The 57671-nt window shown below is 41.9% G+C and carries 51 protein-coding genes, 1 other RNA gene and 3 pseudogenes (1 of these 55 running past the window's edge); 18 read left to right on the top strand and 37 right to left on the bottom strand.

The annotated features are described in order from the left end of the window. Positions 1 to 649, top strand: partial view of a LysM peptidoglycan-binding domain-containing protein gene (locus ACERC6_RS00275; protein ID WP_373627249.1) — the end only. The gene continues 2165 nt to the left of window position 1, outside the view; the window shows 649 of its 2814 coding nt (coding positions 2166–2814); the start codon falls outside the window, past its left edge; the stop codon is at positions 647 to 649. A 58-nt stretch (positions 650 to 707) separates the two neighbouring features. On the opposite strand, the gene ACERC6_RS00270 is transcribed toward ACERC6_RS00275, so the two are convergent. Further along, complete coding sequence (locus ACERC6_RS00270; RefSeq protein ID WP_373627248.1) at positions 708 to 1466, bottom strand: Nif3-like dinuclear metal center hexameric protein; 759 nt, start codon at positions 1464 to 1466, stop codon at positions 708 to 710. Between the two features lie 247 nt (positions 1467 to 1713). Between ACERC6_RS00270 and ACERC6_RS00265 the strand changes: the two genes are divergently transcribed. Then, positions 1714 to 2886, top strand: coding sequence for a trypsin-like peptidase domain-containing protein (locus tag ACERC6_RS00265; protein ID WP_373627247.1), 1173 nt, complete (start codon positions 1714 to 1716; stop codon positions 2884 to 2886). Positions 2887 to 2989: 103 nt separating this feature from the next. Here the strand turns inward: ACERC6_RS00265 and ACERC6_RS00260 are convergent, their stop codons facing one another. Further along, positions 2990 to 4174, bottom strand: a complete 1185-nt coding sequence (locus tag ACERC6_RS00260) for an NRAMP family divalent metal transporter (protein WP_373627417.1) — start codon at positions 4172 to 4174, stop codon at positions 2990 to 2992. 935 nt (positions 4175 to 5109) lie between these two features. Here ACERC6_RS00260 and ACERC6_RS00255 point away from each other — a divergent pair. Continuing rightward, the gene (locus tag ACERC6_RS00255) at positions 5110 to 5865 is read left to right on the top strand and encodes a MipA/OmpV family protein (RefSeq protein WP_373627246.1); all 756 of its coding nucleotides are present in this window, start codon (positions 5110 to 5112) and stop codon (positions 5863 to 5865) included. An 87-nt stretch (positions 5866 to 5952) separates the two neighbouring features. Here ACERC6_RS00255 and yghU read toward each other — a convergent pair whose 3' ends face one another. From yghU to ACERC6_RS00220, 7 genes are all read right to left on the bottom strand, one after another. Beyond that, positions 5953 to 6756 carry a glutathione-dependent disulfide-bond oxidoreductase gene (yghU, locus tag ACERC6_RS00250; protein WP_284674514.1) on the bottom strand — a complete coding sequence of 268 codons (804 nt, stop codon included), beginning with the start codon at positions 6754 to 6756 and terminating at the stop codon, positions 5953 to 5955. A gap of 157 nt (positions 6757 to 6913) precedes the next feature. Continuing rightward, complete coding sequence (locus ACERC6_RS00245; protein ID WP_373627245.1) at positions 6914 to 7393, bottom strand: hypothetical protein; 480 nt, start codon at positions 7391 to 7393, stop codon at positions 6914 to 6916. 184 nt (positions 7394 to 7577) lie between these two features. Next, complete coding sequence (locus ACERC6_RS00240; protein WP_373627243.1) at positions 7578 to 9224, bottom strand: 2-oxo acid dehydrogenase subunit E2; 1647 nt, start codon at positions 9222 to 9224, stop codon at positions 7578 to 7580. Between the two features lie 10 nt (positions 9225 to 9234). Beyond that, positions 9235 to 12060: a pyruvate dehydrogenase (acetyl-transferring), homodimeric type gene (gene aceE, locus ACERC6_RS00235; protein ID WP_284674517.1), complete on the bottom strand. Its 2826-nt coding sequence runs from the start codon at positions 12058 to 12060 to the stop codon at positions 9235 to 9237. A 312-nt stretch (positions 12061 to 12372) separates the two neighbouring features. Continuing rightward, positions 12373 to 12846, bottom strand: coding sequence for a bacterioferritin (gene bfr, locus ACERC6_RS00230; RefSeq protein WP_373627241.1), 474 nt, complete (start codon positions 12844 to 12846; stop codon positions 12373 to 12375). Between the two features lie 52 nt (positions 12847 to 12898). Next, positions 12899 to 13393, bottom strand: a complete 495-nt coding sequence (bfr, locus tag ACERC6_RS00225; RefSeq protein WP_284674586.1) for a bacterioferritin — start codon at positions 13391 to 13393, stop codon at positions 12899 to 12901. A 537-nt stretch (positions 13394 to 13930) separates the two neighbouring features. After that, the gene (locus ACERC6_RS00220; RefSeq protein ID WP_284674519.1) at positions 13931 to 14125 is read right to left on the bottom strand and encodes a bacterioferritin-associated ferredoxin; all 195 of its coding nucleotides are present in this window, start codon (positions 14123 to 14125) and stop codon (positions 13931 to 13933) included. A 342-nt stretch (positions 14126 to 14467) separates the two neighbouring features. On the opposite strand from ACERC6_RS00220, the gene ACERC6_RS00215 reads away from it, so the two are divergent. Continuing rightward, positions 14468 to 15880, top strand: coding sequence for an L-serine ammonia-lyase (locus ACERC6_RS00215; protein WP_373627240.1), 1413 nt, complete (start codon positions 14468 to 14470; stop codon positions 15878 to 15880). Between the two features lie 198 nt (positions 15881 to 16078). Here the strand turns inward: ACERC6_RS00215 and ACERC6_RS00210 are convergent, their stop codons facing one another. The 3 genes from ACERC6_RS00210 to xthA form a co-directional block, all read right to left on the bottom strand. Next, positions 16079 to 16267 carry an NF038104 family lipoprotein gene (locus ACERC6_RS00210; RefSeq protein WP_284674521.1) on the bottom strand — a complete coding sequence of 63 codons (189 nt, stop codon included), beginning with the start codon at positions 16265 to 16267 and terminating at the stop codon, positions 16079 to 16081. Between the two features lie 31 nt (positions 16268 to 16298). Further along, positions 16299 to 17516 (bottom strand): bifunctional glutamate N-acetyltransferase/amino-acid acetyltransferase ArgJ, encoded by a 1218-nt coding sequence (gene argJ, locus ACERC6_RS00205; RefSeq protein WP_373627239.1) that lies wholly within the window; start codon positions 17514 to 17516, stop codon positions 16299 to 16301. Positions 17517 to 17577: 61 nt separating this feature from the next. Then, a complete protein-coding gene (gene xthA, locus ACERC6_RS00200) occupies positions 17578 to 18393 on the bottom strand; it encodes an exodeoxyribonuclease III (RefSeq protein ID WP_373627238.1) in 816 nt (271 codons plus the stop codon). A gap of 136 nt (positions 18394 to 18529) precedes the next feature. Here xthA and ACERC6_RS00195 point away from each other — a divergent pair, with 136 nt between their 5' ends. Then, a complete protein-coding gene (locus ACERC6_RS00195) occupies positions 18530 to 18970 on the top strand; it encodes a thioesterase family protein (RefSeq protein WP_373627237.1) in 441 nt (146 codons plus the stop codon). 122 nt (positions 18971 to 19092) lie between these two features. Here the strand turns inward: ACERC6_RS00195 and ACERC6_RS00190 are convergent, their stop codons facing one another. From ACERC6_RS00190 to ACERC6_RS00155, 8 genes are all read right to left on the bottom strand, one after another. Next, positions 19093 to 19959, bottom strand: a complete 867-nt coding sequence (locus ACERC6_RS00190) for an SDR family oxidoreductase (RefSeq protein ID WP_373627236.1) — start codon at positions 19957 to 19959, stop codon at positions 19093 to 19095. Positions 19960 to 20050: 91 nt separating this feature from the next. Next, the gene (gene sohB, locus ACERC6_RS00185; RefSeq protein WP_373627235.1) at positions 20051 to 21022 is read right to left on the bottom strand and encodes a protease SohB; all 972 of its coding nucleotides are present in this window, start codon (positions 21020 to 21022) and stop codon (positions 20051 to 20053) included. A 104-nt stretch (positions 21023 to 21126) separates the two neighbouring features. Then, positions 21127 to 22980 (bottom strand): potassium/proton antiporter, encoded by a 1854-nt coding sequence (locus ACERC6_RS00180; RefSeq protein ID WP_284674528.1) that lies wholly within the window; start codon positions 22978 to 22980, stop codon positions 21127 to 21129. 264 nt (positions 22981 to 23244) lie between these two features. Beyond that, positions 23245 to 24843, bottom strand: coding sequence for an ABC transporter ATP-binding protein (locus tag ACERC6_RS00175; RefSeq protein WP_373627234.1), 1599 nt, complete (start codon positions 24841 to 24843; stop codon positions 23245 to 23247). Between the two features lie 20 nt (positions 24844 to 24863). After that, the gene (oppC, locus tag ACERC6_RS00170) at positions 24864 to 25757 is read right to left on the bottom strand and encodes an oligopeptide ABC transporter permease OppC (protein WP_373627233.1); all 894 of its coding nucleotides are present in this window, start codon (positions 25755 to 25757) and stop codon (positions 24864 to 24866) included. A gap of 18 nt (positions 25758 to 25775) precedes the next feature. Next, positions 25776 to 26696: an oligopeptide ABC transporter permease OppB gene (gene oppB, locus ACERC6_RS00165; protein ID WP_373627231.1), complete on the bottom strand. Its 921-nt coding sequence runs from the start codon at positions 26694 to 26696 to the stop codon at positions 25776 to 25778. Between the two features lie 336 nt (positions 26697 to 27032). Next, positions 27033 to 28655: an ABC transporter substrate-binding protein gene (locus tag ACERC6_RS00160; protein WP_373627230.1), complete on the bottom strand. Its 1623-nt coding sequence runs from the start codon at positions 28653 to 28655 to the stop codon at positions 27033 to 27035. Between the two features lie 15 nt (positions 28656 to 28670). Further along, complete coding sequence (locus tag ACERC6_RS00155) at positions 28671 to 30329, bottom strand: ABC transporter substrate-binding protein (protein WP_284672787.1); 1659 nt, start codon at positions 30327 to 30329, stop codon at positions 28671 to 28673. A 382-nt stretch (positions 30330 to 30711) separates the two neighbouring features. On the opposite strand from ACERC6_RS00155, the gene aspS reads away from it, so the two are divergent. The 3 genes from aspS to ACERC6_RS00140 are packed head-to-tail and all read left to right on the top strand — an operon-like array spanning position 30712 to position 34196. Continuing rightward, the gene (gene aspS / locus ACERC6_RS00150; protein WP_284672788.1) at positions 30712 to 32508 is read left to right on the top strand and encodes an aspartate--tRNA ligase; all 1797 of its coding nucleotides are present in this window, start codon (positions 30712 to 30714) and stop codon (positions 32506 to 32508) included. A gap of 12 nt (positions 32509 to 32520) precedes the next feature. Then, positions 32521 to 33447, top strand: coding sequence for a lysophospholipid acyltransferase family protein (locus tag ACERC6_RS00145; protein ID WP_373627229.1), 927 nt, complete (start codon positions 32521 to 32523; stop codon positions 33445 to 33447). Then, positions 33444 to 34196: a glycosyltransferase gene (locus ACERC6_RS00140; RefSeq protein WP_373627228.1), complete on the top strand. Its 753-nt coding sequence runs from the start codon at positions 33444 to 33446 to the stop codon at positions 34194 to 34196. The genes ACERC6_RS00145 and ACERC6_RS00140 overlap by 4 nt, the downstream gene beginning before the upstream one ends. A gap of 57 nt (positions 34197 to 34253) precedes the next feature. On the opposite strand, the gene ACERC6_RS00135 is transcribed toward ACERC6_RS00140, so the two are convergent. From ACERC6_RS00135 to ACERC6_RS00115, 5 genes and pseudogenes are all read right to left on the bottom strand, one after another. Then, complete coding sequence (locus ACERC6_RS00135) at positions 34254 to 34424, bottom strand: hypothetical protein (RefSeq protein ID WP_373627227.1); 171 nt, start codon at positions 34422 to 34424, stop codon at positions 34254 to 34256. 459 nt (positions 34425 to 34883) lie between these two features. Further along, the gene (locus tag ACERC6_RS00130) at positions 34884 to 35183 is read right to left on the bottom strand and encodes a DUF3360 family protein (RefSeq protein WP_373627226.1); all 300 of its coding nucleotides are present in this window, start codon (positions 35181 to 35183) and stop codon (positions 34884 to 34886) included. Beyond that, positions 35134 to 35591: pseudogene (locus ACERC6_RS00125) on the bottom strand (DUF3360 family protein). Before ACERC6_RS00125 ends, ACERC6_RS00130 begins: the two are co-directional and overlap by 50 nt. A gap of 37 nt (positions 35592 to 35628) precedes the next feature. Then, positions 35629 to 35844 (bottom strand): DUF3360 family protein, encoded by a 216-nt coding sequence (locus ACERC6_RS00120; protein ID WP_373627225.1) that lies wholly within the window; start codon positions 35842 to 35844, stop codon positions 35629 to 35631. Then, positions 35765 to 36370: a DUF3360 family protein gene (locus ACERC6_RS00115; RefSeq protein WP_373627415.1), complete on the bottom strand. Its 606-nt coding sequence runs from the start codon at positions 36368 to 36370 to the stop codon at positions 35765 to 35767. The genes ACERC6_RS00120 and ACERC6_RS00115 overlap by 80 nt, the downstream gene beginning before the upstream one ends. Positions 36371 to 36806: 436 nt before the next feature. Between ACERC6_RS00115 and ACERC6_RS00110 the strand changes: the two genes are divergently transcribed. The 3 genes from ACERC6_RS00110 to ACERC6_RS00100 all read left to right on the top strand — a co-directional run bounded on the left by ACERC6_RS00110 (position 36807) and on the right by ACERC6_RS00100 (position 39975). Beyond that, on the top strand, positions 36807 to 37001 hold the full coding sequence (locus tag ACERC6_RS00110) for a DNA gyrase inhibitor YacG (RefSeq protein WP_284672796.1): 195 nt from the start codon (positions 36807 to 36809) through the stop codon (positions 36999 to 37001). Positions 37002 to 37015: 14 nt separating this feature from the next. Next, on the top strand, positions 37016 to 38182 hold the full coding sequence (locus tag ACERC6_RS00105; protein WP_373627223.1) for an aspartate aminotransferase family protein: 1167 nt from the start codon (positions 37016 to 37018) through the stop codon (positions 38180 to 38182). Positions 38183 to 38406: 224 nt separating this feature from the next. Next, complete coding sequence (locus ACERC6_RS00100; protein ID WP_373630485.1) at positions 38407 to 39975, top strand: phosphatidylserine/phosphatidylglycerophosphate/cardiolipin synthase family protein; 1569 nt, start codon at positions 38407 to 38409, stop codon at positions 39973 to 39975. 236 nt (positions 39976 to 40211) lie between these two features. On the opposite strand, the gene rpiA is transcribed toward ACERC6_RS00100, so the two are convergent. From rpiA to ACERC6_RS00065, 7 genes are all read right to left on the bottom strand, one after another. Next, on the bottom strand, positions 40212 to 40877 hold the full coding sequence (gene rpiA, locus ACERC6_RS00095) for a ribose-5-phosphate isomerase RpiA (protein ID WP_373627221.1): 666 nt from the start codon (positions 40875 to 40877) through the stop codon (positions 40212 to 40214). 113 nt (positions 40878 to 40990) lie between these two features. Further along, an RNA gene (ffs, locus tag ACERC6_RS00090) (signal recognition particle sRNA small type) lies at positions 40991 to 41087 on the bottom strand. A gap of 79 nt (positions 41088 to 41166) precedes the next feature. After that, positions 41167 to 41667: a histidine phosphatase family protein gene (locus tag ACERC6_RS00085; RefSeq protein ID WP_373627220.1), complete on the bottom strand. Its 501-nt coding sequence runs from the start codon at positions 41665 to 41667 to the stop codon at positions 41167 to 41169. Continuing rightward, the gene (locus ACERC6_RS00080; RefSeq protein ID WP_373627218.1) at positions 41667 to 42989 is read right to left on the bottom strand and encodes an NAD(P)H-dependent glycerol-3-phosphate dehydrogenase; all 1323 of its coding nucleotides are present in this window, start codon (positions 42987 to 42989) and stop codon (positions 41667 to 41669) included. Before ACERC6_RS00080 ends, ACERC6_RS00085 begins: the two co-directional genes overlap by 1 nt. 54 nt (positions 42990 to 43043) lie before the next feature. Continuing rightward, positions 43044 to 43625, bottom strand: coding sequence for a nitroreductase (locus ACERC6_RS00075; protein ID WP_373627216.1), 582 nt, complete (start codon positions 43623 to 43625; stop codon positions 43044 to 43046). Positions 43626 to 43648: 23 nt separating this feature from the next. Further along, positions 43649 to 44749, bottom strand: coding sequence for a cell division protein ZapE (zapE, locus tag ACERC6_RS00070; protein WP_284672803.1), 1101 nt, complete (start codon positions 44747 to 44749; stop codon positions 43649 to 43651). A 71-nt stretch (positions 44750 to 44820) separates the two neighbouring features. Next, positions 44821 to 45492, bottom strand: a complete 672-nt coding sequence (locus ACERC6_RS00065) for an alpha/beta hydrolase (protein WP_284672804.1) — start codon at positions 45490 to 45492, stop codon at positions 44821 to 44823. A 315-nt stretch (positions 45493 to 45807) separates the two neighbouring features. Between ACERC6_RS00065 and ACERC6_RS00060 the strand changes: the two genes are divergently transcribed. The 5 genes and pseudogenes from ACERC6_RS00060 to ACERC6_RS00040 all read left to right on the top strand — a co-directional run bounded on the left by ACERC6_RS00060 (position 45808) and on the right by ACERC6_RS00040 (position 50688). Next, positions 45808 to 46872, top strand: a complete 1065-nt coding sequence (locus ACERC6_RS00060) for a sulfate ABC transporter substrate-binding protein (RefSeq protein WP_373627214.1) — start codon at positions 45808 to 45810, stop codon at positions 46870 to 46872. A 311-nt stretch (positions 46873 to 47183) separates the two neighbouring features. Then, positions 47184 to 48017: a sulfate ABC transporter permease subunit CysT gene (gene cysT / locus ACERC6_RS00055; RefSeq protein WP_373627213.1), complete on the top strand. Its 834-nt coding sequence runs from the start codon at positions 47184 to 47186 to the stop codon at positions 48015 to 48017. Positions 48018 to 48106: 89 nt separating this feature from the next. Beyond that, the gene (cysW, locus tag ACERC6_RS00050) at positions 48107 to 48952 is read left to right on the top strand and encodes a sulfate ABC transporter permease subunit CysW (protein WP_373627211.1); all 846 of its coding nucleotides are present in this window, start codon (positions 48107 to 48109) and stop codon (positions 48950 to 48952) included. Between the two features lie 52 nt (positions 48953 to 49004). After that, positions 49005 to 49503, top strand: a pseudogene (locus ACERC6_RS00045) (sulfate/molybdate ABC transporter ATP-binding protein); the annotation flags it as partial. A gap of 381 nt (positions 49504 to 49884) precedes the next feature. After that, positions 49885 to 50688 carry a hypothetical protein gene (locus tag ACERC6_RS00040; RefSeq protein ID WP_373627210.1) on the top strand — a complete coding sequence of 268 codons (804 nt, stop codon included), beginning with the start codon at positions 49885 to 49887 and terminating at the stop codon, positions 50686 to 50688. 203 nt (positions 50689 to 50891) lie between these two features. Here the strand turns inward: ACERC6_RS00040 and ACERC6_RS00035 are convergent, their stop codons facing one another. The 3 genes from ACERC6_RS00035 to fumC all read right to left on the bottom strand — a co-directional run bounded on the left by ACERC6_RS00035 (position 50892) and on the right by fumC (position 56043). Next, a complete protein-coding gene (locus ACERC6_RS00035) occupies positions 50892 to 52586 on the bottom strand; it encodes an amino acid ABC transporter ATP-binding/permease protein (RefSeq protein WP_373627209.1) in 1695 nt (564 codons plus the stop codon). Next, positions 52583 to 54388 (bottom strand): thiol reductant ABC exporter subunit CydD, encoded by a 1806-nt coding sequence (gene cydD, locus ACERC6_RS00030; protein WP_373627208.1) that lies wholly within the window; start codon positions 54386 to 54388, stop codon positions 52583 to 52585. Before cydD ends, ACERC6_RS00035 begins: the two co-directional genes overlap by 4 nt. A 263-nt stretch (positions 54389 to 54651) precedes the next feature. Then, positions 54652 to 56043: a class II fumarate hydratase gene (gene fumC / locus ACERC6_RS00025; protein WP_373627414.1), complete on the bottom strand. Its 1392-nt coding sequence runs from the start codon at positions 56041 to 56043 to the stop codon at positions 54652 to 54654. A 152-nt stretch (positions 56044 to 56195) separates the two neighbouring features. Here fumC and ACERC6_RS00020 point away from each other — a divergent pair, with 152 nt between their 5' ends. After that, complete coding sequence (locus ACERC6_RS00020) at positions 56196 to 56762, top strand: 5-formyltetrahydrofolate cyclo-ligase (RefSeq protein WP_373627207.1); 567 nt, start codon at positions 56196 to 56198, stop codon at positions 56760 to 56762. 300 nt (positions 56763 to 57062) lie between these two features. Here ACERC6_RS00020 and ACERC6_RS00015 read toward each other — a convergent pair whose 3' ends face one another. Next, complete coding sequence (locus tag ACERC6_RS00015) at positions 57063 to 57215, bottom strand: hypothetical protein (RefSeq protein WP_373630484.1); 153 nt, start codon at positions 57213 to 57215, stop codon at positions 57063 to 57065. Positions 57216 to 57347: 132 nt separating this feature from the next. On the opposite strand from ACERC6_RS00015, the gene ACERC6_RS00010 reads away from it, so the two are divergent. Next, positions 57348 to 57545, top strand: a complete 198-nt coding sequence (locus tag ACERC6_RS00010; RefSeq protein WP_284672813.1) for a hypothetical protein — start codon at positions 57348 to 57350, stop codon at positions 57543 to 57545. Here ACERC6_RS00010 and ACERC6_RS00005 read toward each other — a convergent pair. Then, a pseudogene (locus tag ACERC6_RS00005) lies at positions 57532 to 57671 on the bottom strand (phage tail protein); the annotation flags it as partial. The gene ACERC6_RS00010 and the pseudogene ACERC6_RS00005 overlap by 14 nt on opposite strands.

Here is a 57671-nt window from a genome sequence, read left to right as displayed (position 1 = left end):
AAACAGTCTGGGTGTCAGCACTCAAGAGATTGCCGCCTTAAATGACTTTTCTCCGACCGCTAATCTCATCAGAGGTCAGACCATCAAAGTGCCTGCCAAGACAGTCGCCGCATCAAAAACGACTGATAAAAAGTCAACCACCCCAAGCAAATACACCGTCAAATCAGGCGATAGCTTGACATCGGTAGCATCAAAACACGGCATCAGCATTGATGAGCTAGCAGCTGCCAATAACATGACTCGCACATCAAATCTAATCTTGGGTGCAACCATCACGATTCCTGTAGCAGGCGATGTGCAAAAACCATCCAAATCCGAACGCAGTGTTCGTTCAAGCACACCAAGCTTCCCTACCGAAAACTACACCGTACAAGCTGGCGATAACCTAACTGTGCTTGCCAATAAATACGACATATCACTTGCTGAGCTTGCCAAAGCAAATAACCTTTCGGCCAATGCACAGCTACGCCGTGGTCAGACCATCAAAGTGCCAAAGCTAACCACCACTTATAAGGTGAAATCTGGTGATAACTTGACTTCTTTGGCACGCCGCTATAGTATCAATATAGAGCAACTGATCAAGATGAATAATCTTGAAAATAATACCAATTTGCGTATTGGGCAAACCTTAATTGTGCCAAATAAATAAAGCAAATGAAAAACACCCCAAAGCTCGATGCTTTTGGGGTGTTTTTTTATGACAAAACTCAAGCGGGATTATCAATGTCAATAAACTCAACCACAACACCAAGCTCTTGGGTAATAAGCTCGCCCAACGCACGAATGCCATCTTTTTCGGTGGCATGATGACCGGCAGCAAAATAATCCAAACCAAGCTCTCTGGCACTGTGTGTGGTTCGCTCTGAGATTTCCCCTGAGATAAAGGTATCACAACCCATTTTGGCTGCCTGTTCAATCATATCTTGAGCACCGCCTGAGCATAGGGCGATTTTTGATAAACTATGCTTACCGCTTGAAATATGTAGTGGTTTTCTGCCTAGTTTTTTAGTAATCTTGTCAGCAAAATCACTTGGCATAATCGGCAAACAAGTTGCTATATTGCCTATAGGGTGTTTTTCATGTGGGTATAAAGCACCGGTAATGGTCAAATCCAGATTTTGTGCCAGTAGGGCGTTATTGCCAATGATAGGGTGGGCGTCTAATGGCAGATGATAGGCAAGCATCGATATGCCTGATTTCATCAAAGTACGCACACGCCGACCTTTCATTCCAGTTAGAGAGGTAGGCTCTCCTTTCCAAAAATAGCCATGATGCACTAAAATTGCCTGTGCGTCTTGCTTTGCAGCTGCATCAATTAACGCCTGACAAGCCGTTACGCCTGTAATAATCTTGGTGATGGGAGTGTCTGCATCAACTTGCAAACCATTGGGACAGTAGTCGTTAAACTCGCAAACTTGTAGATAATTATCACAAAAAGTTGCCAAATCCTGTGGTGAAATTGCCATATAGCACCTTCATTTTCTCGTTAAATGTATTGATGAAACCATGAGTTTTTCGGCTAATTGTAACGACTTTTTATCTGATGTGCAAATAAGTCGCAAAAATCACGAAATCTTAACAAAAATATTTAACAAAATTTTTAACAAAAAACCATTATTTTTTTATAAAATTTTAGCAAATTATTTTATCTTGTATCACCAACCCCAATCTTAGCCCAAAGTTTCTAATTCGTTATAACCCATAGGAAAGCCCATGAAACCAACCTTAGAACATTTTAAAAAATACGAACAAGGTATAAGCTTTTGGGTGGTCTTGCCGTGGCTGATTACAGTAGCTTTAGCTTGTTGCTTACTTGTTTTGTGGTTATTTGCCAAAGTTGATGACAAAGCAGTTGCTATTAAAAATACAGCCACACCAACGCCCATCATTGAACAATCAGTCAGCACCGCCACACCAGTCAGCTCTTATAAAAATGCGGTCAACCGTGCTGCCAAATCAGTGGTGAATATCTATACCACCCAAACCATCCAACACCCTTATATGAACGACCCTGCATTTCGTGAGTTTTTTAAGCGGTACTATGGCAATCAGATGCAACAGCAGGGCTCAAATCTAGGCTCTGGCGTCATTGTCTCAAAAGATGGCTACATCGTTACCAATGCCCATGTCATTAGTAAGGCAGATGAAATCATTGTCGCACTTAACGATGGCAGAAAAACACACGCCAAGGTCATCGGCAGTGATGAAGAGAGCGATTTGGCGGTCATTAAAGTAAATCTTGATGGGTTAGAGCCATTGGCATTTCGCAGTACGCCTGTCAGTGTTGGCGATGTAGCACTTGCCATCGGCAACCCCTTTGGTGTCGGTCAAACAGTAACACAGGGTATCGTCTCAGCACTTGGGCGTGCAGGGCTTGGCGTTAGTGTTTTCGAGGACTTTATTCAAACAGATGCTGCCATCAACCCTGGTAATTCTGGTGGTGCATTGGTGGATGCAGGCGGTGCATTGATTGGTATCAACACCGCCATCTATTCACGCTCAGGTGGCTCAATGGGTATTGGTTTTGCCATTCCAAACACCATCGTTGAACGAGTGATGAACGCACTCATTAAAGACGGTAAGGTCAGTCGTGGTTGGTTGGGCGTTGGAATTGCCCAATCTAATCATAGCCCCCTCAGCTTAGAATCCGCCCAAGGCGTCATCGTCTCACAAGTATGGGAAGATACGCCTGCTCACCGAGCAGGACTTAGAGTAGGGGATATCATTACCGATCTTGATGGCATACCAACCAATGACATCAACACCCTAACAGGAATTGTCGCTAAGCACACCCCAAATACCAAACTTGACGCTCAGATTTTACGAGATGGCAAGTCGCTCAAGATTAGCATTACGCTTGGCGAACGACCAAGTATCCAGCAGTAGCTTACTAACCAATAAAAACAGCCTGTCAATAATGCAGGCTGTTTTTATTGGATTTATCAATGTGTATTATACAAAATATCATCGTTTTTGTTAGATAAAACCGCTAACCAATCACTTTGAAAAACTGCAACAAAAACAAGATGCTAAATCCAGTCAAAAAGATAATACCACTAATCGCAAACCATTTCATACCAGCAGAAGTGGTTGGCTGATTTTTAATCAAAGAATAATTAAGATAAGCATAAATCGGTGCGGCAATAAATGCAACAATCATGGCAAATTTCAATAAAGCTGCCATTTGACCTAAGAAAAATGCAATAATGGCATAACCCATCACTAATGCAAAAGTTGTCCATATTTTGACATATTTTTCGGTAAGTTCAGTAGTGCCTTTCATGATGAGTGATAAGCTCTCAGCATTGGTGCGTCCATAACCATCAGCCGAAGTGATGACCGTACCAAACATACATAAAAAAGCAATGAAAGTTACCAGTAATTTTGACCAGTCGCCAATGGTCATTGTATACATGCTGATGAGCTGACCAACATAAGCACCACCTTGCATGGCAATCTCTTGACCTGAGCCATACTGTACAAAGACGCCCAACGCCAAGAAAAATAATGCCAGCACCACTGAAGTTAAATAACCCACATTAAGGTCTACCATGCCCTGATAACGACTCGTGTTATCCGTGCTAATCTTTTTGGCAGTCCAAACCGAGGTGATTACTGAAAATTCAAGTGGGGCAGGCATAAAGCCCATCAGTGCAACAACAAAACCCAAAGCTGATAGATTCCAAGGCGATGGCTCAATAAAATCAAGTGCGACCACCGATGCCTTGCTTGCTGCAATGATCACCGCAACAACCGTAGCAATGGTCAAGGCTGCCATAATCCATTTTGTCAAATTATCCAACACCTTGTAACGACCACCTATCAGCAATACCCATGATGATGACATCACAATAGCTGACAACACCAAAGTATTCGTCTCAAAAGGCAATATATACCCCAAAATTACCGCACATAACAAGGAAACCGCACCTGTGGTGATGACACTTGAGATGGTATTCATCACAAAGAAAACCAATAGGTATAACCGAGATTTTTTTGCGTAACCAACCACTAGGCTATTGCCCGTATTGTACGCATACTCGGTGGCAAAACGATAAAAAGGGTACTTAAAAAAGTTTGCCAAGATGATTATGATTGCAAGCTGCCAGCCGTACAAAGCACCTGCTTGAGTTGATGAAATTAAATGCGAAGCCCCAATGGCTGCAGATGCCATCAAGATGCCTGGGCCAAATGCCCGCCAAGATAATTTTCTGTCGGTGCTGATTTGTGATAGATTGCTCACAAAACTCTCCTTAATCCAATTCAATATCAAAAATGATAGTGTAAATAAAATTGTTATATACTAAAACAAAAATGCTACAAAAACCATATTTTATTACTCAATTTTTACAAAATTAGCAATAAAGCTGACCAATCTTGGAGTTTTTAGAGTAACTGGGCAGATTTTCCAATATTATGGCAAATAAAAGAAGGGTTGGTTTGGATTAGATATCTAAGTAAACGCATACCTTGACATTTGAGTATCAGATATTTCAACACATAAAAAAGCAATTAATAAAAGTTATTTAATGTAATTTGAAGCCATCAAAGAAAACAAGAGCTTGTGGAACAATCCAAAATTTGTAGTGCCTTGGGATTTTCGTCAGAACAAAAAGCAGTAAATAAACAAAAAACCCAAGTTTAAAAACTTGGGTTTTTTATAATTCATACACTTACGCATATGAATTAGCTTTATGTTGCTAAGACCAGTCCTGACCAGTGAGCCTAAAAGAAAGAAGATTACATAAAACACTTGCTTAGCTTGTAATGTTTTAGCTGCCCACACGGACCCTAGAAATGCTATATAACACAAAAATACTATCTGTCAAGAATTTTTAATTTTTTGATAGAATATGCTTTGGCAATGACAGGTCTGTTTGAGAAGATGGGTGAAAAATAGTTTATTTAACATAATATACATTATGCGAAGTATAACTAATCAAACCAGAGTTTTTTGGAATTGCTGGGCATCATGCCATCATACTTAACCAGATTCCAATATTGACGATAAAATTTTCTCAAAATTACAAATTAGCACAACCATTCACGCAAATTTTATTTTATAATAGATGTATGCTTTATCTGATTTGGTATCTTATCGGTGATTTTATGAAATTTGTTTATTTATCCTTGCTCATGGCATCTACCTTGCCATTCATCACTCATGCCCAAAGCCTACCAGTCAATCCTGACGCTCGCCTTAGTCTTGGTTTGAATGTTGCCTATGGCAAAAACGCTTATCAAGCAGACGATATTTTGGTCGTCAGTCCACATGGTTTTTATGACAACAACCGATGGTATATTGAAGGTGGTGAAGCTGGATTTTACCCTTATAAAGACAACAAGCACCATGCTCGCATTGGCTTGGCATATGATGGACCGAGTTTTAATCCCAAAAACTCTAAAGGCACACTACAGGGCTTGGATAAACGAAAAGCATCGGCACAAGCATTGATAAGCTATATGTATGTAAGCCCCATTGGCGGTTTTAAGGCAAAAGTTGCTACAGACGCCCTATCGCATCATGATGGCACTGTCATTACATTGTCGCATATTAGTCGTTTTGAGCACGATAAATTCACTATTTACCCCACCGTTGGTATTAATTGGTATGATAAGAACTACAATAGCTACTACTATGGCGTATCCTCAGCTGAAAGTAATCGCACAGGCATAGATGCTTATCAACCTAATAGTGGCTTTGCCCCTTTTGCCTCAGCGATGATCAACTATGAAATGAAAGACAATATTACCTTATTTGCCAATCAACGCATAGAATGGCTTGCATCCGCCCAAAAAAATAGTCCAATGACCGACGACAAAATCACCAGTACCACAAGATTGGGCGTTAGCTATCGATTTTAAACAATGATGGGTATCTGGTTATGCCATACAGTAACCGCTCAGTATTTGAGCGGTTTTTTTGTGGTTTAATCAGTACTGGCATTATGATTACTTGGTTAAGGGTTGTAATACCAGACTCTCTGCTTTTTTTACTGTCTCTTTATTGGCAATATTATTTGCCCATTTTTGCACATGTGGATATTCATCAACATTCAAGAACCGAGCAGCATTATAATGCTCACCAATATACAATTTACCCAGTACAAGCCAACCATACCAAGGATAAATTGCCATATCCGCCACCGTATATTCATCGCTAGCCACATACTCACGACTTGCCAAATGCTGATTTAGAACATCAAGCTGTCGTTTGGTTTCCATCGTGTAACGATTGATGGCATATTCTACAGGTTCTGGTGCATAAGCATAAAAATGACCAAAACCACCACCTACAAACGGTGCAGAACCCATCTGCCACATGAGCCACGACAACACTTCGGCATGCTTGGCGGTATCGGTTGGCAAGAATTTATTATATTTTTGGGCAAGGTGCAATAAAATCGCCCCGCTTTCAAAAATATTCACAGGCTCATCACCTGATCTATCAATCAAGGCAGGTATCTTAGAATTGGGATTGATTGACACAAAATCCGTACCAAACTGATCGCCTGCCACGATATCAATCTTATAGGCATCAAAATCTAAAAGACCTAACGCTTTTAGCTCCTCTAAGATGATGTTTACCTTAACACCATTGGGCGTATTTAGACTATATAGTTGATATGGTTTATCGCCTTTTGGCAGGATATATTCATGGCGAGCTCCTGCAGTTGGGCGGTTAGTGCCACCAAATTTACCACCCATATTGATGGCATTAAAATCCCAGACTGCTGGCGGTGTGTATGTTGTCATAAAAAATCTCTCTTTTGGGGTAATTTTCTTAATAAACTTTATGGGTTAAGTCCATGCTGATTGATGGGCAATTATGCCATTACTTTATACATTCAAAATAAAGACAATGGCTATACCAACCATCACCATGCCAATCACTTTATGATTTCATCTGCTTTTATGTTAAGCGACGGCATTCACCAAAAAAACCATCTTCAAAAATATAGCGGTGCCTATCTTTACCATCAAATTCAACCGAATGCTGATTATTAACTGCCATCAACTGCTCGACTTCTGCTTTGATGTCGGCAGTTGCTTGATCGCTCAGTTTTACCAAACTGCCGCCAATAAAATGATAAGTATAATCTTCATTGATTTTTTGATTGGTCATATACAGCTTATCATCTTGAACATGCCAATCATAAGTAATGCTTGTTATATTAAGAAAAGATTGGTATGGAGGTAAGGACTTATCAATATACTCTATCAGTTCATGAGCCCATCCATCTTGATGATAGCGAATTATATTTTTCGCATGAATGTTTTGCATTTTTGCTTCACACAGCCAGTCACCCACCAAGTCATCACGGATAGATGACTGGGCGTGGCTAAGCGTTGCCAGCAGCACAGACAGGCTACATAATAGTATTTTTAGCATTAGATACTCCTTATTTATTCTTTTTAAAAGAGTGCAAGACAAGATGATTGGATTTCTTTGTTTGCTCTTTTTTAATTAAATTAAGTATAGCCAAGTCATACCTATTTTACAATCGTTGATACAAATAAAAAGGCAGTATGACACCGCCCTTTTATTTGTATCGCCAGTTAACTTATCTTTGCCTTTATAGCAAAATCTTGCGTGGGTCAGCAAGCAGTTTGGCGATATAGCGAGTAAATACGGCAGCATCAGCACCATTGATGGTGCGATGGTCGTAAGACAGCGACAATGGCAACATCAAGCGTGGCTCGAATTCTTTACCATTCCAACGAGGTTGGAAGGTTGACTCTGAAATACCCAAGATTGCCACTTGTGGGTGATTAACCAACGGAGTAAAGTAAGTGCCACCCATATTACCTTGAGATGAGATGGTAAATGACGCACCTTGTAAGTCCTTAGCACCAAGTTTCTTATCTCGTGCTTTTTTGGCAAGCTCACCAATTTCAATCGCCAACTGCTTAATGCCTTTGGATTGAGCATCACGAATGACAGGGACAATCAAACCATCGTCAGTTGCCACCGCAATCCCCATGTGTACAGATTTGCGGATAATCATCTGCGTGTTGTCATCTGATACATGGCTATTAAATTTTGGATGCTGTGTTAGAGCATATGCCACCGCCTTAACAATAAAGGCTAAGATGGTCAAACCCACACCCTGTGCTTTAAACTCTGCTTTTAGTTCATTACGCAAGTTTTCGGTATCGGTGATATCCGCTAAATCAAACTGCGTTACCTGTGGTAATAGCGTGTTTAGATTCAGTTGTGGAATCGAGACTTTTTGTAGACGGGTCAAATCCACTGTCTCAATCTCACCCCAAATCTCTTTATTGGACATATCAGGCAATGGCGGTAAGCTAATGCCAGTAGTTTTGGCAGGTGTGCCATTTGCCACCGATGTGGCTTTTGCTCCTGTCATGACTGACTTCACATAGCCAAACAAGTCTTCTTTTAGAATGCGACCATGAGCCGCTGTGCCTGTAACCGCACTAATATCCACACCCAATTCACGAGCCAACTTACGCACAGCAGGCCCTGCGTGTGCATTGCGTGCTTTTTCATTCACTTGTACTTCAGATAACTTGGTGGTAGGTGCTGATGGTGCAACAGTGGCATTGGTTTCTGATTTTGGTGTATCTGCCTTTGGTTGTTGCGTTTGGGTCGGCTGTGCCTGCTCTGTCGCAACGGTTGTAGTAGCTTCAGCCGACTTGATGACCACAAAGGACTGACCGTTTGATACGCTATCGCCTGCATTAACCAAAATAGACTCAATCATGCCAGAAACAGGGGCAGGCACCTCAACCGATGCTTTATCCGACTCAACCAGTAGTAATGGCTGATTCTCATCAACAATATCGCCAACAGCCACTAAAATCTCAGCGACTTCGGCACTCTCTACACCCAAATCAGGTAGGTTATAGGTTTGGCTGCTAGCCACTTCGCTTTTGGTAGGCTGTGAATGCTCAACAACTGGGGTGGCTTGCGGTTGATTGTCTTGCTGAACTGACTGTTCTTCTGCTTGAACAGGTGTATTGTCCGCTGTATCTGTTGCCTCAACAGTTAACAGAATACTACCTTCGCTTACGCTATCTCCCACATTGATGGCAATAGCAGTAACTTTTCCTGAGACAGGCGACGGTATTTCTACCGACGCTTTATCCGATTCAACTAGGATAATGTTGTCATTTTCGCTGATCACATCACCGATATTTACCAAAATCTCGGCGACTTCAGCACTTTCTACACCCAAATCAGGGGCTTTAATTTCCATGTTCATCTCCTTATTTTGGCTCTACAACTTGGTTGTCATTTAGGATTGGTGCATCAGCTTGATTCTTGATACGACCTTCGTTACTGATGACCTCGTCAGAATCCTCAACAAAGTCAGGCACTGGTGTTGGATTTTGATTGACCGATACCGCAGGAGCATCTGGGAAATAATCATAATGTGGTTGTGGCTGCCAAGCCGGTGCTTGATCCACATCAATCTCAAGGCTGTTGATGGCATCTAGAACCAAACGCACATCAATCTCACCTTCATCTGCCAATTTTTTCAATGTTGCCACAACAATATGTTCAGCATTCACATGGAAGAAATTACGCAACTGTTCACGACTGTCTGAGCGACCAAAGCCATCAGTACCTAGCGTGGTGTATGGACGGCTATCAGGTAACCAACCACGAATCTGTTCTGAATAGTTACGCATATAATCTGTCGCTGCAACCACGATACCTTTGTGCGGTGCAAGCTGTTTGGTTATCCAAGGTGTCTTAACCTCTTCGGTTGGGTGTAGGCGGTTATAATCATCACACGCCATACCATCACGAGTCAGCTCGTTGAAGCTAGTTACACTCCAGACATTCGCTTTGATACCAAAATCGTCATTTAAAATGCGAGCAGCTTTTTGAACTTCACGCAAAATAACACCTGAGCCTAACAACTGCACTTGGCTTGAACCGTTGTCTTCTAGAAGATACATACCACGCTTAATGCCTTCTTCAACACCCTCTGGCATGGCGTGATGTTGGTAGTTCTCATTCATCAAGGTAATGTAGTAGTACACACGCTCACCCTCACCATACATGCGTCTTAAACCATCGTGCATGATGACCGCCAACTCATAACCAAAGCATGGATCGTAGGTTACACAGTTTGGTACAGTGCCAAATAAGATATGACTATGGCCATCTTGATGTTGCAAGCCCTCGCCGTTTAGCGTGGTGCGACCTGCTGTCGCTCCGAACAAGAAACCTTGCGACTGCATATCACCAGCAAGCCATGCCAAATCACCGATACGCTGGAATCCAAACATTGAGTAGTAGATATACATGGGAATCATCGGCAAGGCATTGGTTGAATAACTGGTTGCCAAGGCAAGCCACGCACTCATTGCCCCTGCTTCGTTAATCCCCTCTTCTAGCATATGTCCATCTTTGGCTTCTTTATAGCCCATCAAAGCTTCGGCGTCTTCTGCAGTATAATTTTGACCTGCAGCAGAGTAGATGCCCAACTGACGGAACATACCCTCTAGACCAAAGGTGCGTGCCTCATCTGGCACAATTGGTACGACATATTTATTTAGCGCTTTGTCTTTTAATAGAGCTGATAATAGACGCACGAACACCATCGTGGTTGATTGCTCTTTACCTTTTGAGCCTTGTAATACTTGGTCAAAGATAGACAGCTCGGGAATTTGTAGTGGAATATGACCGCTACGACGAGCAGGTAGATGTCCACCCAACGCCTGACGGCGACCCATTAAGTATTTGTATTCTGCCGAGTCTTCTGATGGGCGATAAAATGGTAGTGTTTGTAGGTCTTCATCACTAAATGGCAAGTCAAAACGATCTCGGAAATATTTTAGACCTGTTTCATCAAGTTTTTTTAGCTGATGTGCTTTGTTCACCGCTTGAATTTGACTTGATAGACCATAGCCTTTAACGGTTTTTACCAAAATAACGGTAGGCTGACCTTTGGTTTTCATTGCTTCAGCATAGGCAGCATAGACTTTCTTTGGATCATGACCACCACGGTTTAGGTGCATCAATTCTTCATCGGAAAGGTCTTTGACCATCTCTGCAAGTTCTGGATACTTGCCAAAGAATTCTTTACGCACAAAAGCACCATCACGAGCAGTATATAGCTGATACTCACCATCTACGACCTCTTCCATGCGGTGTTTTAAAGCACCTGTATGGTCTTTGGCAAGCAGACTATCCCAATGGTCGCCCCAGATTACTTTAATCACTCGCCAGCCGGCACCACGGAAGACAGATTCTAGTTCTTGAATGATTTTACCATTGCCACGCACAGGACCATCAAGTCGTTGCAAGTTGCAGTTAATCACCCAAATAAGGTTGTCAAGCTTTTCACGACCTGCCATGCTAATAGCACCCAAGCTTTCTGGTTCGTCCGTTTCACCATCGCCTAGAAACGCCCAAATTTTGCGGTTTTCGTCTTTAATGAGCTTGCGGTTGGTTAGGTATTTTTGGATATGTGCTTGATAAATTGAAGTCAATGGACCTAGACCCATTGATACGGTTGGAAACTGCCAATAATCAGGCATTAGGTAAGGATGTGGGTAACTTGATAGACCCTTACCACCCACTTCACGGCGAAAATTGGTTAACTGCTCTTCGGTCAAACGACCTTCTAAGAATGAACGAGCGTACATACCTGGTGCACCATGACCTTGATAATAAATCATATCACCGCCAAAGTTCTCATCTGGGGCACGCCAAAAATGGTTAAAACCTGTTTCATACAAGGTTGCTGATGACGCAAAAGTCGCCAAATGCCCACCTAACTCATCGTCATTTTGGTTGGCACGCATCACCATCGCCAAAGCATTATAACGCACAAGGGCACGCAACTTACGCTCCATGTGCAAATCACCTGGATAGGTTGGTTCATCTTCTACAGGAATGGTGTTGATGTAGGCGGTATCTAGGCGGTTAAACGGTAGACCTTCTTGCACCGCCATGTTATACAAGGCTTTTAGCAAAAATTGAGCACGCTCTTTGTCGGCATTTTTAATGACTGAAGCAAATGCGTCAAGCCATTCTTGGGTTTCGACATGGTCAGAATCTTTATAGTAAGTCGTCATGATGATTCCTTAGGAAGTTTCGCCAAATTGGCAGTGAATTGGTGCACCACCCCATTCTCTTTGTTGTGTTTTACAGAGATATTTGAGACTGTTTTGCACTTTTTTGATGGTTTAATATTATAAAGGCTTTTTTAAAAAAAGTTTATCGCTTTTAGAAAATGTAAAAATTATCAGTATTTTTTAAAAAAATACTGATTAAAAATCAATTTATTATAATATAAAAATTTTATAAAAATAAGAATTATAATTATTTATACAATAAAAAACTAAGACCGATCAGCGTGATGCTCATCGGTCTTTTTGTGGTTAAATTTACGCTTCGCCGGCTTGCATTTGAATGTAGTTTTGGATACCAATGTCTTCAATTTTTTCTAATTGAGTCTCTAGGTAGTCCTCATACTCTTCATTAGCATCTTTTAGTGTGATGAGTAGTTCACGAGAAACAAAGTCCCGTTTTTGCGTGCAAATGTCAATGGCGTTAAGCAATACATCATGCTTGCGTTTCTCTAGACGCAAATCACAGTTTAGGATTTCTTGAACATCTTCGCCGATAAGCAATTTGCCCAGCTCCTGCAGATTTGGTAGACCCTCAAGCAACAAGATACGCTCAATGAGTTCATCAGACCATTTCATTTCACGAATTGACTGATGGTAAAATACATCGTTTAATTCATTGATGCCCCAATTTTTAACGATACGAGCATGCAAAAAATATTGGTTGATGGCAATTAACGACTGACTCAATACCGAATTTAATGCACGGATAACCTCTTTATCACCTTTCATGACTTATCCTTAATTGTATGATTTTATCTTTATGAGTAAAGATAGTCTATCATTAGTGAGTTACTGTTGCCATGTTTGGTTCGGCGGTTTGACTTTGTAGGTAGTTTTGTAGCCCCATCAAGTCAATCAAACGAAGCTGTTTTTCTAGCCAATGAGCATGGTCTTCTTCGGTGTCTTTTAGCTGTCCGACCAACATATCACGAGTAACATAATCACGCTCTGCCTCACAAATGGCGATACCCTCTTTTAGATGCTCTTGTACAGCATATTCTAGGTCTAAATCACTTTTTAGCATGGCTGGCACATCAGCACCAATATTAATCTCACCTACTTGCATATTTGGTGTGCCACCCAGCATAATGATGCGATTGATGAGCAAGCGAGCATGCAAGGTCTCATCTTCCATTTCGTGATAAATACGGTCATGTAACTTGCCAAGTTCCCATTCAGCATACATTTGCGAATGGATAAAATACTGATCTCTTGCACCCAGCTCACCTGCCAATAAGAAATTTAAATAATCAATAACTTTTTGAGACGACTTCATCATAAGCTCCTTTAATTAAACAAAACATGATTTCATACAGCATGGTTAATGAATATGATAAACGGAAAAATGAACGAACTACAATGGGTTTGGATAATGCTTAACCAACTTAATCTCGCTCACCGCTTAGCTTACTGCATTGATACTATCGTCTTATATTAACATAATCACCACAAAAATCATGTCAAAATTTGTATCACTAATGAACTGATAACGAAGTGCAATCTGCGAATGCCTCTCAAATTTACCAAGACATAAGCCTACCAACACAATCAAAGTCAAAAGATAATCATTTTAAAAAATATTTTATAACATATTGATTTTATTGATAAAAATAAAAAAATAACAACTCACAAAAGCAAGTTGTTATCATTTCATCATGATTGCGGTCATTTTATTCAAGAATGATTATTCATTAGCTATTTTAACCAATGCCCACCAAGCTAAACCACCCACCGCTTTCTTTATTCATAGAAACAATACGGTAATAATTTAATGGTAAAGATTTAATTTTTAGGTTCGGTGTTATTTGTAACATTAACCTGCCATCACATCAATCGCAGGCAAATTGGCAAGATGCTCATCAACCAAATCTTGCACCATAGGAATACAACAACCACAACAAGTGCCTACCTGCAAAGTATCTTGTAGTCCCTGCACGGTCGTGATGCCTTGCACCATGGCAGTGTTGATTTGTGTGTCCTTGACATCATGGCAGATACATACATACATTATTATTCTCCCTAGGGGCAACTCTCGGTTTATTGCTTGCTTGGATTTCACAACCGCATGATAGCAGAGATGATATATTAGCTGAAAACAATCGCTTAATTACTCGGATACTAATATAGCAAGAATAATTCTTGTTTGCAATAGTTTTTGAGAATTTTTCTTATATGATAAAGAAAATAAATAATAATATCCTTAACGATTGATAAAATCAAATATCCGACCAAAACACTCAGATTTGACAAGTTTGAATTTTATGATTGATTTGGTATCAAATATGGGCATTTTGTTTTGTGTTATTTTGTGGCATAATGGCAAAAAAATGATTAGATCTAAGGAGTGGTCATGATTAGTGTTTTTGATTTATTTAAAATTGGTATTGGGCCGTCCAGTTCGCATACGGTTGGACCAATGGTAGCGGCAAGTCGTTTTTTATCACTATTAGGCGAACGCATCAATCAAGTTAAGCAAGTGCGAGTGGACTTGTATGGTTCGCTATCTGCTACAGGCAAAGGGCACGCTACCGATACAGCAACAATCTTGGGTTTGCTTGGGCATAAGCCACGAACCATTGACACCACCAAAACCGAAAGCTATCTACACCCTGTCATGGAAGATGGCGTGATGATGCTAGGTGGCGTACAACAGATTGCCTTTGATTATGGTCGAGATGTTGTATGGTATGACGATGTTACCCTGCCTTTTCACCCCAATGGCATGACTTTAACCGCCTTATTTGATGAAGGCGAATCCATTAACCAGACTTATTACTCAATTGGTGGTGGCTTTGTGATGGACGATAAGGAAATCAATGCAGAATCAGTCCATGATGATGAATGTCAATACCCCTACCCATTTAGGCTTGCTTCTGAATTATCTGCCATCTGCGAAGCAAAATCATGGAATATTGCAGAGCTGATGCAACACAACGAAACTGCCATTAGAAGTGAAGAAGAAGTCAAAAACTACCTAAATGAAATTTGGGAAGTCATGCAGGCGTGCGTTACAGAAGGCTGTAAAAAAGACGGTATCTTGCCAGGCGGTCTAAATGTCAAAAGAAGAGCTAAAGCTCTGTATGATCAGCTATCCAAAGAATATGGCAAATCCACTGATGGCGGACTGTTAGCAATGGACTGGGTGGATTTATACGCCCTAGCGGTCAATGAAGAGAATGCTGCAGGCGGTAAAGTGGTAACCGCCCCCACTAATGGTGCAGCAGGCATTATTCCTGCAGTTTTGCATTATTATCGTGGGTTTATTCCTGAATTTAGTTATCAAGGCGTGCGAGATTTCTTGTTGGTAGCAGGAGCAATCGGTGCACTCATCAAACAAAATGCTTCTATTTCAGGTGCGGAAGTTGGCTGTCAAGGCGAGGTAGGTTCAGCCTGTGCGATGGCGGCGGCAGGACTTGCCCATGTCATGGGCGGTTCGGTCGCTCAATGCCTAAATGCTGCCGAGATCGGTCTTGAACATAACCTAGGATTAACCTGCGATCCCATCGCAGGATTGGTACAGGTCCCCTGTATTGAGCGAAATGCGATGGCATCGGTCAAAGCAATCAATGCTGCTCGCCTTGCCTTGCGTGGCGATGGTTCTCATCATGTCTCACTGGATAAGGCAATCTTAACCATGAAAGAGACAGGAAAAGACATGATGGATAAATACAAAGAAACTGCTCGTGGTGGTCTTGCGGTCTATGCCGACAACCGCATTCCGACCGCAAGCGTTGGCGTAATGGTGGGTTTTAGTCAGTGCTAAGATATCCATCAGCCCTAAAATCAAGCCAATAAAAAGAGCGATATGCTTTTTTATTGGCTAATTAAATACTTAGAGCAGTAAATACTTAAAACAGCAAGTTTTTAACAATTAAAGTAGCAGGCTTAATTAAGCTAAGTATCATGGATCGTAAAGCCTTGCACCTTCTTACAAAGATGCGGTCTTTTGGATAAACGCACATCAGTGCTTTTCTTTTTCTTTTTTATTATCATCTGGAACAACTGCCCGCACCACAGCCACCGTGCCTTTTACCACACCTTTGGTGGTCTTATAAGCAATTTTCACAGGTGTTGTTACAACCTTATGTACACAGGCTTGCAACACCAAGCCTGACAACCCAAGCGTTATTATCAATATCAATTTTTTCACGGTTATCTTATCTTTTTAGAACCCTAATCAGCTAGCTACGATAATCAGCATTGATACTGACATAATCGTGCGATAAATCGCAAGTATAAACCGTATCAACATAAGCTGTATCATACCCCAAATCAATACTGACGGTAATTTCAGGGCGATTCATCACCGCTTGACCTAGGCTTTCTGTATAGCCATCAACCAGACCGCCACGCTGACAGATGACAACTTCATCAAGCAAGACATTAACACAAGCCTGATCAATAGATGCACCCGCATAACCAACCGCCGCCAAAATCCTTCCCCAATTCGGATCAGACGCAAAAAATGCCGTCTTTACAAGCGGTGAATGTGCCACTGCATAAGCAACTTTGGTACAATCATTAAGACTTTGACCACCTGACACCTTTACCGTGATGAACTTGCTCGCTCCTTCGCCATCTCGTACGATAAGCTGAGCAATTTTTAGCATGACTTCTTTGATTAACTCAAATACTACCTGATAGTGGGCATGATTTTCATCATCAATAAGCGTACCCACTTTTCCTGTAGCAATGAGCGTACAGCAGTCATTGGTTGATGTATCGCCATCAACGGTAATGCGGTTAAAAGTCTGATTGGTGAGCGTAGCTAGGATTCGTTGTAAGAGTGGCCGGCTGATATTAGCATCCGTTGCTACAAAACCAAGCATGGTTGCCATATTTGGACGAATCATACCCGCCCCTTTACTAATACCAGTAACAGTATAGGTTGTGCCGTCAATAGTTGTCTGCACGCTATGCCCCTTTGGCGTGGTATCAGTGGTCATGATGGCATAAGCAGCGTTTAGCCAGTTGTCTGCTTTTAGGTCTGCTAACGCAGCATCAAGCCCAGCGATAATGCGTTCGCTTGGCAATCGCTCGCCAATTACCCCTGTAGAATATGGCAACACCTCTACCATATCCACACCGGTTTTATTCGCCAAAGCCTGACAGACTGCCATCGCCCTATTAATCCCTTCTTGACCCGTAGCAGCATTGGCATTTCCTGTATTAATGACAAGATAGCAAGGCATGGTTTTGGAGATATGCGACCGAACCACTTGCACAGGGGCGGCAGCAAAGGCGTTTTGGGTGGTAACCACCGCCACATTTGCTTTGTCGCTAATCTCAAATATGCTTAAATCACGGCGATTTTCATAACGCACCGCCGCCTCTGCAATACCAATTCTTACCCCATTGATGGGCAATAAAGGCACTAAGTTTACATCACCTACAGGCATAAGACCTCTTTATTTATCTAAAATTCACTGATTATTTGGGTTGTGATAAACACACAAGCGATTACAATGCAAATCTCGCCCAAATTGGTGCATGGTCAGACGGCTTCTCCAATCCACGAATATCATAGCTAATCCCTGCATCCACACAGTCGGCGATGAGTTTATCCGTACACAAAATATGGTCGATGCGTAATCCTCGTTTTGGTGTATCCTCAAAACCCTTTGAACGGTAATCAAACCAGCTAAATTCATCAGCACTATCAGGCTTAAACTTGCGATAAGTGTCGTGCAAATCACGACTCATTAAAGCATCATACCACTCTCTTTCTTCTGGCAAAAATGAACAAGTGCCATTTTTTAACCAGCGTTTAGCATTTTGTTCACCAATACCAACATCACAATCATGCGGTGAGATGTTCATATCCCCCATGATAATCAGCTCTCGCCCTTGACCTTTTAGTTCATCAATATAAGTATTTAAATCCGCATAAAAAGCACGCTTCATGGGAAATTTAATCTCATGATCTCGGTTTTCGCCTTGTGGAAAATAGCCATTAATCACATCAATCTGACGCCCACCTACTTCAAATCTGGCATGAATCAAACGCCTTTGGGCATCAGCATCGGCAAAAGGGAAGCCCTTTTGCACAAAAATCGGTTTAGATTTTGATAAAATCGCCACACCATAATGGGCTTTTTGTCCAAAAAACTCCACATGATAGCCCAAGCTCTTAACATCAATCAGCGGAAATGCCTCATCATGCACTTTGGTTTCTTGTAATCCAATGATGTCCGCTCCCAACATATCACGCACAGCAACAAGTTGATGCGGTCTGGCACGCAGCCCATTGATATTAAAGCTCACAAAAGTTGTCATGTCTTAATCTCTATCTATAAAAATGATGCTATTGTAACAAACTTTTGATAAAAATTTTGCAAATTTTGCATGACTTTGCTAAATTGGGCGTAGCATAATGCCAATTTAGATAACTCACCCACCATCAGGATACACCATGAATAGCCCTATTTTTCATCATACTTATAAAGTCTATATCAATCACACAGACGCAGGTGGCATCGTCTATCATGCCAATCACCTGACCTTTTTTGAAAATTGTCGCAGAGATTGGCTAAGCTCGCTTGGGTTTCATGGTTATTTTTTTGATGCTGATGGTGTGGCAGGTGGTACAGACAGCCATGATGGAAAAATTCACTTTGTGGTCGCTCGTGCCGATTTGACCTATAAATTACCACTCTTTGTTGATGATGTGCTGATTGTTACCGTGCAAAAGATGACAAAAAAGTCCGCCAGTCTTATTCTAACCCAACATATTTATCGCTCGTATGATGATTTTAAAAGCGGTAAGGTTGCAAGTACTGGCGTGATTACCTTAGCTTGCGTTATCAATAGCGATGATGGCATTCGCCCCTGTCAACTGCCTCGCACCTTTTAACAGCACCACCAAGTCATTTGTGATCGCCTAGAAAAAGGAGCGGTACTACCTACTGCTCCTTTTTTATGCTCTTTATTTTAAAGCAAGTCAGTTATCAAGACTACCAAATCACAACCACCAAATCACAAAAACTTAGTAATCAATCGCAGTGGCAAATACTTCATGCCCAGACCAATTGGCAACCACGGCCATGCAGGCACATATGCTTCATCAACTTTCGCTTCAATCGCTTTGACAATCACATCAGCACCCTCCTCTTCTTCAACTTCAAAAGGTAGGTATTTTGCTCCAATATTTAAATCAGTACGAACATATCCTGGATAGATGGTTGATACCGTGATAGGCAGTTTTTCAGTGATGGAATCAGCACGAATTCCCTCTGCCAATGTTGCAAGCCCTGCCTTAGCTGCAGCATAGGTGGTTAAATGGCGTGGCAGACCACGCACAGCCGACATGCTAGATATGACCACCAGATGACCACTATTTTGACGGCGGAAAATCTGCATGGCAGATTCACACTGTGCCAATGCAGAGATGAAGTTGGTCTCAGCGGTAGCACGGTTAATGGCAAAACGACCATAACCAATCACACGGCTGTCCCCAACCCCTGCATTCACAATGATTTTATCAATGGTTGTGCCATTTGCCTGCACTTCTTTATCAAAGTCATCGAACACCAAGAATACATCATCATAGATGGTAACATCAAGTGGGCGAACATAAACCTTGATGCCAAACTCTTGCTCAAGCTCTGCTTTTAGTGCCTCTAGGCGGTCAAGCCGTCTGGCACAGATTGCCAAATCATAACCTAAAAAAGCAAACTTACGAGCCATCATCGCCCCAAGTCCTGAGCTTGCCCCTGTAATTAGAACAACTTTACCTTGACCGATGCCACGAATGTCTTTTAAATCTTTAATTTTATTAAACCGGTTTGCCACCACACGACCAAACTTATCCGCTTTAGCAAACAACTCTTCTAATCTTTTCATAACTTACCCACAAAACAACTTAAAAAATAAGTAGCTATTTTAGCGTATTTTTTGGTAAAATTCTAATAATTTACTGTGTACAATCAATCACTTAAGGGCGATTAATCTTCGCCAAAAACTCGGCAGCTCTTAAGCCAGCTTTACCAACAAAGTCTGTTATAGAAACGCCAATTTGCTCATCTAAGCCTAATTTTTCTAGCAAATTTGGCTTGGTGCGTAAGTTTAATGCAAAGACATTGTGATTATCCATTAATCCCAAAATATACGCATCTGATGTGCCAAGCTCATCAATCAAGCCCAAAGTATGGGCGTCTTTACCAAACCAAAACTCGCCTGTCGCTACTTTTTCAATATCTAGGCGTGGTCGATGTGAGGCAACATGATTTTTAAACAACCAATGAATGCGTTCTAGTTCAGATTGGTATTTTTCACGGTCTTTATCATCATTTTTATCAAACATGGTAACGGTGCGTTTATATTCCCCTGCTGTAAAAGACTCAATATTGATGTCGTGTTTTTTAAGAAAATCATAAAAGTTCGGCATTTGGCTAACCACACCGATAGAACCAACGATAGAAAAAGATACACCAATAATCTTATCAGCCACGCACGCCATCATATAGCCACCACTGGCAGCGATTTTATCCACACAGACGGTTAAAGACAGCTGAGCTTCTTTAATTCTTTGCAACTGTTCAGCAGCCAGTCCATAAGCATGCACCTGACCACCACCACTTTCAAGACGAATCACCACCTCATCGTTGGCTTTAGCCACGCTAATAATGGCACTAATCTCTTCACGAAGCTGTGATACGGCACTTGCTTTGATGTCGCCATCAAAATCTAGCACATAGATGGTTTTGGCATCAACTTGCTTATTGGTTGTCTTATCCTGCCCTTTTTCTTTAGCATTTGACTTAGCCAAAGACAAAAGTTTAGATAGACAACCACCACAATCATCGGCAGTAACTACTTGCTCAAACTCTTGTCGTTGCTTTTTTTGGACTTTGTTTAAGTGAGTGATTTGTAACTCTACTGGTTTTTTTGATGAAAAAAGTAGCATATTAACCCTTAAAATTTTATAGCATGGTTGATAAAAACTTTTATGCAAATTCACTAAAAATAAATTGGTGCGGTGTTTTTCAAGTTCAGCCAAACGGCAGACCCTTAGCTGTCTGTTGTATTTTTTAGACCTACGCCACGCAAGCGACCGTACCCATCAATATCACGAACAATCAGCGACCAAGCATCATTGAGTCTCACCTCATCGCCCTTGACAGGCTCCGCCTTAAAATGTGATAGCATGAACTCTTCAACCGTCTGATCACGAGCATCGCTCAAAGTTTGCATCAACTCATCATCAATACCAGCCAAGCCTGTGGCACTAGGCGATAAAGTAAACATATCTAAAGCACTGGCAACGGGTGCGATTTTACTAAAACGATTTTGACTAAGGCTACGAGTTGCCAAATTATAAAATGGTAAATCCATGATGCGTGCGTGTGGAGACAACAGCCAATCACCATAAAACTCACTGGTTTTTTGATATTGAGTAGCGGAGTTGTTAAAAACCTTAGCAATATTACCCGCCCAATCACCCAGCAGAGCATACCAAACAATATCGCCAACTTTAAGCACTGTATCATCGTCAACATGCACAAGATGACTGCCACGAACAACAGCGAAGACGCTGATTTCTTGAGGATTTACCTTTCCTGAAATGTCTTGTGGGTGGCGACCAATGGCAAACGCACCGGGCTTAACCTCAAACTCATATAAAGTTATATTGGCTTGATCACCCACCCAAATTTCATGTTCAGCCTTAGGTTCAGCATCGGTTGGCACCCAAACTTTAAACAACCGAGACATGAATGGAATTGTTGTGCCTTGTGCCAGCAAAGATAAAATCACCACACCAAAGACGATGTCAAACGCTAAATTTGCCCCTACAACACCGCTGACCACAGGAATGATGGCCAGTGTGATTGGTACTGCACCTCTTAGACCAACCCACGAGATAAAACCAATCTCTTTTAGACGAAAGCCAAATGGTATTAGGCTTGTTGCCACCGCAATCGGACGAGCTACAAATAACAAGAATAAAAAGATTGCCAGTGAATAATACCACTCTTCAATCATTCTTGATGGTGTAACTAATAGACCCAACACCACAAATAGTACTGCTTGTGATAGCCAAGCAAAACTATCCATGACACGCAAAACATGTTCTGTAGCACGGACTTTGGTATTGCCAATGATGACACCTGCCAAATACACCGCCAAAAATCCACTGCCCCCAAATAAGTTGGTCGCACCAAACACCGCCATACCTGCTGACATGATTAAAATGGCGTACATACCATCAGCCAAATGCACCTTTGGTAATAACTTAGATAACAACCAACCTGCCGCCAATCCTGTAATCAGACCAACTAAAATCTGTTGGGTTAGCATTAGGATGATGCTGCCGATTGTTTGACTCTCTGGATTGAGATTCAAAGCAATCATGACCGTAACCAACAAAATTGCCAAAGGGTCATTCGTGCCAGATTCCAACTCAAGTGTGGCCTGCACACGGTCATTGAGCTTGACCCCGCCATTTCTAAGTAGGCTAAAAACCGCTGCAGCGTCAGTTGAGCCAACAATCGCTGCCATCAAAAAACCCAATCGCCAATCAATATCAAGTAGCCAGCTAACAAAAAGACCCAATGCACAAACCGTTGCAATAACGCCCCAAGTTGCCAGTGTAATCGCAGGTTTTAGACCGACACGAAAAGATTGGAATGAAGTGCGAAGTCCACCATCAAGCAAGATGCAGGCAAGTGCTGCCTGACCAATGAAATTTGCGGCAGAATACTCCTGAAATTCAATACCCAGCACCCCTTCTTCGCCAGCAAGCATGCCCACACCCAAGAAAAACAACAACAAAGGCACACCCAAGCGTGCTGACAAGGTGTTTGTCATGATGCTGATAAAAATCAGCATAGAAGTAACAAGATAAATGATATTTAAAGTATCCATCGGCGAAGAAATGCTCCTTTTGGTAAATAACCCGCTTGACAAGTAACGGCTAATTTGGCTTTATTACCACAAATAAATCAGCTAATACTATCACAATATACCGTCAAATTTCCATAACAAACTCATCAATTTAATCGGTTTTTTCATATTAAACATAGTTATTGATTATACTAATTGTATTTAGTGCATAGAATATCAAAAACCACCCAAGCCGATATTCCGACAAAGGTGGTTTTATGGTAGTGATTTAAAGAGTTAAGTCAATCAAGATAGGTTTGATGCCTGTACCAAAATCTTGGTGTACTCTTCTTGTGGGTTTTCAAAAATCTGCTCGGCAGTACCCTCTTCGATAACTTCGCCTTTACTCATCACCATCACACGGTCAGATAAAGCACGAACCACAGACAAATCATGGCTGATGAAAATATAGCTTAGTCCATATTTGCGTTGCAGGTCATTTAACAGCTCAACCACCATAATTTGGGTTGATCGGTCAAGTGCTGAAGTTGGCTCGTCCAGAAGAACAAACTTAGGTTCTAAAATAATTGCACGAGCAATGGCGATGCGTTGACGCTGACCGCCTGAAAACTCATGCGGATAGCGGTTAATCATTATAGGTGATAGATTAACCTCTTTGAGTATCTTCACCACTTTTTGACGACGCTCCTCTTTGGTCATCTGCGGAAAATGTACCGTCAGACCCTCACCAACAATCTCCCCCACCGTTAAGCGTGGCGACAGCGAGTTAAATGGGTCTTGAAAAACAATTTGCATATCACGGCGAAGCACATCACGCTCTTTGGCATTCATCTGCTTGATGGGTCTGCCACCAAAGCTAATTTCTCCTGTAGATTCCACAATTTGCATGATGGCACGACCAATGGTTGATTTACCAGAACCAGATTCACCCACAATCCCTAAAGTCTCCCCCTCTTTTAGGTGAAGAGAGATGCCCTTGACCGCACTAAAGGCCTTGGTTGGTTTACCAAAGAAACTACGCTCCATCACATAATCTACATGCACTTTGTTAGCAGTAATGATATCTGGCACACCCTCTCCCAATAACGGCTTTTGATTCATTGGGATTGGCATCAGCAGCTCTTTGGTGTATTTATGCTGTGGTTGATTAAATACGCTTTGAGTATCACCTCGTTCGATAATCACCCCATGTTGCATGATACACACTTGATGGCTATACCTTCTAACCAAACGCAAATCATGAGAAATCAAGATGATTGCCATGCCAAGATCTTTTTGTAATTGCATGAGCAAATCTAAAATCTCAGCTTGAGTGGTAACATCAAGTGCTGTGGTTGGTTCGTCAGCAATGAGCAAGTCAGGCTTATTGATGATTGTCATTGCAATCATAATACGCTGAAGCTGACCGCCTGAAAACTCATGCGGATAACAGTCCATCTTACGCTCAGCATCAGGGATTTTCACCGTTTCAAGGGTTTCCAATGCCATTTGACGAGCCTGTTTTTGGCTGATGTTTGGGTTGTGAATACACACCGCTTCGGCAACTTGTTTACCGATTTTCACAAAAGGATTAAGACTGGTCATTGGCTCTTGGAAAATCATGCCAATGCGGTCGCCCCTTAAGGATCGCATTTGTTTTTCAGACAGTTTTAAAATCTCTTTGCCATCAAAAACAACCGAAGAATTCTGACCAAATGTAGCAATCTTTTTGGGCAATAACTGCATGATTGCCATACTGGTAACTGACTTACCCGAACCTGATTCACCCACAATGGCAAGTGTCTGCCCACGATTTAGGCTAAATGTCATGTCTTTGACAACATGAACATTTTCCTCATCAGTCTTTAAAAATATATCTAAGTCTTTAACTTCTAATAGTGCCATCTTCTCATCCTACCATTCGATTATTTATCTTTAGGGTCTAAGGCATCGCGTAAGCCATCGCCTAAAAAGTTAAAACAGAACAATGTCGCTACCAAAAATATTGATGGAATGAGAAGTTGCCACGGTGCTACTTGCATACTTTGAGCTCCTTCTTGTAGCAATGCACCCCAACTGGTCATTGGTTCTTGTACTCCCAATCCTAAGAAACTTAGGAAGGATTCAAACAAAATCATGCCTGGCACAATGAGTGATGCATAAATTACAACCAACCCTAAGACATTTGGCACAATATGACGCATAATGATGCCAGTACTAGAGACGCCTGTGATTTTTGCAGCTTCAACAAATTCTTTATTTTTTAGGCTTAAAGTTTGTCCACGCACGATACGAGCGACATCCAACCATGACACCATACCAATTGCCACAAAGATTAAGAAAATATTTCTACCGAACAAAGTTACGAGTAAAATCACAAAAAACATAAAGGGGAAAGCGTTTAACACATCCAAAAAACGCATGAGCAACATATCCACTTTACCGCCCAAGTAGCCTGATAAAGCACCATAGATAGTACCAATCAATACCGCAACGAACGCACCTGCCACACCTACCATAAGCGAAATGCGACCACCAACAGCAACACGAACAAGCAAATCTCTACCAATCGGATCTGTGCCAAAATAATGTCCTGAGCTTAGTGAAGGTGCAGTACCCATACTCGCCCAATCAGTGTGGTCATAAGTATAAGGTATGAACATTGGTGCAAAAATAACAAAAATGGTAATAATTAGCAGAATTAATGCACTAGCAATGGCGGCTTTATTTCGGCGAAAGCGTCGCCACGCATCCTGCCAAAGACTGCGTCCTTTAACATCATCAAGGTTGTGAGGCTTTATGGTTGCATCAATAGACATAAAACATCCTTTTTTATTTTAATATTTGATTTTTGGATCAATGAGTGCGTATAAAATATCAACGATAGCATTAAATGTAATTGTTAGCACTCCCACCAGGATGGTTAGGCTTAGCACCAAACTATAATCACGGTTTAATGCCCCATTGACAAAGAGCTGACCAATGCCTGGCAGACCAAAAATTGACTCAATCACGATAGAGCCTGTAATAATACCTACAAAAGCAGGTCCCAAAAATGAGATAACAGGCAACATCGCAGGACGCAAAGCGTGTTTAAAGACAATGTGAGAGGTTGGCAAGCCTTTTGCTTTGGTGGTGCGGATATAAGGGCTGTTTAGCACTTCAATCATAGAACCCCTTGTTACCCTTGCGATGCTAGAGGCGTAACCAAGAGCTAACGTGCCCACAGGTAGGATAAGATTTGGCAATGCACCACTATTCCAACCCCCTGCTGGCAGTACCTGCCAAATAACAGCAAACAACAAGACAAGCAATGGACCTTTTACAAAACTTGGCATGACCACACCTGTCATGGCAACCGTCATGAGTGCATAGTCAAAAAAGGTATTTTGTTTTAAGGCGGCGATAACGCCAAGCGTGATGCCCAATACAAGTGCTATCACGAAGGCGTAAATACCTATCTCCACCGAGACAGGCAAAGACTGAGCAAGCAATTCATTGATGGTGTAATCTTTGTACTTAAAAGAAGGGCCAAAATCCCCCATGAAGAGTTGCTTTAGATAATTTAGGTATTGAAGCCATAACGGATCGTTTAAATTATATTTAGCTTCAATATTAGCAAGTACTGCAGGCGGTAAGTTACGCTCACCAGTAAATGGGCTACCAGGTGCCAAACGCATCATGAAAAATGACACAGTGATAAGAAACAACATGGTTGGCATCGCTTCTAAAAAACGCTTAAAAATCAGTTTTAACATAAAAAACCTTGTGTTCTAAATACCATGAACAAAAGCCAAAAACTTGCTAAATGCAGGTCTTGTCATCCATCTCAGGCTTGCTTTTTATCCTTGAATAGCGAGCCGATCTTGTATCAATGCCACCAATCACTTATCATCATATCTGCTAAGTGATTCAGTGATAAAGCTAGCGTATGATACCTAATTTATAGGAAATTGCACAAAATAATCATCAAGTTGTGCTAATTTATCCTGCTTTACAATCTATCTAATTATTCTAAATTACCAATAAATTAGGTAGATTTAGCGAATAAAAACAAGCATATTATTCAACATGCTTGTTTTTTCATACTTGCCTTATTTAACAGACCAATCTTTGACTAACCAGCCATTTAAAGGATCGGCCAATGAATCAGCATTAATATTGTTTTTAACCAAACGGTTGTAAACAGATACATACAAAAAGATTCCAGGGTTGTCTTTTTGTAGTATAGATTCTGCTTCATAATACAACTGCTTACGCTCTTCATCATTAGCCACCATCAATGTTTTATCAAGCACTTGATCAAAGGCGGCACTTTGATATTTACCTGTATTATTACCATTGTTTGTGCGTAACATGTTATAAAAACTTGATGGCTCATTATAATCAGCACACCAACCAGCCAGTGCCGAATCAAATTTTCCTTGACGGCGAGTATCCAATGAGGTTTTCCATTCTTGGTTGATGGTGCTAACATCCACCACGCCATCTGACTGCTGTTTCATCATAGAAGCAATGGCGGTGGTTAAGCGTTTGGCAGATTCACTGGTACTATATAGCAACTCAAATTGAAGAGGTTTACTGGTGCTATAGCCAGCTTCAGACAACAGCTTCATTGCCTGCTCGGTACGACCTTTCGCATCAAGAGATGCCCATGTAGGATCAATTCTCTTCATGCCATTGATGATTTCAGGGGTAAACTGATAAGAAGAAATCTCACCTCTTCCTAAAATCTGCTGAGTGATGGTGTCTCTGTTTACCAACATGGTTAACGCTTGACGCACTTTAGGGTCAGAAAACTGTGGCTTGTTCATATTATATTCAATATAAAAACTGCACAAACGAGGCGTAGTGCCAACTTCATTTGGGTGTTCGGACTTGATTTTGGCAAACTGCTCTGGTGGTATGCCTGCTGTAATATCAAGCTCACCTGCCTTATAACGATTGATCTCATTCGCCCCTTGAATGGGTAAAAACGATACTGTCTCAATCTTGGTATTGGCATTATCATGGTAGGCAGTATTACGCTCTAAGGTCAAATGACTATTAACCATCCATTCTTTGAGTTTATAAGCACCACTAACAACCATATTAGCAGGCTCAATCCATTTGTCGCCATGTTTTTCGATGACTGACTTTGGCACAGCATAAGTTACAGGCAGTAACATCAAGTCGGGCAAATACGGCACGGCTTCATCAAGTGTGATTTGTAGGGTGTGATCGTCAAGAGCCTTAACACCCAAAGCATCAACTTGTGCCTTACCTAAACTCACCGCTTTGGCATTTCTAACCTTTGCATCAACCAAGTATTCGCCATAAGGTGCACCTGTTTTAGGGTCAGTTAATCGTTGCATGGCATATACGAAGTCATGTGCTGTTAGCGGTTCTCCATTTGACCATGTTAGCCCTTGCTTAATGTTAAAAACCCATACTTTTTGGTCAGCACTTTCCCAGCTTTCGGCTGCCGAAGGGATTGTTTTGCCATCAGCATCAGATGCTGTTAGACCCATGAACATCTGGCGGATGATGTTGCCAGAGCCTACATCAGATGATTTTTGTGGATCTAAAGTTTCTGGCTCTGCACCATTACCAATATTTATATGACCTGTAGAGGCAGTGGACTGCACTGCTGCCTTATCATCCGCACCGCCACAGCCAGCAAGCACTAGCATGGTGCCTAGTACCGCACTACCAAGCAGTTTTTTATGTAAATTCATATGATTCTCCTTTAATCAATGCTTCAAAATTTTTATATCTTTGATATAGTAATTATTTAGTGGGTCTTTAGCTGAAAAGCCCTGCACATAAGGTTTAATTAGACGAGGTGAAACATATTGATACACGAAAATATTTGCCGAATCCTTATCTAACAAAGCCTCCGCTTGTCTATAGATATCGGCACGAGCCTCATCACTAACACCTGCTTCAAACGCACTATCCAATAGCTGGTCAAATGCTGGGTTATTGTACTTACCATTGTTGTTTGAGTCAGTAGAAAGAAGTGTATTTAGGAAAGTAGATGGTTCGTTGTAATCAGCACACCAACCACCACGAGCCATTTCATGATTTTGGTTGCGACGAGTCTCAAGATAGGTTTTCCACTCTTGGTTATTCAATGATACATCAACAAAGCCCAAACTATCCTTCCAGAATGATGCCGCTGCCACTGCCAATGTTTTATGTTGTTCACTGGTGTTATACAATAGCTCAAATTTCAAAGGATTTGATTCATTATAACCAGCTTCGTTTAATAAACGCTTAGCCTCGCTGATTCGCTTTGCATCATCCCAATTTTTCCATTCTGGCTCGTAAGGCTTGACACCATTAACTGCTTCTGGGGTGAATTGGTAGGCTACTTTTTGACCTTGTTTTAAGATGCTGTCTGTGATGATCTCACGACGCAGCGTCAAAGACAGTGCCTTACGCACACGCACATCGTTAAATGGTGCTTTGGTGTGATTAAATTCATAATAATAAGTACATAGTTTTGGCTGTGCAACCACTTGATCGCCCAATTCTTTTTTTAGCTGCTCAAACTGAGTCGGAGGTAGAGCATCGGCTGTAATGTCTAATTCACCCGCTTTAAAGCGTGCAACATTAACCGTATCTTGAGGGATTACCAAAAAAGTCGCCTCATCAATGGTGGTGTTAGCATCATCAAAATAGCTTGGGTTACGCTTGAGTACAATGCTTTCATTTACACGCCAATCTTGTAGAATATAAGGACCATTGCCCACAAAGTTGCCTACATTTGTCCATTTATCTCCCAGTGCTTCCACTGTTTTTTGATGTACAGGCTTAACAGATGTGTGGATCATCGCATCAGGAAAGTATGGCGTTGGCTGAGTCAATGTGATTTTAAGTGTCTTGTCATCAATCGCTTCTACACCTAGCGTTTCAGGCTTGGCTTTGCCATCAACAATCGCCTCTGCATTAAGTACTTTTAGACCTGACAGATAGGTAGCATAAGGAGATGAGGTTGCAGGATTTACCAAACGGCGAAAGCTATATACGAAGTCATGTGCTGTTACAGGCTCTCCATTAGACCAATTTGCATCACGCAGTTTAAATATCCATACTTTATTATCCTCAGATGACCATTCTAGTGCCATGGCTGGGATGGTTTTTCCATCTTGATCGGTCGTTGTTAGCCCCACAAGCATTTGACGCAGCAAGTTGGATTCTGGCACACCACTAACTTTGTGTGGATCTAAAGACTCTGGCTCTGCACCATTGCTGATGGTAATTTTTTGAACTTCGCTAAGCTCGCCAATTTTTTCGGCAACGGCAGACTGAGCGTCCTTTGTCTTGTCCTCACTGCCACACCCTGACAATGCAAACATACCGATTGCTACCATGCTTGCCAATAATGGTACTCTTAACTGCATCATATTTTCTCCTTTGTGATGATGTTTAATGAACTAGCAACATTCATTGTACAATTAGTTAACCAAAATAACAAGCATTTAATCTAAAGAATTACCGTTTATACCAACTCGTCAACAGTCCACTTCAGTTAAATATAAAGTTCATTTATATGTTAAGATTTTGGCAGTTAGGTGCATCACAAGTATCATGACAACCATTAACACAACGCCTTTTACTTTATCTTTTTTCATTCTAAGGCTCTTTTTTATTGTCAAAGCCGTCCCATTTTGTAAAATTCACAATTTTTAATCAATTTGGGATTAACTTTTTGGTCTATTTTTGTTAAAATCCCAAAAGCATATTTATTGGATTTATAGTTTCTACTTTATTTAAGGCAATTTATTTATGATGCGTAGCCATTATTGCGGTCTTGTTACCGAAGAACTCATTGACCAAACCATTACCATCGCAGGCTGGGTGCATCGCCGTCGAGACCACGGTGGGGTTATCTTTTTGGACATGCGAGACCGTGAGGGTCTACTACAAGTCGTGATTGACCCAGATACGCCTGAAGCTTTTTCAACCGCTGACTCAGCTCGTTCTGAATACCTGCTAAAAATTACAGGTCGTGTTCGTCGTCGTTATGAAGGCACAGAAAACAGCAACATGACCAGCGGTCAAGTAGAATTACTGGGTAAAGAGATTGAATTGCTTGCCAAAGCAGACACCCCACCTTTTCCATTAAACGATGACAACATCAATGTATCAGAAGAGTTACGCTTAAAATATCGCTTTTTGGACATTCGCCGTCCAGAGATGTTAGACCGCCTGCGTTTTCGCTCAAAAGTTACCAATCTTATTCGTAACTATTTAGATGAGCATGGCTTTTTGGATGTTGAAACGCCAATTTTAACTCGTGCCACTCCAGAGGGTGCAAGGGATTATCTGGTGCCGAGTCGTGTCTCCAATGGCGAGTTTTATGCTTTGCCACAATCACCCCAGCTATTTAAACAACTGTTGATGGTTGGCGGCGTTGATCGTTACTATCAAATCGCCAAATGCTTCCGTGATGAGGACTTGCGTGCAGACCGTCAGCCAGAGTTTACCCAGATTGATATCGAAACTTCATTCCTAGATGATAATGACATCATGGACTTGATGGAAGGTATGACTGTCAAACTATTTGATGAGTTGTTGGGCGTGAAGTTTGACAAATTCATCCGTATGCCATACAGCGAGGCAATGCGTGATTATGCTTCTGACAAGCCAGATTTACGCATTCCATTAAAACTTGTTGATGTTGCTGACATCATGCAAAATGTTGAGTTCAAAGTATTCTCCGCCCCAGCCCAAGACCCCAAAGGTCGTGTGGTTGCCTTGCGTGTGCCAAACGGTGCCGAGATCAGTCGTAAACAAATCGATGAGTACACCAAATTTGTTGGTATCTATGGTGCTAAAGGCTTAGCATACATTAAAGTCAATGACGCAAGCAATATCAACAATGGCGTAGACAAAGAGTCAGGACTGCAATCACCCATCATTAAGAACATGACTGATGAGGTATTGACAGAACTGATTGAGCGTACAGGTGCACAGTCTGGCGATTTAATTTTCTTTGGTGCAGATAAGGCTAAAGTTGTCAATGATGCAATGGGTGCGTTGCGTGTCAAGCTAGGTCATGACCTTAATTTATTAACTTGTGAATGGGCACCGTTATGGGTGGTTGATTTCCCAATGTTTGAAGAGACCGATGATGGCAAATGGACTTCAGTTCACCATCCATTCACCTTGCCAAAATCAAGCGTTGAGGAAGTGAAAAACAACCCAGGTGAAGCACTGTCTGTCGCTTATGACATGGTGCTAAATGGTACTGAAATCGGTGGTGGCTCACTGCGTATCTACACACTTGAAATGCAAAAAGCAATTTTTGAAGCATTGGGTATCAGCGAAGAGGAAGCTGAAGAAAAATTCTCATTCCTACTCAATGCTCTAAAATATGGTGCACCGCCACACGGTGGTTTGGCATTCGGTCTTGACCGCCTTATCATGCTAATGACAGGCTCATCATCAATTCGTGATGTCATCGCATTTCCAAAGACCAAAACAGCTGAATGTCCACTTACCCAAGCCCCTGCTGCTGTAGAAAGCAAACAGCTGCGTGAGCTAGGTCTTCGCATCCGTGAACAAAAAAGTGCAGAATAAGGCATCATTTGGATGTTGAAGTTGATTCGGTTTGTGCCATTGTCCTTACTTAGGACTTTGGCACGAGCCATCGCTTGCTTGGCACTACTGATTGATGCAAGCATCTATCGCAGTATTCGCAAGAATTTACTGATAACCAGACCACTACTGTCTAATGAGCAACGAAAAGCAATGGCTAAGCAACTGCTTTTTAATCAGCTCATCAGCACCGCAGACAGCCTAAAAAGCTGGGCAATGCCAACAGAGTGGTCAGTCAGTCAAATTAAGTCCGTACATCGTTTGGATATACTACAAGATGGCTTAAATCACCCCAACGGTATGCTTGCCATAGTACCGCACATTGGTACTTGGGAAATGATGAACGCATGGATCAATCAGTTTGGTCAACCTGTCATCATGTATAAACCTGTCAAACAAAAAGCAATCGACAACTTCATCCGTGAAGGACGACAGCGTCTTAACGCCACACTTGTGCCAACAGACAGTACAGGCGTCAAAGCAATATTTAGGGTGCTAAAACAAGGTGGATTTAGTATCATCTTGCCCGACCATGTCCCTGACCCATCAGGTGGCGTAATTGTGCCTTTTTTTGGCATACCTACGCTAACTGGTACGCTTGCCCCTAAACTTGCCCAAAAAACAGGTTGTGCTTTGGTTGGATTAAGCTGTGTACGCTGCGATGATGGCAATGGGTTTGAGGTTCATTGCCACAACTTATTCGACCCGAAATTATATGACCCAGACATCAATATAGCTACCCAAGCGTTAAACGATGCCATGCAAGGCATGATTGATGAGCATTTTACTCATTATATGTGGGGCTATCGCCGTTTTAAGTTTACATCCTTTGAGAACAATCCCTACTTGCTTGATGAAAGTGAGCTACACCAACGAATACTTTCTTATCATGCTACACAGAATAATAAGGATAGGACATGAGTACAGCCAATACCAATTACATCATCTGTATGAAATGGGGCAATAAATACGGTGCTGACTATGTAAACAGACTGTACAATATGGTACAGCGTAACATGACCCTACCCTTTACTTTCGTTTGTCTAACTGATGACAGTACAGGCATACGCTCGGAAGTCGTCTGCTACCCCATACCTGAGCTGAATCTACCGAGCAATATTCCTGAGCGTGGCTGGAAAAAGCTCACCACATTTAAGCCTGATTTATACGGCTTAAAAGGTACGGCACTATTTTTAGATATTGATATTGTCATTGTTGATAATATTGATTGTTTCTTTATGCATCAATCACAACATGATGACAGTGTGATGATTATCCGAGACTGGAAAAAACCATGGCGAATGGTTGGTAATAGCTCAGTTTATCGCTTTAAGGTGGGACAAAATACTTACCCCAACCTACTGGCATATTTTGAACAAAACTTTGGAAAAATCCGCTCGGAAGTTCGCCATGAACAGGCGTTTTTATCTAACTATCTAAGAGAACATCATCATTTAGAGTATTGGGATGAATCGTGGTGTGTGAGTTACAAATATCACTGCCTACAAAAAATCCCTTTGGCGTATTTTAAGCCACCTGTTAAGCCAAAAGATGCCAAAATCATCATCTTTCATGGCGAGATCAATCCACCTGATGCCATCGCAGGTGGTGGTGGTAAATGGTATCGCCATGTATTGCCAAGCGATTGGATTAAGCAAGCATGGCAATAAGACCCATCAATTGTAGCAATCAAACTAAAAAAGCACCTATTAGGTGCTTTTTATTTATTAGCGTTTGAACATATCGCCTTGCCGATTTTTCTTGACATATTCAATCATGCAATCACGCAACAACTGGCTTGCAGTACGGTTATTATCTCGTGCTGCTTGTTTAAATTGCTCAATCAAATTCTTATCAACACGCATGTTAAAAGTAGTTTGTTCGTCTCGCTCCACCATATCTAGCCCCTTTTGCCTACAAGAAATAAAATAGGGCGTAATTATAACAATCAGTATAGATTTTTCAAGTATTTGTTAAGATTTTTTTACTTTTTTTGCCAATTTTAATGAATCTTTTCATGATTTATTCAAAAAAAATTAACCAATCTCAAACCATGCTAGCAGTCAGACATTCTTAAAACATGATTCATGATAAATACAGGGTAAGGTTTGAGTGTCATTATCAGACAACAAATCAAATACTAGAAGCTCTCGCCAGTTCGTCATGGCGTTGGCAAGTATATTCAAAATAGCACTACAAAAGCCAAACTAAAAGGACTAAGCTCTGTTAAGTGCAGAAACTTAGTCCAATCAAGTCTTTAAAAACCGACCACTTAATACAACCTAATATTTATTTCGTGTTGTATCAGTTGGTTTATTGGGTATTTGGATTTGTTGTTCATGCCCAATTTGGCAGTCTTATACTCTAAACTGAGGCAAGAACGCTTCAACGCCTAGAAACATACCAACAGCACCCATCGCAAGACATAAGACAACAAAGCCAATCAGCGGAATCATCACACGCCCAGAAAAACCAAGTTCACGGCTGCGTTGTTTATCACCAATAAGACCTAAGTTATCTAACATCATGGTTAAAGACCAACCAAAAACAGGGTTTACCAACGCTGATGCAAACACCACAATGGCAGCAGATTGCGTTGTCTTGCCCTTACGAGTCATTTCCATACCTGCTTCTAACAAAGGTACGAATACCGCCACAATCAACGCTGTGCTTAGTACAGGTTGCCAAAAACCGCCAAATCCATCGGGGATAACCCCAAATCGCCGCTACAATACAAAATGCAACGGTTAAAATTGCACCTGCAGGGATTGGACGCTTGGCAATGGCAGCTGGCACAATATAAGTACCCCAGATGAGGTAAAATTTGCACCGCCCAACGCTGAGCCAACTGCTTGACGCACTGAACAGGAAATCATCGTATCGTCAATATTCATGTAAGTGCGTTCTGAGCGTGGTGGATAGCTAATTTTTTGGAATACTTGATGACCCAAAAAGTCAGGCGACCACATGGCAACTGCCAACACCGCAAATGGGAAAGCAACGATATACGCCTTCAAATCTGACAGACCCAATGTCCAACCTGTATCTTCACCCCACCAATACATTGGGTTTAATGGTGGTAGTCCTGGGTCGGTCTTAAATTCAAAGGTGCACCCAAGGCGAACGCCAACCCACCTGCAATGGCACAGCCAACCAGCGTTTTTGCCAATGCTCAAGCAAAGCATACATAACAATGGTTGCTACAATGATAATAAAGGCGATGTGCGGTAAACCAATTTTATCCGCCCATGCAATCATTGCTTTTACCTGTCCTATCGTACCAACAAAACCCAGATACAAGAGTAAGCCGCCCGCCACGCTTACTGGTTAGGCGTGCCATAAGGCTACCACCCTTACACAAGGCAAGAGCAATGCCAAACACTCCCATCAATACACCAAATGCTAGCGGATGTCCACCTGCGGCGACAACGATAGGAATGAGCGGAATGAGTGGTCCATGTGTACCAGGTAGATTTGAAGTAGGTAGGATAAAACCTGAAAGAATCAAGACAAAAAATGCCGCAATTAACATCTCATAGCGAACATTCTCAAGAATGAAAGCATCGGATAGCCCCAAAGGCGTAGCGAATGCCGCCGCCATCGCCCCCACCATAACGATTTTACCGATGGTGGCAGCAATTGCAGGAATGGTATCCTCCAACTCAAAACGATAATCACGAAACGGCAGGTTAATTTTCCAGCGTTTTGGCTGCATGATTTGCAGTTCGTGGTTTAGGTATTCGTTGCGTGTGGCAAAATTAGAGCTTGGTCTATGTAGCTCGGCATAACTTTTATTGCCCAAGTCGTTTGACTGACCATTGTTTGCCACTGAATTATCAATCATATCACTCACAATACATACTCCTTAACATTGTGATGACTAACGGCATTTAAAATTCATTTTTTTCCATCGGCCTTGATGCCGAAAAAACACGCTCAAACACCACTGGTTGTTTACAATGAGCATAGAAGCTACTGTATTGTGCATTTTTTAAAATACATTTCTAAAAATAACCAAACCTAGATGACTAAAAATACTCAAAGCCGAACAGACAAATCTGCTCGGAAATTTGTTCATTTTTTGAAATACATTTAAAAGTATTTGATTCACAAATACAGCGTCATCCATGTTCGGGCATGATTATATATTGGTTTTATTCATCTGTCATGCACTATTTTTATAATGATTAAAAAATTTGCAAATAAATCATCGTCAAAACATAACAATTCCATCATTTATGGTACAATAAATCATCAGTATTTTTCAATCAATAAGCATCATGGCAATCACCACCACCTACCCCTGCCCCACCTGTAAGACACTCACAACATGGGCAGATAATCCAGTCAAACCTTTTTGCTCCAAACGCTGTCAGCTTATCGACCTTGGCGAATGGGCATCAGAAAACTACAAAATCCCCACAGCAGACACCCCATTTAGCGAAGAAATAGAACATCACAGTCCAAATGCCTAGACAGGAGTTTTTTTATGAGTCATCTTATGCCCACCTATGCCCGACAGCCAGTCAATTTTGTGCGTGGCGAAGGGTCTTATTTGTACGATGATCATGGCAAGCGTTATCTGGACGCATTGACAGGCATTGCTGTATGCGGGCTTGGGCATTGCCACCCTACCATCTCCAACGCCATTAAAGAACAAGCTGACACACTCATTCATACCAGCAATTTATTTGGCGTTCCATGGCAAGAAAAAGCAGCAGATATTCTATGCAAAAAAGCAGGCATGGAGCAGGTGTTTTTTGGCAACTCTGGGGCGGAAGCCAACGAATGTGCCTTAAAACTGGCTCGCTTATACGCCCATCAACAGGGCAAAACACGACCAAAAATAATCGTCATGACCAATGCCTTTCATGGTCGCACTTTACTGACCGTTACCGCCACTGCCAACCCCAAAGCACGAGAAGGATTTTATACCCTAGAAGATGACTTTATTCGTGTGCCATTTGGCGATGCTGCTGCCGTATCTGCCCTAAGCGATGATAAGGATATTTGTGCGGTATTGGTTGAACCAATTCAAGGTGAAGGAGGGTTGCATACGCCACCTGATGGTTATCTTGAGGCATTGTCTAGTATCTGTGAGCGTAACAACTGGCTGTTGATGCTTGATGAAGTGCAAACAGGCAATGGTCGTACAGGCAAATATTTTGCTTATCAATACACCAGTATCCGCCCTAATGTTCTGACCACCGCAAAAGGTCTAGGCAATGGCTTTCCTGTGGGTGCGTGCATGGTGGCAGGTCGTGCTGTTGGACTTTTTGGGTATGGTTCGCATGGCTCTACTTATGGTGGCACGCCACTTGGCAGCCGCATTGTCTGTGCTGTGTATGATGAACTGACCGATGCCGTACTTGACAATGCCAAAAAACAAGGCGATGCCATCAGATGTGCCATCAACAAAAAATTCTCTCATCAAGGCGTACAACTGCGAGGTCTTGGCATGATGATTGGCATCGTCTTGCCAGATGGCATTAATTGTAGTCAGTTGGTAGACATCGCACGAGATGCCCACCAACTCATCATCAATGTTACTGGTGGCAATGTCATACGCCTACTGCCCGCCCTTAACCTAAGCGATGCTGACACCACCTTGTTAATAGCCAAGCTAGAATTGCTATTAACAACGCTTTTATCTTAAGTCGTGCAATCAAGTCAGCCACACCCACAGTCAGCTTTTGGGGTGTGCCTTGCTCTTTTTTGCACAGTTTTATTCAAATCAATCGTCAGTACACCCCAAGATAACAGCAAAATAAACAACAAATTGATTTTGGTCTTTTTTGTATTTACAATATTTATTCATCAGTGCTGAAATATTTTTTATAGTATAGGCAATTTTATAGCCGCCAGATAGCCAGACCTGCCATGCTCAATTCTAGTTTTTCCATCTGCTCGTTGGTATCGCTACTTACTCTTAGCGTGAGTATGACCGCCTGCCAAACCCTGCCAAGCAACGCTCACCTGAATAAAAGCACCCAACTCACCCAAAAAGCACACAGCCGTCAACCAACCTTTTTGGCAAATACTGACAGTGGTCATTCAACGCCACATAGCACTTTTAAACACCTTATCAATTATCAGCAAAATAACCCACCATCAGGCTACTATCCGATAGCCACAGGTGCAGATGCTCTAGATGCTCGTAGCTCATTAACCAAGATGGCAAAATCCACCATTGATATCCAATATTACATTTGGCACAATGATAAAGCAGGACGCAAAATGATAAAAGAGTTATGGCAGGCAGCAGAGCGTGGGGTCGTTGTACGGCTATTGCTTGATGACTTTAATAGCTCGCCTACGCTTGATGAATTACTACTAGCATTTGATCAACACCCCAATGTCGCCGTCAGACTTAGCAATCCTTTTGCTCATCGCCGATTCAAAGCCATCGACTTTTTGACCAACCCTACTCGAATCAATCGCCGTATGCACAACAAAAGCATGACTTTTGATAATGAGCTTAGTATCATCGGTGGTCGCAATATTGGCAAAGAATACCTAAATCATCACAAAAATAACAACTTTGCCGACTTAGATGTACTGCTAGCAGGTTCTGTGGTGAAAGACATCAATCAAAGTTTTGAGCAATATTGGTCATCGCCATTAAGCTATGACATACGCACACTGGTCAAACCTTCGCCAAAAAAGCTGTCTGACCTCATTGAAGATGATATGACCGATGACACCAATTCCCGCACAAACCCATTTACCCAGACCATTGCTTTTCGTTGGGCTGACATTGAATTTTTGGTTGATGATGTGGGCAAGCTAGATAAAAGTGCATTACTGGACGAGCATTTGGTCAGTTTACTACAACATAAGCTCGGTCATCCCAATAAACGCATCAGTATCATCTCATCATACTTTGTACCCACCAAAGATGGGGTGCTAACGCTTAGACGATTGGCAAGAAGTGGTGTAAAAATTAACATTTTGACCAATTCTTTTGATGCCTCCGATGTAGGGGTAGTACATGCAGGGTATGGACATTGGCGACACGATTTACTTGCAGCAGGGATTAATCTGTATGAAATAAAATCCACTGCCATCAATACCAAACAGAATGACAATAAATTTTGGCGTACCAAACAAATCACCATAACCAGTTTACACGCCAAAGCCTTTGCCATCGATGATGAGCAGGTATTTATCGGCTCATACAATATTGACCCTCGCTCGGCAAACATTAACACCGAGCTTGGTGTGCTGATTTATGATGAAAGATTGGCAATGCAGCTACATAACGCCCTACAAAATCAAAAAATCCTAAGCCAAGCCTATAAAGTTGTACTGACCAAACAAAATACGCTAGAGTGGCACACCTTAGAAGATGGTAAATACACTGTTTATACCAATGAACCCAACATGAGCCTAAAAGACCGAGCAGGCGTGGCATTGATGGCAATAATGCCAATAGACTGGTTATTATGATGTCATTCTAATAAAAGCGGTTTTGTTGTCATTTATTGATGGTCTATCGGAAGGGGGGGGTAAGGCAAATCTAAATCATAACACCTTTATCACTCATCAACAATGCAGAAAATGCCCCACTCAATGCTATACCAATCAAGTGAATGCTTATGCTTAGCCCTTAAATAACAAAAAACCCATCAAAATGGGTTTTTTGTTATTTGGGAATTTCTTTACTAAAAGTATCTTTTGATTGGTTAGAAGCTGACGGTCTCAACGCTCGCATCTGATGCTTTTAGCATGATGTTGGCAGATTGGTGGGCAAATATGCCGTTACAGACCACACCAACAATGTTGTTTAACGCTTCTTCTAGCTGTACTGGCGATGCAATATCCAAATCATAAGTATCTAAAATGACATTACCATAATCAGTAACAAAACCTTCACGATATACAGGGTCGCCACCCAACTTGACAAGCTCTCTGGCGACATAGGAACGAGCCTGTGGCAACACTTCTATGGCAACGGGGAATTTACCCAGCTTTTGTACAATTTTTGACTCATCAACCATGCACACAAACGACTTAGAAGCAGCAGCGACAATCTTCTCACGAGTCAAAGCACCGCCACCACCTTTAATCATGTTACCCTGAGCATCAATTTCATCTGCACCATCAATGTACAAATCAAGCTCGCCAACCGTATTTAAATCAAAAATCTCAATACCGAGTGTCGCAAGTTTTTCTTCGGTAACCCTAGATGACGATACCGCACCTTTTAGTTTGACTTGTGGCAAAAGCTCAATTAAGCAATTTACCGTACTGCCTGTACCCACGCCTAAAATCATACCATCTTGAATATAGTTTAGGGCAGCTTTGGCAGCAGCTTGTTTTTGTGCCAGCTTGGGGTCGACTATCGTCATATCACACCTATTGGATAAAAAATAAATGCTTGGTAAGTAGCCATAAGATTTTAACTCATTAAAAAGTAACGAATAAAATTATGGACCTAGCTTAATTTTAAATAAAAAAATGACTTCATCAGCACATCTTCGGCACACTTTGTATCTACTACCGTTGCTACCTTCCGGTCCTGGCGGGGTTCATAGTACATAGTTGCGAAGCTACCGATGAAGCCAAGCCATTATTATACTTAATAATTTAAAATATGCAAGAGGATTTTAAATTTTTTAAGTCAAAATAACATACAAATCATTCAGGCTGTATCGGCACAAATCTTCTTATCTGATGTGCTAGCCCTTCTGCAATGATTTCTGCTTGTAACACTCGGCATTCTGCCAGTTCAAAATGACTAGGACAATCCCCTTCAAGGATTGCTGTCATGTGTGCCACAATTGGCATATGGCATACGATGGCAACGGTTAAACCGTCCATCTGGGTACCATATTTATGATGAAGGGCGTACTCAATATCATTTATTCCAATCTTTGGATTGTCATCAGGGGTGATGCGATTGACCGTGATAAAATCAGGCTCTTGACCTGCTACCACAAGCTCATCAAAAATAATGCTCGCAGTTTGGTTGGCACGATTATAAGGGCTTGTAATAATAACATCAATCAAACCTTCGCCGACCAAAAACTCTGCCGTTTGCTTGGCTTGCTGTCTGCCAAAATCAGTTAAATCACGCCCTGCATCATCATGATGTGGCACAGCCTGCCCATGTCGAACAAAAATTAATTTCATTGTCATTACTTGCCTTCTGCTTCTTTATTAACACCACTTAGCGTGCTTGGTTTGGCATCTTTACTGGTTCTTAGCACTTCACTAAACTCTTGGCTTAATCGCTGATTACTCTCATCATGTGGCATGACAAACTCCACATCACTTCTAAAGCCTGTCTCCATCAAGTTCAACGCCACACCCAGCGGAGCTTTATCTTCATATAATACGGCATGCAGAGCGTGCGTGATGGGCATATACACACCCATTGCTTTAGCACGCTCATGCACTTGCAAGATGGTATTCACCCCTTCTGCAGTTTGTCCGAGTTTTTTTGCGGCATTATTCAAACTTGTGCCTTTGCCCAACATATTGCCAATACGATAGTTACGACTCAGCACTGAATTACAGGTTGCATACAGATCGCCAACACCTGACAACCCCAAGAAGGTCAAAGGATTAGCTCCCATCGCCACCCCAAATCGGCTCATCTCCGCCAATGCACGAGTTAATAACATGGCTCTAGTGTTATCGCCCACATCATAGGCAGCTGCCATACCCATGGCAATGGCATAAATGTTTTTTAAGGTGCCGCCAAGCTCCACACCCTTAACATCATCAGATGCAAACACCCGAAAAAATGCACTATGCAATGCCTCTTGCACCGCTGTGCGCAACAGCTCTGATGGTGATGCGATGACAGTCGCTGATGGCATATTGTCCATGATTTCAAGGGCTAAATTTGGACCACTCATCACACCATAATTGACCTGTGGTAGCACTTGTTGAATGATATCGCTCATCATGGCAAAGGTCTGTTTTTCCATTCCTTTGGTCAAGGATATCACTGCTTGATGTGTGATGAACGGCTTGATTTGTGTCAACATCTCACGAAATGCCGAGCTTGGCACTGCCACAAAGATAATATCTTTACCCTTGACCACAGATTCTAGGTCATGGCTGAATTTTAAAGCATCGTCTAGCTTATGATTAGGTAGGTATTTTTTGTTGATGCGGGTTTTTTTCATTGCCTTGACAGCAGCCTTATCACGCACCCATAGCGTAGCATCACAGCCGTTGCGTGCCGCCATGTTCGCCATCGCCGTACCAAAACTACCACCCCCTAAAAACACCAGTCTTAAGGCATTGGTGCGAGATGTTTTTTGTTCATCTATTGGTGCTGTTAGATTCTTTTTCTTGCCAATCCGTGCTAATTGTGCAATATTTGCGATGATGGGTGTATTTTCAAGACCTACATCTTTGATGGCGTGTATTGCATCATCAATGCCACTACTTGCCGCATTGACAATTTGTTTTACCGTTGTGCCGCTTATTGGTTTTGGTAATTTCATAAATTAAGCCTTTATTTGTGGTAGTAATGGCAACAGCCATACAGCACATAAACATCAATGTCTAAACTCAGTCAATTCATCAAAATCAATGGCTTCTCGAGCAGGCACTTTAATATCACTAGAACCCACATACACAAAACCACAAATCATATCTTTATCCGCCACCTTAAAATACGCCTTAACAGCAGGTTCATTACAAAGCGGACCTGTACGCCATACGGTACGATAACCCAACGACTCAAAAGCAAGCAACATATTTTGAACCAATGCTCCTGTACTTAGTAACTGCTCAAAAGATGGTACTTTTTCATGTTTTTTGATATCGGTAGCAACCGTGATGATCATTGGTGCTCTTAGTGGCATATTTAATAGTTTTTGCTTGGCGGTATCATCAAGTGGCTCTTTAGATGCTTCTTCACCTGCCTGTAGCAACGCCCGACCAAACGCCACCAATGCATCACCTGTCATCACGGTCAGACGCCAAGGCTTTAGTTGCATATGGTCAGGAGCGGTTACAGCCGCCCGTAAGACATGGGCAAGCTCATCATCACTTGGCATGGGTAAGATGAGTTTGCCAATGCTACGGCGAGCTTGCATGACATCAGTGATGGGGTTGATTAGGGTATCGTATTTCATTACTTATCCTTGTTGCATTCATATTATTCCACACGATGCTCTTCGGCAAGATAGTCTTCTGACTGCATCTCAAGTAGGCGTGAACGAGTGCGTTCAATCTCAAAGGCAAGTTTTTGCCCTTGATATAACTCCAAGATGGATTGATCGGCACGCACCAACAGTTTGACACGGCGGTCATAAAATTCATCCACCAAATAAATAAAGCGTCTGACAGGATCCATCAGTGTATCTGTCAAAGCAGGAACATTGTCCACCATCACCGTATCAAAATCATTGGCAATCTCAATAAAATCCGCTGCAGAGCGAGGCTGCATACACAAAGCACGAAAATCAGCCAACAAAATAGTTTCGGTTCGCTTAACAATCTCTATCTCACGCCCTGCCACCACAATGGGAGCGGTTGTGATTGATTGTCCTGCCGACAAGGAATCAAATCGCTCAGATAGCCAGTCTTTGGTGTCGTCCGTCAAAGGATAACTGTATAGTTTGGCCTGTTTTAATAACCTTAAACGATAATCAACGCCGATGTCAATATTCATGACGGTATTATTTTTCTCAACTTGAGCAATGGCAGGTAAAAAGCGGTTACGATGAATGCCGTTCTTGTACAGTCCTGATGGCTCAATGTTTGATGTCGCCACCAAAGTGATGCCACGCTCAAATAGCATGGTAAATAAATCTCCTAAGATCATCGCATCAGATACATTAGAAACAAAGAATTCATCAAAACAGATGACGACTGCTTCTGAATGAATGATGTCTGCCACCTTCTGCAATGGATCGGTCTGCCCTTGTAGCTTGACCAGTTCAGACTGTACACGCTGCATGAAGTGATGAAAATGCATACGCATCTTGCGTTTGATGGGCAAACTTTCATAAAACATATCCATCATCCATGTTTTACCACGACCGACACCACCCCACATATAAAGCCCTTTTGGGGGGGTTGGCTTAGATTTAAATAAGCTAGCAAAAAACCCTTGCTTGGTAGCACCATCAGCCGTAATAAGCTCGTGATATAGGTTATCCAAATAGGTCATGGCTTGGCGTTGCACTTCATCTTCGCTAAAATTACCTGTTGCCAATGCCGCATGATAACGCTCAAGGGGCGTTTGATTGCTCATGATTATCCTTAAAACTTAACTTGCAATGATAGATAAAATATAAAACCCAAAATATTGTACATACTCATGACTTAATACAACTTAGATGGTTTGGTATTTTGGATTAAGGCTTGCTTTAGGTCGGTCAGCTTGCCATGAAAAAGATGACCAGCACCTGCAATAATCGCCTGATTAAAGCCACGATGAACAGCAAATTGATGTAACAAAGCAGGTGCAACAAGCCCATCGTTATCACCATAAATAACAAAGGCATGACCAGCGTTAATCGTCAGACGACTTGCATCATTACGCACAACCGATGGGGCAATTAAAGCCAGATTATCAAGGCGTAATGACTCAAAGACACCGCCCGTCCGCTGATGCTCATCAAGCAAATCCGCCATACGACAAGCAATAAAGCCCCCAAAAGAAAAACCACCAAGCCAAAGCACTCTAGCATTCGTACGGCTCATCGCCCATTTTAATACCGTCTGTGCATCCATAAATTCGCCATCGCCATATTCTGATACACCTGATGAGCGACCTACGCCACGATAATTAAAACGCACCACATCCATATTAGCATCACGACAAAATCGATACATGGTGCTTACCACCTTGTTCATCATCGTACCGCCATCTATTGGATTTGGGTGGCATAGTAAAGCAAGCGTATCTGTCGGTTGTCGGTATCCCTTTTGCCAGATAGCATCTACTTCTAATACGCCATGGGGTGCATCTATTAAGGTGGTCTCGTTATTCATGATAAAAATTTTCCTAAATCCTCACATTATAACACAGTTTTGGTTATGGTGCATTTATCTAAGTTTTAAGCTCGTCTGGCTTTGTCGCTTCCTTTTTTCAGCTAAAAATCTGTTAAGTACCCAAAAAAGCAGTATAAAATCAAAAATAACCCACTCTTTATTAAAAACCCATTATGCTCCAAATAAATAAGTGTATTACCATCTCTTATTAGTCCACTAATTCTAAAATGGAATAATAATTTGTATTTTTGCACTTAATCATTTGCACGCAACTATCATATAATGATTTACCTGTTTAACAAATTGGAACAATTCATGAAAAAACAACTACTCCCCCTAACGCTTACCATTGCCACCCTTACCCTAACCGCCTGCGGTAGCAATCAAGACAAAGAAAACACCACCGCTAAGACAACAGACACCAAGATTGAGCTTTTGAATGTCTCTTATGATGTGGCAAGAGATTTTTATAAAGACTATAATCCCTTGTTTATTGAGCATTACAAGAGCATCAATCCCAATGCTAGCATTGATATCAAGCAATCTCACGGCGGTTCTAGCAAACAAGCCCTATCGGTTAAAAACGGTCTTGAAGCTGATGTGGTTACCATGAATCAAGGCTCTGATGTTGAGCTACTTGCTGACAGTCAGCTTGTTGATAGCAAATGGCGTCAAAATTTCCCAAATAACGCTATTCCATTTACCAGTACCATTGTCTTTATTGTACGAGATGGCAACCCTAAGGGCATTAAAGACTGGCCAGACCTAGCCACACAAGGCAAAGAAATCGTCATCGCCAACCCAAAAACTACAGGTAATGGTCGTTATGCCTTTTTAGGTGCTTATGGCTATGGTTTGCACACCTTTAATAAAGACGAAGTCAAGACCCAAGAGCTTGTTAAGGGTCTGTTGAGTAATGTCAAAGTATTTGATAATGGCGGACGAGCAGCGACCACAACTTTTGCCCAGCGACAAATTGGCGATGTACTCATCACCTTTGAAAACGAAGCTCATGTCATCAAAGAAAAATTCGGCAATGTGCAAATCATCTATCCAAGCTACACCGTCAATGCCGAAAACCCTGTGGCGGTCGTCAATGCCATCGCTGAAAAGAAAGGCACAACTGAAGTCGCCAAAGAGTACCTAAACTACCTATACAGCGATGCAGGTCAAGAGCTTGCAGTGAAATACTTCTTACGCCCAAGCAACCCCGATATTTTGGCTAAATATCAAGATAGATTCCCAACCATGCAGACTTTTTTCCCAAATAATGTGTTTGGCGATTGGAAATTTATTATGGATACCTACTTTAAAGAAGGCGGTATTTATGACAAATTGGCAGTCGGTGCTACAGGCGAAGTAGTCAAAGCCAATAAATAATTAGCCCCAATACGCTGATGACAAGCTCGCTTTTTATGGTGAGCTTATCTTTTTTTAGACCGCCTAAGTTCATCAGTATCTTGAGTTTGTCAAATGTCATATCTATACAATAAAAATAAATCATTAAATCGCATTGGTCATTTGCCCAAATCAAATCAACACTCAATCATTCCAAAAAGGAAAAAGCATATTCCATATTAACCATAGCATAACGCCATCAATATTTTACAATACACTCAAATTTTTATAAAAAGACAGCAGTCATGACAGCATCAGTCATACACCAACCAAAAAACAAATAAAGACGCATCATGCCATTTTTTGGACTAAGTTTGGGAGTGAGTGTGTTTTCGCTATCGTTACTTGTGGTATTGCCTTTTGTAATGATGATTTTTACGACACTCAACATGGGGTTTGGTGAAATCATTGACACCATCAAAGAACCACAAGTCTTTGCTGCCATTAAATTATCGCTATCTATGGCAATTTTAGCGACCTTGACCAACCTTGTCTTTGGCACACTGATTGCTTGGGTGCTGGTACGCTATGATTTTTGGGGCAAATCGCTCATCAATGCTTTGGTAGATTTACCCTTTGCTCTACCAACCGCTGTAACAGGCATCGCTCTTGCCACACTTTATGCTCCCAATGGGTTTTTTGGACAATGGTTTACCAAAATAGGCATGGCTTTAACAGGAGAGCCTATTCGCATTGCCTTTACCCCAATAGGCATATGGCTTGCCCTGATTGTGGTGAGTTTTCCTTTTATTGTGCGTGCAGTACAGCCCGTAATTGCCGAGATGTCGGTTGAATTTGAAGAAGCGGCGGCTGTGATGGGAGCAAATCGCCTGACAACTTTTACAAAGGTCATCTTACCTGAGATTGCTCCTGCCATGCTAATCGGTGCAGGTATGATGTTTGCTCGTGCTACAGGCGAATACGGTTCGGTGATTTTTATTGCAGGTAATATCCCCATGAAATCTGAAATCCTACCACTCATCATCGTCTCAAAATTAGAGCAGTTTGATGTAGCAGGGGCATCATGCGCAGCACTCTTTATGCTACTGGTCTCCATGGTTGTATTGCTTGCGATCAACTTTACTCAATGGAAACTTTCTGCCAAACTTGGGGCAAAAACCAATTAAGACAGCTCATCAAATACCCCTTAATTCATTAAAGTAAATCAGCAAACACGATAAAGCATCATCATTTAAGCAAAAATTGGAAAAACGACATGGCAAGCCAATCCACCTACGACTATCAAGCCCACCCTGCCACCAAAGATGCCACATGGATGAAATGGCTGCTTATTGCTTTTGCGGTTGGCTTTATGACCATTATGCTAGTGATACCACTCATTACAGTATTTTATGAAGCCCTAAAAGAAGGTTGGGAAGCATATGTTATTGCACTATCCGACCCAGATGCTCTGCACGCCATCAAGCTGACACTCATGACCACTGCCATCGTCCTACCCGTCAACATCATCATTGGGGTGGCACTCGCCTATCTCATCACACGGCACAAATTTCGTGGTAAATTTATCATCACCACCCTACTTGACCTACCTTTTGCCGTCTCTCCTGTTGTGGCAGGTCTTATGTTTGTACTACTGTTTGGGGCAAATACACTAATTGGGGGATTTTTTGAAAGCATGGGCATTAAAATCATCTTTGCCACAACAGGAATCGTGCTTGCCACGCTATTTGTTACCTTTCCTTTTATTGCACGAGAAATCATACCGCTTATGCAATCCATTGGCGACAGCGAAGAAGAAGCTGCCCTAACCTTAGGTGCTAATGGTTGGCAGATGTTTTGGCACATCACCCTACCAAACATCAAATGGGCATTGCTCTACGGAATCATTTTGACTAATGCTCGTGCAATGGGGGAGTTTGGTGCGGTATCAGTAGTCTCTGGACACATTCGTGGTCAGACCAATACCATGCCATTACTGATTGAAATCGCTTATAACGAATACGCTTTTACGACCGCTTTTGCCATGTCAAGCCTGCTAGCCTTACTTGCTTTGATTACTTTGGCGGTACAAAATATCATGGCTCGCAAGAAAGCTACATAAAACCAACCTGCCCCATGATAGACATTAGATATTAACTTGCACTGGAAAAAATATGAGCATTGATATTAAAAACATCTACAAACAATTTGGCAGTTTTACCGCTTTAAATAACATCAACTTTACCGTTAATACAGGCGAACTGACTACTCTACTAGGACCATCTGGCTGCGGAAAAACCACACTGCTTCGCATCATCGCAGGTCTTGAGACGGCGGATTTAGGAGACATATGGTTTGATGACATCAATGTTACCAACCTGCCCGTACAAAAGCGTGGCATTGGCTTTGTGTTTCAAAACTACGCCCTATTTCGCCACAAAACCGTTGCCCAAAACATTGCCTTTGGTCTTACTTTACTAAAAAACAGACCAAGTACCGCTAACATTGATGCACGAGTGGCAGAGCTTTTAGAATTGGTGCAACTTGGTCATACCAAAGACCGTTATCCACACGAACTATCAGGCGGTCAGCGTCAGCGTATTGCTTTGGCACGAGCCTTAGCAACATCACCCAAACTATTACTACTCGATGAACCTTTTGGGGCATTAGACGCCAAAGTGCGTAAAGAACTGCGTACTTCACTTAAACAAATTCAAAAAGACATCGGCATCACTTCCATCATGGTAACACATGACCAAGAAGAAGCAATCGCCATCTCTGATAAAATCATCATCATGAATCACGGTGTGGTTGAGCAAATTGGCACGCCTGATGAACTATTTGCTCGCCCAAATAGCGAATTTGTGGTGGACTTTTTGGGTTTATAGTAAAACAAAATTGGGGGTAGATTGGCTAAATTTAATCACACTTAGGTTAAATACTGGCGAATTTTTATTAGCCAATCCACCCAAAAAGAACAATGGTTTATTAATATTTTTTGCTAATAACGCAAAAAATTTGTTACAATGGTTAAAATTTTAATCCTGATTTGACATGATGCAACAAGAACACACTTTTAACCACTCATCAGATAACGCTTCACAAAAACCACAATCCACGCTAGAGAATTTTGCTCAGATTAGCGGTTTTGACGGCGATAGACTGATTGAAGATATTTTTATCAGTTGGCAACAAACCCTAAGTAACCTAAAGCACACTTATGCTAACGCTACTAGCCAATTTATTGATGAGATTAAAATACCCATCAGTCAAAATCAAATCAACGATGCACTATTTACCTATGTCGTTAAAAATGTTGATATGGTGCACGATTTAAGACTTGATGTTCACGATGGTTGGTTGCGACTATATACCACGGTTCATGTTCAAGGGATATTTGCCAGTCTCGCTAGCAATTTTGAATTGGTGCATTTGCAACTAGACAAACACACTCAACGACTGGTGCTACGCCAGACTGGCGATACCGATGTATTAGAACTACACAGTAAAAAATGGTGGCAAGCACCTTTGGCAAAATTTGCCCTAAATAGCTACCGTGCGATCTTCAGAAAAGACCCGCTACCTGTCATTTTAAATAATATTAAAATTAAACAAGTGCCATTCGTTGAATACAAAGGCAATATCGTCTATTTAGAAATCGGACGATGGCTAAAAAACAGTGAACTTGTCATGAACGCTATTAAAAAAGTACAGGTAAATCAAGGCGTTCTAGAAAAGCAGCAGCTGTCTTTATACATTGAGCCAAACTTCGCTGAGATTTTAAGTTTTGGCGATCCTAACACTCCTATCATCACCGAACAAGACAATCCAAACCCAGATGACGACAAGAAGGATTGATGATTGTAGAGATTTTGGCAGTTTGATTATGCCATGACACACGACTTTTCCATCACAGACGGCTAAAAGCCTACTTCATACTTACTAAGAAAATACCCCAAAGCCAGAGTTCTAGCTTTGGGGTGTGGCTTAAAGACAGACTGGTTTTTCAAGCCCATGACTGGTCAGTCTATTGGATTAAACGCACTTGGTCAATCCATCTATTATTGACCGACTTTCATGATATTGACATCACTCATTTCATCGCCAATCTGATGCGTAGCAATGGCAAGTACGCCAATCTGCCCATCAGTTTGTAACTGAACAAGGCTATGCCAAACTGTTTGGCGAGTACTTTGATCAAGCCCTGCAAATGGTTCATCAAGTAACAGCACCGCCTTTGGAGCAAGTAGTAGCCGTGCCAAAGCCACACGCCTGCCTTGACCGCCAGAAATTGCCGTGCCATATTCGCCAAGCGGAGTATCTAGCCCTTTTGGTTGGGATTTTGCCCAGTCAAGCAGTCCCACCTTATCTAACACCGACCACAGTTCATCGTCATTTGCAGATGGCTTACCCAGTCGTAGATTATCCGCTAATGTTTGATCAAAGATATCGACATTCTGCCCCAAATAGCCAAGAGAGCTACCAAAATCCACCGCATCAATATCCACACCATTAACCAAAATTTCACCACCAACACGAGCAATCTCTCCTGCCAATGTACCAAGCAAAGTGGATTTACCTGCACCTGATGCACCAACAATGAGTGTTGGCTTAGTGGGAGTTAATATGCCATTGATGTTGGTTGTAGCCATCAGCCCTTTTGGCATTTTTACGGATACACCATGCAGATGAATCGTGGGCGTGCCGGCTATTGACTGCTCTTGGGGAATTGACTCACCATCAATCAAGGTGTTAATGCGAGTTTTAGCAAGCAGGCTTCTACCCCAAGCCAATGGCTCGCCAACTAGTCCGAGCAAGATTTCTATCAGACCTAGTAAACCAAGTAGCAGTGCCAGAACAACAGCAGGAGTTGGAGTTAAGGCTTGATTGCTTAGTGACTGTATGACAAATGATTTAGCCTGACCATCAAACAGACTGCCTGCCACCATCAGCAGTGCAACCGAAGCAATGGCGATGATGACTTGAATGAGTGCTTGACGGTTGCATCTTAATCGCATGGCTTGGCGTGTGGTTTGGGCGTATGCTTCATCTTGTGCCGACAAAGTCGCTACTTGCTCTTGCCACCTATTCCATGTCAATAGTGCGGTTAAAGCAGGCAAAGTATCTAATAGCTTACTCTTTTTTTGGGTTAATAGTATACTTTCACGCTCTGCTAGCCTTACCCCTTGTTTTAGCGTCCAAAGTGCCACAAGCAAAGATGCTAGCAGACACAGCACGGTAAATAATGCCGTTGGTAACACCAAAAGTATCAACACCGATAATACACCAACCGCCAAAGTGGCCACAATAAATGGCGAAATCAGCCGTAGTGGTAATTCATCAAGTGTATCAATATCTCGCACGAGCCGTTGCATGGTCTCGCTACTACTTTGAACATCTTGTCTATTCATACGAACTGACAGTGGCAGACTTGCCCAACGAGCAAAAAATCTCACCCTTAGTTCTTTTAATAGACCAAATACCGCATGATGCGACACCATCAAATCACCATAACGAGCAAAAGTGCGCACGATGGCAAAACCACGAATCATCACAGATGGTATCAGATAATTAAAGGTTGTACCAAGAGCAAGCACACCTGCCACACCTGCCATCGTAATAAACCATCCTGAGAGCATCACCAAGCCCAATACAGACAGAACAGTTGCAATGCCCAAAAACCATGCAATGCTCCACAATAACTTTTGACTTAACAAAAGCTGTCTTAGGCGAAACTTATCATTTTGCCCTCTCATGGTGCCTCTCCATTAACCAAATCCTGATTGTTATCCTTGCCTAAATAACACACCTCATCAAATGCCACACCTGCCTTATCATGCGTTACCCAAATCACGGTTTTATCCTTACTAATATGGCTAAGTAACGCCTTGATATACCCTGCTGTCTCGCCATCTAGGTGCTCGGTTGGTTCATCAAGTAGCCATACTTTGGCATCTTGAAGTAACAACTGAGCGATGGCAATACGCTGACCCTGACCACCTGATAGACCACCGCCACGCTCGCTAAGCATGGTATGAATACCGCTAGGCAACCCATCAATCACCTCTTTTAGACCGACCGCCTGCAACACTGACACCAACTCATCATCACAAGCATCAGGCTTGGCTAGGCGTAAGTTATCTGCAATACTCATCGGCAACAGTGGCACGGTCTGCGACAGATAACCAAATTGTTCTCGTAGTGTAGCCACATCTATGTCATCATAGCGTACCGACTTACCATCAGCATGAATAATAATATCGCCCTCAAAATCGCCAAAACCCAATAAAATTTGCAAAATCGTAGATTTACCCACACCACTTTCACCCATGAACGCTGTGCATTGACCTGCCTGACAGGTCAGCGTAGTTGGCGAAAGTCTCACTCGACCATCATCACCAAAGACTTGCACATTTTTTAATTCAAAAGCAGGAGATGAATCAAAGATAAAAGGAGTACCACCGATTTGTTTTACCTTAAAATTCAATATAGGAGCAATCGCCTTAGCACACGCTACCGCTTGACCTTTCACATGATATTCCGCCCCCAATCTGCGAAGCGGAGCATAAAATTCAGGGACAAGTAGCAAGATAAACAATGCTTCGCCATAACTGGTCAGCACCTGCCCTTTAGCCCATGGCAGCACACCCATCAAACCAAAGCCCAAATACATGGCAACCAAAGCGGTTGATAAAGCCGATAAAAACTCAAGCACTGCACTGTTTAAAAAAGCAATCTTTAGCACTTCCATCGTCCGCTTGCGATAGTTGTCCGAGCTTCGTTCAAGGTCTGATGTTGCAATATCTACCACACCAAGTCGTGAAAGTGTATTCACCCCACGAATCCAATCCAAGAACCGACCGCCAAGCTGTGCTAAAGCATCCATCTGCTCACGACTCTTGCGAGCAGTTGCTATGCCAATCAGCATCATAAAAATCGGTACAAGCGGTGCAGTGGCAAGCAGTATCACTGCCGCTGTCAAGTTATAATACGCCACACATCCTGCCAGTATGATGGGCGTAGCTATGGCAGTCATCTTTTGGACATTAAAACGAGCGTAACCAACCAGACGGTCAGGTTCATCAATGATTTTGCTTGATAACGCCCCATCAGAACCAAAGTAGCGTCTGGCTTGTCCCAATTTACCTAACTTATCAAACAGCCTTGCTCGCACACGCCCAGCAATATCAATACCAATATTTGTCAGCACAACATCTTTGATATAACCAAGCCCAATGCGTATCAGCATACAACCAAGTAGCACCGCCAAACTCGTCCAAAGCCCCCTTGCCCGATATGGCACATCATGCACAAAAACATCAAACCAGCCACCAAACAACACCATCAATTCATACGACTGCACCACAAACACCAATACGCTTGCCACATCCAGTAGCCATACCATCATCATGGGTTTTTTAGCGGTGGCGAAAGTCGTGCGTAAAAATTTATTTGCCATGATGTCATCTTGACTGCGTTTGGACTTTCGTTTTGATTGTCTTATGGGCTTTTGAATAGTTGTTCGGCTATGGCTGTTATTTGGGGATTGATCGGTCATGGCGTTATTGTTATATAAAAGATGCTATTAAAGAATTTTAGGATAAATAATGACGAAAAACAAAATGTTTCATTATCGCTAAATTTACCCAACTTTTCAAGATAGCATGACAAAATATAGAAAAATAGACCGTTATTGATGATGCTTTATTGGTTATATTGCCACCTTACTATCATTCCATTTATAAATGAGTCATTGAATTAAAATACCAAAATAAAATAAGGGTCGTTACCAACCCTTATTTTCAGACATCAAATGAAAAATTATTTTGGCGAGACCATCTGTTCTGGACGAACAATCTCATCAAACTCTTCGCTTGTCAATAAACCCAACTCAATGGCGGTCTCTTTTAGCGATTTGTCATTTTTATAGGCAGTTTTTGCAACTTTGGCTGCATTTTCGTAGCCGATTTTGCGGTTCAGTGCCGTAACAAGCATGAGCGAATGATGCAAGAAATAATCAATCTTCTCGTGATTTGGCTCAATACCTATTGCACAGTTATCATTAAAACTATTAATGCCATCACTTAGCAGACGAATGGATTGCAATAAATTATAACCAATCACTGGCATATAGACATTAAGTTCAAAATTGCCACTTGCTCCAGCCATCGAGATGGTTGTGTCATTACCAATCACTTGACAGCACACCATCGTCATCGCTTCAGATTGGGTAGGATTTACCTTGCCTGGCATGATGGATGATCCAGGTTCATTCTCAGGAATGCGTAGCTCACCCAATCCACATCTAGGGCCACTGGATAGCCAACGGATATCATTGGCGATTTTATTCAAGCTGACGGCCAAAGTTTTTAGAGCGCCACTGGCAAACACTTCAGCATCACGAGCCGCCAGTGCCTCAAATTTATTCGGAGCGGTAACAAAGGGCAATTTGGTCAAATTAGAGATTGTTTGAGCAACTTCAATAGCGTACTTTGGGTGACTGTTTAACCCCGTCCCAACCGCTGTTCCACCCAGTGGCAGCTGATATAGACCAGTTAAAGCATCATCAATGCGACTAAGTGCCAAATCAAGCTGTGCCACATACCCACTAAACTCTTGCCCCAAAGTCAAAGGGGTGGCATCTTGCAAATGAGTGCGTCCGATTTTGACAATATCGGCAAAGTCAGCGGATTTTTTAGCAAGGGTTTCACGCAATGATTTAACGGCAGGAATGAGCTTATGGTTAATCTCTATGGCACTTGCCACACGAATGGCAGTAGGAAAGCTGTCGTTAGTAGATTGGGCATGATTGACATCATCGTTCGGATGAATCGGCTGATACAAACCTTTTGGACTGCCTACAAGTTCATTGGCACGATTAGCAAGAACTTCATTCATGTTCATATTAGACTGCGTACCAGAACCTGTCTGCCAGACCACAAGCGGGAATTGATCCATAAGCCCGCCTGATAAAATTTCATCACAAGCCTTAACAATCAGCTCCGCCTTATCACCATCAATACGACCTAAATTGCTATTAGTTATGGCAGCTGCTTTTTTGACGGTTGCCATTGCTTGAATGAGTGGAACTGGCAAGGTTTCACCACCGATTTTAAAATTCTCACGACTGCGTTGAGTCTGTGCACCAAAGTAAGCATCGCTAGGGACAGCAATCTCACCCATCGTGTCTTTTTCTATGCGAGTATTGGTCATATCAGTCATTGCATTTTCCTTCTAAGTGAATTTAAGATAAAATAAGTGCTTGGTATATTCACCAAACACTATACCACCATTAAAAATAATTCTCAATCATTAGTTATTATCATTTAATCATTAAACACCTAGCTTGGTTAATTGGAAGCCCTATGGACAACGCCACACTCAGAAAAAACATCAAAAAACAACGAAAGGCACTCACTCAAAAACAACGGCAAAGATTCGCTTTTCTTGCCGGCTTGCACCTACCCAAGTTATTACCACATCTGCCTAAGCACGCTAACATTGGGCTGTATTTGGACGATTTTGGCGAATTGCCAACAGCTCCCATCATGAAGTTCTGCCAAAAATATGGCTTTACGCCCTACTTGCCCATCACCAAGCAAGGCAAACCCCTAACATTCGCTCCTTGTTTTTATCAGCCAACCAAAACCCCCTTAAAACGCCACACGCTCGGCATGAAAGAACCCATGACAAAGCCATCATTAACAGCAAAGCAAATGGACTGCATCATCTGTCCTTTGGTGGCGGTGGATCAGCTGGGTCATCGGCTGGGCATGGGTGGTGGATTTTATGACAGAACTTTTGCCAATTTTCACGGCTTAAAGGTCGGTTGGTGCTACCACTTTCAAATGGTAGATAGATTGGCGGTCAATGATTGGGATCAAAGGGTGGATCTGGTGATTACAGATAGCAATATTCTCAGATTTTTCTAGGGTTAGCTCCATCTTATCCAATAACTCGCCCCATTTGTTGTCATGTGATGACAATATAATGACAAAGAATATATTTTATAATTACTCGTTCCATCTCATAACCGCTAAACTTTTTGGCTAAAATGTCATGCAAGTAGATGGGTTTTTTATGACTAAATCTTCCCCAATAAAAAACCGCCCACGATGAATCATGAGCGGTTAAAATCACTGTTTTTTTGATAACAAAAAAGCCAAATAATTCATACAATTTTTAACATTTTTGCAAAAAAAGTGTATAAATTACTTGGCTTTTAATGTAGTTTAAACTATAATATGTTTATCAAGACAAGGTGTTGCAGCACCAAGCCTTGATAGGTTATCCGCCACCGACCTTGTGAAGTGGTGGCGACCTTGTGAAGTGGTGGCGACCTTAGGAGATAAGACAATGAAGGCAGTCGTAAAGCTAATTATCATTGTCATCCTGCTACTACTAAGCAACAACGCTTACTAATGGCAGGTAGCCTGTAAAGGCTGGGGCGGTGGGCAAGCACACCGCCTTCTCCTAAAACTTATGATTATCTTACCAATAATGTAAGGATTTGTCAAATGCCTAAGATTGTCAAAACCCCAAAAAGCCGTGCCGAAACTCAGCGTGAGAGTGATGAACGCCGTGGCGTAAAACCGATTGGTTTTAAAGTGCCGATAGAATTTGCCGAACTGCTTGATGACCTTGCTAAACAAACAGGCAAAACCAAAAACATCATTATCATGGAGGCGGTGGAGCTTTGGGCTAAGCAAGTTTAGCATGACGCACGACAAGCCCAACCCTATCCGCCCACCCCTTGCCATAAATCTCACGCACGCTTTGCCGTCCGTAGGGGTGGTGCAGGATTAGAGTGTTGCCCACGCAAGGCGGTGTAACTTCGCTTT

The organism is Moraxella sp. E33BD (genome assembly GCF_041807865.1).
Classification (GTDB): Bacteria; Pseudomonadota; Gammaproteobacteria; order Pseudomonadales; family Moraxellaceae; genus Moraxella; species Moraxella haemolytica.
This window is presented reverse-complemented; position numbering and strand designations above follow the sequence as displayed.

Bases quoted from the DNA above. Each gene is read 5' to 3' on its own strand.
- ACERC6_RS00265 (WP_373627247.1), top strand. From the start codon at position 1,714: ATGAAACCAACCTTAGAACATTTTAAAAAATACGAACAAGGTATAAGC.
- ACERC6_RS00260 (WP_373627417.1), bottom strand. From the start codon at position 4,174: ATGGCATCTGCAGCCATTGGGGCTTCGCATTTAATTTCATCAACTCAA.
- cysW (WP_373627211.1), top strand. From the start codon at position 48,107: ATGGCAAGCCAATCCACCTACGACTATCAAGCCCACCCTGCCACCAAA.
- ACERC6_RS00175 (WP_373627234.1), bottom strand. From the start codon at position 24,843: ATGGCACTATTAGAAGTTAAAGACTTAGATATATTTTTAAAGACTGAT.
- ACERC6_RS00060 (WP_373627214.1), top strand. From the start codon at position 45,808: ATGAAAAAACAACTACTCCCCCTAACGCTTACCATTGCCACCCTTACC.
- ACERC6_RS00065 (WP_284672804.1), bottom strand. From the start codon at position 45,492: ATGAATAACGAGACCACCTTAATAGATGCACCCCATGGCGTATTAGAA.
- xthA (WP_373627238.1), bottom strand. From the start codon at position 18,393: ATGACAACTTTTGTGAGCTTTAATATCAATGGGCTGCGTGCCAGACCG.
- ACERC6_RS00245 (WP_373627245.1), bottom strand. From the start codon at position 7,393: ATGCTAAAAATACTATTATGTAGCCTGTCTGTGCTGCTGGCAACGCTT.
- ACERC6_RS00220 (WP_284674519.1), bottom strand. From the start codon at position 14,125: ATGTATGTATGTATCTGCCATGATGTCAAGGACACACAAATCAACACT.
- oppC (WP_373627233.1), bottom strand. From the start codon at position 25,757: ATGTCTATTGATGCAACCATAAAGCCTCACAACCTTGATGATGTTAAA.
- oppB (WP_373627231.1), bottom strand. From the start codon at position 26,696: ATGTTAAAACTGATTTTTAAGCGTTTTTTAGAAGCGATGCCAACCATG.
- ACERC6_RS00195 (WP_373627237.1), top strand. From the start codon at position 18,530: ATGAATAGCCCTATTTTTCATCATACTTATAAAGTCTATATCAATCAC.
- cysT (WP_373627213.1), top strand. From the start codon at position 47,184: ATGCCATTTTTTGGACTAAGTTTGGGAGTGAGTGTGTTTTCGCTATCG.
- ACERC6_RS00020 (WP_373627207.1), top strand. From the start codon at position 56,196: ATGGACAACGCCACACTCAGAAAAAACATCAAAAAACAACGAAAGGCA.
- aceE (WP_284674517.1), bottom strand. From the start codon at position 12,060: ATGACGACTTACTATAAAGATTCTGACCATGTCGAAACCCAAGAATGG.
- ACERC6_RS00140 (WP_373627228.1), top strand. From the start codon at position 33,444: ATGAGTACAGCCAATACCAATTACATCATCTGTATGAAATGGGGCAAT.
- ACERC6_RS00080 (WP_373627218.1), bottom strand. From the start codon at position 42,989: ATGAAATTACCAAAACCAATAAGCGGCACAACGGTAAAACAAATTGTC.
- argJ (WP_373627239.1), bottom strand. From the start codon at position 17,516: ATGCCTGTAGGTGATGTAAACTTAGTGCCTTTATTGCCCATCAATGGG.
- ACERC6_RS00100 (WP_373630485.1), top strand. From the start codon at position 38,407: ATGCTCAATTCTAGTTTTTCCATCTGCTCGTTGGTATCGCTACTTACT.
- ACERC6_RS00255 (WP_373627246.1), top strand. From the start codon at position 5,110: ATGAAATTTGTTTATTTATCCTTGCTCATGGCATCTACCTTGCCATTC.
- ACERC6_RS00215 (WP_373627240.1), top strand. From the start codon at position 14,468: ATGATTAGTGTTTTTGATTTATTTAAAATTGGTATTGGGCCGTCCAGT.
- ACERC6_RS00160 (WP_373627230.1), bottom strand. From the start codon at position 28,655: ATGAATTTACATAAAAAACTGCTTGGTAGTGCGGTACTAGGCACCATG.
- ACERC6_RS00115 (WP_373627415.1), bottom strand. From the start codon at position 36,370: ATGATTGATAATTCAGTGGCAAACAATGGTCAGTCAAACGACTTGGGC.
- sohB (WP_373627235.1), bottom strand. From the start codon at position 21,022: ATGCTACTTTTTTCATCAAAAAAACCAGTAGAGTTACAAATCACTCAC.
- ACERC6_RS00035 (WP_373627209.1), bottom strand. From the start codon at position 52,586: ATGAGAGGGCAAAATGATAAGTTTCGCCTAAGACAGCTTTTGTTAAGT.
- ACERC6_RS00155 (WP_284672787.1), bottom strand. From the start codon at position 30,329: ATGATGCAGTTAAGAGTACCATTATTGGCAAGCATGGTAGCAATCGGT.
- rpiA (WP_373627221.1), bottom strand. From the start codon at position 40,877: ATGACGATAGTCGACCCCAAGCTGGCACAAAAACAAGCTGCTGCCAAA.
- zapE (WP_284672803.1), bottom strand. From the start codon at position 44,749: ATGAGCAATCAAACGCCCCTTGAGCGTTATCATGCGGCATTGGCAACA.
- ACERC6_RS00105 (WP_373627223.1), top strand. From the start codon at position 37,016: ATGAGTCATCTTATGCCCACCTATGCCCGACAGCCAGTCAATTTTGTG.
- ACERC6_RS00010 (WP_284672813.1), top strand. From the start codon at position 57,348: ATGCCTAAGATTGTCAAAACCCCAAAAAGCCGTGCCGAAACTCAGCGT.
- ACERC6_RS00240 (WP_373627243.1), bottom strand. From the start codon at position 9,224: ATGGAAATTAAAGCCCCTGATTTGGGTGTAGAAAGTGCTGAAGTCGCC.
- ACERC6_RS00180 (WP_284674528.1), bottom strand. From the start codon at position 22,980: ATGGATACTTTAAATATCATTTATCTTGTTACTTCTATGCTGATTTTT.
- ACERC6_RS00040 (WP_373627210.1), top strand. From the start codon at position 49,885: ATGATGCAACAAGAACACACTTTTAACCACTCATCAGATAACGCTTCA.
- ACERC6_RS00085 (WP_373627220.1), bottom strand. From the start codon at position 41,667: ATGACAATGAAATTAATTTTTGTTCGACATGGGCAGGCTGTGCCACAT.
- ACERC6_RS00270 (WP_373627248.1), bottom strand. From the start codon at position 1,466: ATGGCAATTTCACCACAGGATTTGGCAACTTTTTGTGATAATTATCTA.
- ACERC6_RS00190 (WP_373627236.1), bottom strand. From the start codon at position 19,959: ATGAAAAGATTAGAAGAGTTGTTTGCTAAAGCGGATAAGTTTGGTCGT.
- cydD (WP_373627208.1), bottom strand. From the start codon at position 54,388: ATGACCGATCAATCCCCAAATAACAGCCATAGCCGAACAACTATTCAA.
- ACERC6_RS00015 (WP_373630484.1), bottom strand. From the start codon at position 57,215: ATGATAATTAGCTTTACGACTGCCTTCATTGTCTTATCTCCTAAGGTC.
- bfr (WP_373627241.1), bottom strand. From the start codon at position 12,846: ATGAAAGGTGATAAAGAGGTTATCCGTGCATTAAATTCGGTATTGAGT.
- bfr (WP_284674586.1), bottom strand. From the start codon at position 13,393: ATGAAGTCGTCTCAAAAAGTTATTGATTATTTAAATTTCTTATTGGCA.
- ACERC6_RS00110 (WP_284672796.1), top strand. From the start codon at position 36,807: ATGGCAATCACCACCACCTACCCCTGCCCCACCTGTAAGACACTCACA.
- fumC (WP_373627414.1), bottom strand. From the start codon at position 56,043: ATGACCAATACTCGCATAGAAAAAGACACGATGGGTGAGATTGCTGTC.
- yghU (WP_284674514.1), bottom strand. From the start codon at position 6,756: ATGACAACATACACACCGCCAGCAGTCTGGGATTTTAATGCCATCAAT.
- ACERC6_RS00075 (WP_373627216.1), bottom strand. From the start codon at position 43,625: ATGAAATACGATACCCTAATCAACCCCATCACTGATGTCATGCAAGCT.
- aspS (WP_284672788.1), top strand. From the start codon at position 30,712: ATGATGCGTAGCCATTATTGCGGTCTTGTTACCGAAGAACTCATTGAC.
- ACERC6_RS00145 (WP_373627229.1), top strand. From the start codon at position 32,521: ATGTTGAAGTTGATTCGGTTTGTGCCATTGTCCTTACTTAGGACTTTG.
- ACERC6_RS00135 (WP_373627227.1), bottom strand. From the start codon at position 34,424: ATGGTGGAGCGAGACGAACAAACTACTTTTAACATGCGTGTTGATAAG.